This window comes from Streptomyces sp. LBL (genome assembly GCF_029893585.1).
Lineage (GTDB): Bacteria > Actinomycetota > Actinomycetes > Streptomycetales > Streptomycetaceae > Streptomyces.
This window is the reverse complement of sequence record NZ_JARXYX010000022.1, coordinates 114,893-165,585: the sequence shown is the minus strand read 5'-3', so window position 1 is coordinate 165,585 and position 50,693 is coordinate 114,893. Positions and strand designations below refer to the sequence as shown.

The 50,693-nt window shown below is 70.7% G+C and carries 44 protein-coding genes and 1 rRNA gene (1 of these 45 cut by a window edge); 36 read left to right on the top strand and 9 right to left on the bottom strand.

Features of this window, described 5'->3' with window-relative positions; translation table 11 throughout:
- The 3 genes from rrf to M2271_RS26080 all read left to right on the top strand — a co-directional run.
- Positions 1-91, top strand: a 5S ribosomal RNA gene (gene rrf, locus M2271_RS26090); the annotation flags it as partial.
- A 211-nt stretch (positions 92-302) separates the two neighbouring features.
- The gene (locus tag M2271_RS26085; RefSeq protein ID WP_280889771.1) at positions 303-1,523 is read left to right on the top strand and encodes a hypothetical protein; all 1,221 of its coding nucleotides are present in this window, start codon (positions 303-305) and stop codon (positions 1,521-1,523) included.
- A complete protein-coding gene (locus M2271_RS26080) occupies positions 1,415-2,251 on the top strand; it encodes a hypothetical protein (protein ID WP_280889770.1) in 837 nt (278 codons plus the stop codon). The genes M2271_RS26085 and M2271_RS26080 overlap by 109 nt, the downstream gene beginning before the upstream one ends.
- A 67-nt stretch (positions 2,252-2,318) precedes the next feature.
- On the opposite strand, the gene M2271_RS26075 is transcribed toward M2271_RS26080, so the two are convergent.
- The gene (locus M2271_RS26075) at positions 2,319-3,611 is read right to left on the bottom strand and encodes a DUF1015 domain-containing protein (protein ID WP_280889762.1); all 1,293 of its coding nucleotides are present in this window, start codon (positions 3,609-3,611) and stop codon (positions 2,319-2,321) included.
- 72 nt (positions 3,612-3,683) lie between these two features.
- Here M2271_RS26075 and M2271_RS26070 point away from each other — a divergent pair, with 72 nt between their 5' ends.
- The 4 genes from M2271_RS26070 to M2271_RS26055 all read left to right on the top strand — a co-directional run bounded on the left by M2271_RS26070 (position 3,684) and on the right by M2271_RS26055 (position 7,936).
- Complete coding sequence (locus M2271_RS26070) at positions 3,684-4,712, top strand: HAD hydrolase-like protein (RefSeq protein WP_280889761.1); 1,029 nt, start codon at positions 3,684-3,686, stop codon at positions 4,710-4,712.
- 277 nt (positions 4,713-4,989) lie between these two features.
- The gene (locus M2271_RS26065; RefSeq protein WP_280889760.1) at positions 4,990-6,033 is read left to right on the top strand and encodes an iron chelate uptake ABC transporter family permease subunit; all 1,044 of its coding nucleotides are present in this window, start codon (positions 4,990-4,992) and stop codon (positions 6,031-6,033) included.
- On the top strand, positions 6,030-7,067 hold the full coding sequence (locus M2271_RS26060; protein ID WP_280889759.1) for an iron chelate uptake ABC transporter family permease subunit: 1,038 nt from the start codon (positions 6,030-6,032) through the stop codon (positions 7,065-7,067). The genes M2271_RS26065 and M2271_RS26060 overlap by 4 nt, the downstream gene beginning before the upstream one ends.
- Positions 7,064-7,936, top strand: a complete 873-nt coding sequence (locus tag M2271_RS26055; protein ID WP_280889758.1) for an ABC transporter ATP-binding protein — start codon at positions 7,064-7,066, stop codon at positions 7,934-7,936. The genes M2271_RS26060 and M2271_RS26055 overlap by 4 nt, the downstream gene beginning before the upstream one ends.
- 87 nt (positions 7,937-8,023) lie before the next feature.
- Here M2271_RS26055 and M2271_RS26050 read toward each other — a convergent pair whose 3' ends face one another.
- Positions 8,024-8,371: a sterol-binding protein gene (locus tag M2271_RS26050; RefSeq protein ID WP_280889757.1), complete on the bottom strand. Its 348-nt coding sequence runs from the start codon at positions 8,369-8,371 to the stop codon at positions 8,024-8,026.
- A 356-nt stretch (positions 8,372-8,727) separates the two neighbouring features.
- Here M2271_RS26050 and M2271_RS26045 point away from each other — a divergent pair, with 356 nt between their 5' ends.
- From M2271_RS26045 to M2271_RS26025, 5 genes are all read left to right on the top strand, one after another.
- Positions 8,728-9,009, top strand: coding sequence for a hypothetical protein (locus M2271_RS26045; protein WP_280889756.1), 282 nt, complete (start codon positions 8,728-8,730; stop codon positions 9,007-9,009).
- Between the two features lie 7 nt (positions 9,010-9,016).
- Complete coding sequence (locus M2271_RS26040) at positions 9,017-9,832, top strand: TlyA family RNA methyltransferase (RefSeq protein WP_280889755.1); 816 nt, start codon at positions 9,017-9,019, stop codon at positions 9,830-9,832.
- Positions 9,829-10,734, top strand: coding sequence for an NAD kinase (locus tag M2271_RS26035; RefSeq protein ID WP_280889754.1), 906 nt, complete (start codon positions 9,829-9,831; stop codon positions 10,732-10,734). Before M2271_RS26040 ends, M2271_RS26035 begins: the two co-directional genes overlap by 4 nt.
- A 250-nt stretch (positions 10,735-10,984) precedes the next feature.
- A complete protein-coding gene (gene recN, locus M2271_RS26030) occupies positions 10,985-12,706 on the top strand; it encodes a DNA repair protein RecN (RefSeq protein ID WP_280889769.1) in 1,722 nt (573 codons plus the stop codon).
- 331 nt (positions 12,707-13,037) lie between these two features.
- Positions 13,038-14,174, top strand: coding sequence for a glycosyltransferase family 4 protein (locus tag M2271_RS26025; RefSeq protein ID WP_280889753.1), 1,137 nt, complete (start codon positions 13,038-13,040; stop codon positions 14,172-14,174).
- Between the two features lie 114 nt (positions 14,175-14,288).
- On the opposite strand, the gene M2271_RS26020 is transcribed toward M2271_RS26025, so the two are convergent.
- Positions 14,289-16,091: a glycoside hydrolase family 15 protein gene (locus tag M2271_RS26020; RefSeq protein ID WP_280889768.1), complete on the bottom strand. Its 1,803-nt coding sequence runs from the start codon at positions 16,089-16,091 to the stop codon at positions 14,289-14,291.
- Between the two features lie 532 nt (positions 16,092-16,623).
- Here M2271_RS26020 and M2271_RS26015 point away from each other — a divergent pair.
- The 15 genes from M2271_RS26015 to der all read left to right on the top strand — a co-directional run bounded on the left by M2271_RS26015 (position 16,624) and on the right by der (position 33,415).
- Entirely contained in the window at positions 16,624-18,291 is a 1,668-nt protein-coding gene (locus M2271_RS26015; protein WP_280889752.1) for a CTP synthase, read from the top strand.
- Positions 18,292-18,387: 96 nt separating this feature from the next.
- The gene (locus M2271_RS26010; RefSeq protein ID WP_280889751.1) at positions 18,388-19,014 is read left to right on the top strand and encodes an NUDIX hydrolase; all 627 of its coding nucleotides are present in this window, start codon (positions 18,388-18,390) and stop codon (positions 19,012-19,014) included.
- Positions 19,015-19,176: 162 nt separating this feature from the next.
- A complete protein-coding gene (locus tag M2271_RS26005) occupies positions 19,177-21,264 on the top strand; it encodes a tetratricopeptide repeat protein (RefSeq protein WP_280889750.1) in 2,088 nt (695 codons plus the stop codon).
- A 136-nt stretch (positions 21,265-21,400) separates the two neighbouring features.
- Positions 21,401-22,525 (top strand): alanine dehydrogenase, encoded by a 1,125-nt coding sequence (gene ald / locus M2271_RS26000; protein ID WP_280889749.1) that lies wholly within the window; start codon positions 21,401-21,403, stop codon positions 22,523-22,525.
- 401 nt (positions 22,526-22,926) lie between these two features.
- Positions 22,927-24,063, top strand: coding sequence for a ParA family protein (locus tag M2271_RS25995; protein ID WP_280889748.1), 1,137 nt, complete (start codon positions 22,927-22,929; stop codon positions 24,061-24,063).
- Positions 24,048-24,653 carry a hypothetical protein gene (locus M2271_RS25990; RefSeq protein ID WP_280889747.1) on the top strand — a complete coding sequence of 202 codons (606 nt, stop codon included), beginning with the start codon at positions 24,048-24,050 and terminating at the stop codon, positions 24,651-24,653. The genes M2271_RS25995 and M2271_RS25990 overlap by 16 nt, the downstream gene beginning before the upstream one ends.
- Positions 24,654-24,671: 18 nt before the next feature.
- Complete coding sequence (locus tag M2271_RS25985) at positions 24,672-25,748, top strand: segregation/condensation protein A (RefSeq protein ID WP_280889746.1); 1,077 nt, start codon at positions 24,672-24,674, stop codon at positions 25,746-25,748.
- Positions 25,745-26,419, top strand: a complete 675-nt coding sequence (gene scpB / locus M2271_RS25980; RefSeq protein WP_280889745.1) for an SMC-Scp complex subunit ScpB — start codon at positions 25,745-25,747, stop codon at positions 26,417-26,419. Before M2271_RS25985 ends, scpB begins: the two co-directional genes overlap by 4 nt.
- On the top strand, positions 26,419-27,576 hold the full coding sequence (locus M2271_RS25975; RefSeq protein WP_280889744.1) for a pseudouridine synthase: 1,158 nt from the start codon (positions 26,419-26,421) through the stop codon (positions 27,574-27,576). Before scpB ends, M2271_RS25975 begins: the two co-directional genes overlap by 1 nt.
- A gap of 146 nt (positions 27,577-27,722) precedes the next feature.
- The gene (locus M2271_RS25970; protein WP_280889743.1) at positions 27,723-28,742 is read left to right on the top strand and encodes an ADP-ribosylglycohydrolase family protein; all 1,020 of its coding nucleotides are present in this window, start codon (positions 27,723-27,725) and stop codon (positions 28,740-28,742) included.
- Between the two features lie 171 nt (positions 28,743-28,913).
- Positions 28,914-29,282 carry a chorismate mutase gene (gene aroH / locus M2271_RS25965; protein ID WP_280889742.1) on the top strand — a complete coding sequence of 123 codons (369 nt, stop codon included), beginning with the start codon at positions 28,914-28,916 and terminating at the stop codon, positions 29,280-29,282.
- The gene (locus tag M2271_RS25960; RefSeq protein WP_280889741.1) at positions 29,279-30,364 is read left to right on the top strand and encodes a prephenate dehydrogenase; all 1,086 of its coding nucleotides are present in this window, start codon (positions 29,279-29,281) and stop codon (positions 30,362-30,364) included. Before aroH ends, M2271_RS25960 begins: the two co-directional genes overlap by 4 nt.
- A gap of 87 nt (positions 30,365-30,451) precedes the next feature.
- Entirely contained in the window at positions 30,452-31,138 is a 687-nt protein-coding gene (gene cmk / locus M2271_RS25955; RefSeq protein WP_280889740.1) for a (d)CMP kinase, read from the top strand.
- Between the two features lie 62 nt (positions 31,139-31,200).
- Complete coding sequence (locus tag M2271_RS25950) at positions 31,201-31,836, top strand: lysophospholipid acyltransferase family protein (protein WP_280889767.1); 636 nt, start codon at positions 31,201-31,203, stop codon at positions 31,834-31,836.
- Positions 31,837-31,942: 106 nt separating this feature from the next.
- Positions 31,943-33,415, top strand: coding sequence for a ribosome biogenesis GTPase Der (gene der, locus M2271_RS25945; RefSeq protein ID WP_280889739.1), 1,473 nt, complete (start codon positions 31,943-31,945; stop codon positions 33,413-33,415).
- Positions 33,416-33,468: 53 nt separating this feature from the next.
- On the opposite strand, the gene M2271_RS25940 is transcribed toward der, so the two are convergent.
- A complete protein-coding gene (locus tag M2271_RS25940; RefSeq protein WP_280889738.1) occupies positions 33,469-33,846 on the bottom strand; it encodes a hypothetical protein in 378 nt (125 codons plus the stop codon).
- A gap of 217 nt (positions 33,847-34,063) precedes the next feature.
- Complete coding sequence (locus tag M2271_RS25935) at positions 34,064-34,846, bottom strand: hypothetical protein (protein WP_280889737.1); 783 nt, start codon at positions 34,844-34,846, stop codon at positions 34,064-34,066.
- A gap of 551 nt (positions 34,847-35,397) precedes the next feature.
- On the opposite strand from M2271_RS25935, the gene M2271_RS25930 reads away from it, so the two are divergent.
- Entirely contained in the window at positions 35,398-36,141 is a 744-nt protein-coding gene (locus M2271_RS25930; RefSeq protein ID WP_280889736.1) for a transglycosylase family protein, read from the top strand.
- A 577-nt stretch (positions 36,142-36,718) separates the two neighbouring features.
- Positions 36,719-36,934, top strand: a complete 216-nt coding sequence (locus tag M2271_RS25925) for an I78 family peptidase inhibitor (protein ID WP_280889735.1) — start codon at positions 36,719-36,721, stop codon at positions 36,932-36,934.
- Between the two features lie 125 nt (positions 36,935-37,059).
- Here the strand turns inward: M2271_RS25925 and M2271_RS25920 are convergent, their stop codons facing one another.
- Positions 37,060-38,061: a phosphatase PAP2 family protein gene (locus M2271_RS25920; RefSeq protein ID WP_280889734.1), complete on the bottom strand. Its 1,002-nt coding sequence runs from the start codon at positions 38,059-38,061 to the stop codon at positions 37,060-37,062.
- Between the two features lie 237 nt (positions 38,062-38,298).
- The gene (locus M2271_RS25915) at positions 38,299-39,573 is read right to left on the bottom strand and encodes a mannosyltransferase family protein (protein WP_280889733.1); all 1,275 of its coding nucleotides are present in this window, start codon (positions 39,571-39,573) and stop codon (positions 38,299-38,301) included.
- Between the two features lie 260 nt (positions 39,574-39,833).
- On the opposite strand from M2271_RS25915, the gene M2271_RS25910 reads away from it, so the two are divergent.
- Positions 39,834-41,435: an MFS transporter gene (locus M2271_RS25910; protein ID WP_280889732.1), complete on the top strand. Its 1,602-nt coding sequence runs from the start codon at positions 39,834-39,836 to the stop codon at positions 41,433-41,435.
- A 155-nt stretch (positions 41,436-41,590) separates the two neighbouring features.
- The gene (locus M2271_RS25905; protein WP_280889731.1) at positions 41,591-42,766 is read left to right on the top strand and encodes an acyl-CoA dehydrogenase family protein; all 1,176 of its coding nucleotides are present in this window, start codon (positions 41,591-41,593) and stop codon (positions 42,764-42,766) included.
- A 57-nt stretch (positions 42,767-42,823) separates the two neighbouring features.
- On the opposite strand, the gene M2271_RS25900 is transcribed toward M2271_RS25905, so the two are convergent.
- Positions 42,824-43,261 carry a cell division protein SepF gene (locus M2271_RS25900; protein ID WP_280889730.1) on the bottom strand — a complete coding sequence of 146 codons (438 nt, stop codon included), beginning with the start codon at positions 43,259-43,261 and terminating at the stop codon, positions 42,824-42,826.
- Positions 43,262-43,568: 307 nt separating this feature from the next.
- On the opposite strand from M2271_RS25900, the gene M2271_RS25895 reads away from it, so the two are divergent.
- Entirely contained in the window at positions 43,569-44,786 is a 1,218-nt protein-coding gene (locus M2271_RS25895; protein ID WP_280889729.1) for a DUF5685 family protein, read from the top strand.
- Between the two features lie 132 nt (positions 44,787-44,918).
- On the opposite strand, the gene M2271_RS25890 is transcribed toward M2271_RS25895, so the two are convergent.
- The gene (locus M2271_RS25890) at positions 44,919-45,863 is read right to left on the bottom strand and encodes an ABC transporter substrate-binding protein (RefSeq protein WP_280889728.1); all 945 of its coding nucleotides are present in this window, start codon (positions 45,861-45,863) and stop codon (positions 44,919-44,921) included.
- A 485-nt stretch (positions 45,864-46,348) separates the two neighbouring features.
- Here M2271_RS25890 and M2271_RS25885 point away from each other — a divergent pair, with 485 nt between their 5' ends.
- The 4 genes from M2271_RS25885 to M2271_RS25870 form a co-directional block, all read left to right on the top strand.
- Positions 46,349-47,206, top strand: a complete 858-nt coding sequence (locus M2271_RS25885; protein WP_280889727.1) for an amino acid ABC transporter permease — start codon at positions 46,349-46,351, stop codon at positions 47,204-47,206.
- Positions 47,203-48,969 (top strand): FAD/NAD(P)-binding protein, encoded by a 1,767-nt coding sequence (locus tag M2271_RS25880; RefSeq protein ID WP_280889726.1) that lies wholly within the window; start codon positions 47,203-47,205, stop codon positions 48,967-48,969. The genes M2271_RS25885 and M2271_RS25880 overlap by 4 nt, the downstream gene beginning before the upstream one ends.
- An 80-nt stretch (positions 48,970-49,049) precedes the next feature.
- Entirely contained in the window at positions 49,050-49,811 is a 762-nt protein-coding gene (locus tag M2271_RS25875) for an amino acid ABC transporter ATP-binding protein (RefSeq protein ID WP_280889725.1), read from the top strand.
- 32 nt (positions 49,812-49,843) lie between these two features.
- Positions 49,844-50,693, top strand: the 5' portion of a protein-coding gene (locus M2271_RS25870) for an LLM class flavin-dependent oxidoreductase (RefSeq protein ID WP_280889724.1). Its footprint extends 230 nt past the window's final position; 850 of the gene's 1,080 nt are visible here — the first part of the coding sequence; the start codon lies at positions 49,844-49,846; its stop codon lies beyond the right edge, outside the window.

The following is a 50,693-nucleotide window of genomic DNA, read 5'->3' as shown; positions in this document are numbered from 1 at the left end:
GCCCGGTTACATTTCGAACCCGGAAGCTAAGCCTTACAGCGCCGATGGTACTGCAGGGGGGACCCTGTGGGAGAGTAGGACGCCGCCGAACAATCTTTGGAAGGACCCCTGGTCACCAGCGTTCAGCTGGGACCAGGGGTCCTTTTTGTTTTTCCAGAGCGCGCCGGGTACCCGGCTGCGCGAGAATGACTTGCGGTACCGAAGACAGGAGCCACCCATGTCCACCAACTCTCCCGACGATCGACCGGAGCGCGACCAGCGGCGACGGGACAGTGGTGACCGCGGCGGCTACCGCGGTGACCGTGGTGGCAACGACCGTGCTGGCAACGACCGTCGAGGCGATGACCGTAGCGGTGATCGTGGTGGTGACCGTGGTGGGTTCCGCCGTGACGACAACCGGGGCGGGCCTGGCCGGCGGGACGACCGACGCGACGGCGATCGCGGTCCTCGCCCGGCGTTCGGACGTGATGACCGTTCCGGTGGGCCGCGTCGTGATGACCGTCCCAGCGGTCCCCGTCGTGATGACCGTTCCGGTGGTCCCCGTCGTGATGACCGTTCCGGTGGTCCCCGTCGTGATGACCGTCCCAGCGGTCCCCGTCGTGATGACCGTTCCAGCGGTCCCCGTCGTGATGACCGGGACCGTGGGTTCCGTGGCGGCGACGACCGCCCGAGTGGGCCGCGTCGTGATGACCGTTCCGGTGGGCCGCGTCGTGATGACCGCTCCAGCGGTCCCCGTCGTGATGACCGGGACCGTGGGTTCGGGCGTGACGATCGTGGTGGCGACCGCCCGCCCTTCCGCCGCGACGACCGTGGGGAGCGTCGCAGCGACGACCGCGGCGGCTTCCGCAGGGATGACAACCGTGGTGGAGTCGGGCGACCTGACGACCGTCGTGGGGACGATCGGGGCGGCGATCGCGGTGGTTTCCGCCGTGACGACCGGCGTGATGATCGCCGTCGTGATGACCGCCCGAGTGGGCCGCGTCGTGATGACCGGCCCAGCGGTCCCCGTCGTGATGACCGTCCGAGTGGGCCGCGTCGTGATGACCGCGACCGGGACCGTGGGCTCGGTGGCAGCGGCGACCGTGACCGTGGGTTCCGGCGTGACGATCGTGGTGGCGACCGTCCGCCCTTCCGCCGCGACGACCGGCGCGACGATCGGCGGAGTGACGACCGTGGGGACCGTGGCGGGTTCCGGCGGGACGACAGCCGCGACAACCGTGACAGCCGGAGCGGTGGGTTCCGTGGGCGGGACGACCGTGGTGCACAGGGGCCCCGTCGTGACGACCGCGGTGGGCGCCCCAGCGGCTTCCGCGGCCGGGACGACCAGGACCGTGGCTTCCGCGGTGGCGACGACCGGCGCGGCGGTGGGCGGTTCCGCGATGAGCGGGAGCGGGACCGGGAGCCGATCAAGCGGCTGCCGATCCCCGAGGACGTCACAGGCGACGAGATCGACAAGGACGTACGGCAGGAGCTGCAGAGTCTGCCGAAGACGCTCGCGGAGGATGTCGCCAAGAACCTGGTGATGGTGGCCAGGCTCATCGACGAGGACCCCGAGGGCGCCTACGGCTACTCCAAGGTGGCCCTGCGGCTCGCCTCGCGTGTGGCTGCCGTACGTGAGGCTGCCGGGTTCGCGGCGTACGCGAACCAGAAGTACGGTGAGGCGCTCGCCGAGTTCCGGGCCGCGAAGCGGATGACCGGCAATGTCGACCTGTGGCCCGTGATGGCCGACTGTGAACGTGGGCTGGGGCGGCCGGAGAAGGCGCTGGACATGGCCGGGGCCCCCGAGGTGCACAAGCTCGACAAGCCCGGGCAGGTGGAGATGCGGCTCGTCGCGGCCGGTGCCCGGCGGGACATGGAGCAGCTGGACGCGGCGATCGTGACGCTGCAGGGCCCCGAGCTGGCATCCAACTCCGTCCAGCCGTGGACTGCGCGGCTGCGGTACGCGTACGCCGACGCCCTGCTCGCAGCCGGTCGGGAGGGCGAGGCACGGGAGTGGTTCGCCAAGTCCGTGGAGGCCGACAAGGACGGCAGCACCGACGCCTCGGACCGGCTCGCCGAGCTGGACGGAGTCGAGTTCGTCGACGCCTTCGACGCGAACGAAGTCGAGGACGAGAGCGAGAGCAAGGACGAGAGCGGCGACGTACTGGAGAGCCTGGAGACGCCCGTCGAAGACGCGGGCGTGGAAGACCACGTGGAAGACGACGTGGAAGACCACGTGAAGGACGACGTGGAAGACGACGACAAGGACTGACGTCCGTGTATGAAGGGGGCGGGAACCCGAGGTTCGGGTTCCCGCCCCCTTCGTATGTCCGCGGCCGTTATTGGTCCAGCATGCGCAGTACCAGGCCCGACGCCGGCTTGGGGCCGAACGACGTGGACTTGCGGGGCATCGTGACACCTTGGCGGGCGAGGTCGCGGACGACCTCCTCGCGGACCGGGTGCATCAGGACGGCCGTACCACCGTCGCGTTCGGCCTTCTCGACCGTGGCCGCCGGGTCGTGGATGTAGGCGATCCGGGTCGGGTCGTCCTCGGGGATGTGCCATACCTCGGCGAGGAGGGTGGCGTGCAGGACCGTTGCGTCGAGGGTGCGCCAGGCGGCGGGTTGCTCGGCGGGAACCGTGCGGGACAGCAGTGCCGGGTCCGGGCGGTCCATCAGATGGAAGGCTCCGTCGCCGGCCAGCAGGAACGCGTTGCCCTCGCAGGCCGCGTCCGCCAGGGCCTTCAGGGCCTGCGGCAACGGGACGTCGAGACGGCGTACGCGGAACAGGCCCTCCACGGCGGCCACGGCGTCCGCGACGGGCAGGTCGTGCAGGAGGCGGTGGATGGCGCGGACGCGCAGGGGGTAGCGGACCGTGTCGACGAGGAGGACCAGGCCGAAGTCCCAGGGGCTGGGGGAGGGGTGCTCCGCGCGTAGACGCCGGTATGTGGCCCAGCGGTGGTGGCCGTCGGCGATCAGGGCCTGGTGCCGGGCCAGGTCGGACCGGATGTGGTCCAGGTCGGCGGGGTCGGTGATCGACCACAGGCGATGGCGGAAGCCGTCCTCCGTGGTCGTCGCGAGCAACGGGGAGTCTTCGGCGGTGCGCTCGACGACCTCGGCGGTGACGGACGCGGAGGCGGCACCACGATAGGTCAGGAGCAGGGGTTCCAGGTTCGCGCAGGTGGCGCGCATCAGGGCGGCTCGGTCGGCGACGACATGCGGCATGACGTCCTCGTGCGGCAGGACCACACCCTCCGAGGGTTCCGACAGACGCAGGGCGCCGATGATGCCGCGCTGGAGGAGGCCGTCGCCGTCGCGCTGCTCGTAGACGTACAGGCCCGGCTCCGGATCGGCGGTCAGGACTCCCTCGGAAAGCCAGCGGCGCAGGGTGCGGGCCGCCTGTGCGTTACGTTCGGCGGGGGTGGTCGCCTGGGGGAGGATCAACCGGACGATGTTGTGCGGGTCCGCGGACTGGAGATGGTGCACACCGTCGGGGCGTACGACCACGTCGTAGGGCGGAGAGGTCACGGCGGCCAGGGTGCTGACCCGGTCGGGGTGGTAACGCAGGCCTCGGAACGGGGTGAGTTCCAGGCCTCGGCGCGCCGTTGCTTCCGAGTGACCTGCAGAGTTCATCCCGGCATCGTACGTGTGTCAGTGGCATGCGGGATGATCGGAGGAAAGCCGACGAACGAGGAGCGATGCGGAATGAGCCAGCGTGTCAGGACGAGGCCCGAGGGCAGTGGGCGAGCCCTGAGCGAGGCGTACGACACGGCGCTGCTCGACCTCGACGGGGTGGTGTACGCGGGCGGGAACGCGATCGCGTACGCCGTCGAGTCGCTCGCCACCGCGCGCGGTGGCGGGATGCATCTCGCATACGTCACCAACAACGCGCTGCGGACGCCGGACGCCGTGGCCGAGCACCTCACCGAGCTCGGCATACCGACGGGGGCGTCGGACGTCATCACCTCGGCGCAGGCGGTCGCACGGCTGATCGCCGAGCAGGTGCCCGCCGGCGGGCGTGTGCTGGTGATCGGCGGCGAGGGGCTGCGGGTGGCGCTGCGTGAGCGCGGCCTCGAGCCCGTGGAGTCGGCGGACGACGATCCGGTGGCGGTCGTGCAGGGGTACGGCGGGCCCGATCTGAGGTGGAGTCGGTTCGCGGAGGCCGGCTACGCCATCGCGCGCGGGGTGCCCTGGTACGCGTCCAACACCGATCTGACGATTCCTGGCGCGCGCGGGATCGCGCCAGGGAACGGCGCGGCGGTGGAGGTCGTCCGGATCGCGACCGGTGCCGAGCCGCAGGTGGCCGGCAAACCGCTGCCGCCGATGCACCGGGAGACGATTCTGCGGACCGGCGCCGAGCGGCCGTTGGTGGTCGGAGACCGGCTGGACACGGACATCGAGGGGGCGTTCAACGGGGAGGTCGACTCGCTGCTCGTTCTGACCGGGGTGACGGACGGGCCGCAACTGCTGGCCGCGCCGCCGCAGCACCGGCCGACGTATGTCGACGCCGATCTGCGGGGGCTGCTCACCGGCCAGCCGGAGGTCATGGAGGCGGACGGCGGATTCCGCTGCGGCGGCTGGACGGCGAAGGCGGGGGCCGTGGGGCTGGAACTGGACGGCGAGGGCGAGGCCTTGGACGGGCTGCGGGCGCTGTGCGCGGCGGCCTGGACGGCGGCCGGTGACGGTGTGTGCGAGCTGGACGGAGGGAAGGCACTGGCACGGCTGGGTCTGTGAGGAGAAGGCATACGAACGGCAGTGAGCGGCAAGCGGCGCAAGCGGCAAGCGGCGCAAGCGGCAAGCGGCGCAAGCGGCAAGTGGCAAGTGACGCAAGTGGCAAGGCGTAACTGTGAGCCCGTGAGCGTGCGTTCCCCGGGATCGCGGGCACTCTCGGGATCGCGTGCGTTCCATAGGGATCGCGTGCACTCGCTTCCCGGGTTCGCGGGTTCGCGGGTTCGCGGACGTTCGCCCTCCAGGATCGCGGCTGCTTGCGAGGGTAGGCTAACCTAACTGCGTGTTGGTCGACAGTCCTCCCGAACAGCGCGCGGAGAACGCCCCCGCGCCCCCGAAGCGCCGGACGATACGAGTCGTCGGGTTGCTCCTCTCGGTCGTGCTCCTGGCCGTTGTCGCGATGGCGAGCATCGCGATCGGTGCCAAGGCACTCTCCGTGGGCGAGGTGTGGCACGGCCTGTTCGAGGATTCGGGGACGTACGCCGACGTCGTGGTCGCCGACCGGCTGTCACGGACCGTGCTGGGAGTGCTGGCCGGCGCCGCGCTCGGTCTGGCCGGGGCCGTGCTGCAGGCGCTCACCCGCAACCCGCTGGCCGATCCCGGACTGCTCGGCATCAACGCGGGCGCGTCCGCCGCGGTCGTCACCGCCGTCTCGTTCCTCGGCGTCACCTCACTGAGCGGCTATGTGTGGTTCGCGTTCCTCGGCGCGGCCGGGGTCGGGGCGATGGTCTGGTTCCTGGGCGGCAGCCGGGGGGCCACGCCGGTGCGGCTCGCGCTCGCGGGCACCGCGATCAGCGCCGCGCTCTACGGCTATCTCCAGGCCGTGATGATCCTGGATGACGCGGCGCTGAACAGGATGCGCTTCTGGACGGTCGGTTCGCTGTCGTCGGCGACCAACTCGATCATCGTGCAGGTGTTGCCGTTCCTGCTGGTCGGCTCAGTCCTCGCGCTCGTCCTGGCCAGGCCGCTCAACGCCGTGGCCATGGGCGACGACACCGCCAAGGCGCTCGGCGCCAACCTGAACCGCACCCGGGCACTGTCCATGCTGGCCGCGACCGTGCTGTGCGGGGCCGCGACCGCCGCGTGCGGGCCGATCGTGTTCGTCGGGCTCATGGTCCCGCACATCGTACGGTCCTTCACCGGTCCCGACCTGCGCTGGATCCTGCCGTACGCGGCCGTCCTGTCGCCGGTGCTGCTGCTGGGCGCCGACATCCTCGGCCGGATCGTCGCGCGGCCCGCTGAGCTGCAGGTCGGGATCGTCACCGCGCTCATCGGCGGTCCCGTGTTCATCTTTCTTGTACGTCGGCGGAGGCTGGCCCAGCTGTGAAGACCAACCGTGCCCTCAGGACCCCGGGCGGGCTCTCGTTGCGGGTGGACGTCCGTGCCGTCACCGTCGTCGTTCTGCTGCTGGTCGTGGCGCTCGCCGCGAGCGTCGTGCTGATCGGCACCGGCGACTTCCCGATCCCGCCCGCCGACGTGCTCCGGTCGCTGGTCGGCAACGGCAACGCCGGCCAGGAATTCATCATCAACGAGCTGCGGCTGCCGCGGGTCCTCGTGGGACTCCTGGTCGGCGCCTCGCTCGGGCTGGGGGGTGCGCTGTTCCAGGCCATCTCCCGCAATCCGCTGGGCAGTCCGGACGTGCTCGGGCTCGGCCAGGGTGCGGCGGTCGGTGCCCTGATCGTGATCGTGCTGATGTCCGGGAGCGCGGCTCAGGTCACCGTCGGCGCCCTGCTGGGCGGTCTCGCGACCGGAATCGCCATCTATCTGCTCGCCTGGAGGCGGGGTGTGCACGGCTATCGACTGGTGCTGGTCGGTATCGGTGTGTCCGCGATGCTCACCGCGCTCAACAACTATCTGCTCACGAGGTCCGACCTCACCGATGCGGCCCGTGCCGTCGTCTGGATCACCGGCTCGCTCGACGGCCGTGACTGGGACCAGGTGTGGCCGCTTCTCGGGCTGTGCGTCGTGCTCGTACCGCTCGTCCTCGCCCATGCGCGCAAGCTGCGGATCATGGAGATGGGCGACGACGTGTCGTACGCCCTCGGGGTGCGTGTCGAGCGGGTACGGATGGTGCTGTTGGTGGCCGCTGTCCTGCTCACCGCGACGGCGACCGCGGCCGCCGGGCCCATCAGCTTCGTGGCACTCACGGCGCCGCAGCTGGCCCGCCGCCTGACCCGCTCGCCCGGGCCGAACCTGCTGGCGTCCCTGTGCATGGGCGCCACCCTCCTGGTCACCGCCGACTGGATCTCGCAGCGGGCCTTCGGGGCCGACCAACTGCCCGTGGGTGTGGTCACCGGCGTCCTCGGCGGCGTCTACCTGCTGTGGCTGCTGGTCATCGAGCGCAAGGCGGGTCGGATATGAGCGTCGGCAGCAGCGCAGGCATCGGGCTGGACAACCAAAGGAGCACCGTGAACCGCCTTTCCGCCGAGAACGTGACCCTCGCCTACGACCAGCGGGTCATCACCGAGCAGCTGTCGGTGGAGATACCCGACAACTCCTTCACCGTGATCGTCGGCCCGAACGCCTGTGGCAAGTCCACGCTCCTGCGGGCGCTGTCCCGGATGCTCAAGCCGAACCGGGGACGGGTGCTGCTCGACGGGCAGGTCATCCAGTCGCTGCCGGCGAAGAAGGTCGCGCGTACCCTCGGCCTTTTGCCGCAGTCGTCGATCGCGCCCGACGGGATCACCGTCGCCGACCTGGTGGGCCGTGGCCGCTACCCGCACCAGGGCATCCTGCGGCAGTGGTCGACCGAGGACGAGCGGGTGGTGCAGGAGTCGATGGCGCAGACCGGTGTCGCCGAGCTCGCCGACCGCTATGTCGACGAGTTGTCCGGCGGCCAGCGCCAGCGGGTGTGGATCGCGATGGCGCTCGCCCAGCAGACCCCGTTGCTGCTGCTCGACGAGCCGACGACCTATCTCGACATCCAGCACCAGATCGACGTACTGGACCTGTGCGCGGAGCTGCACGAGGAGCAGGGGCGCACGCTGGTCGCCGTGCTGCACGACCTCAACCACGCCGCCCGGTACGCCACGCACCTGATCGCCCTGAAGAGCGGCCGGATCATCGCCGAGGGCGCGCCGAACGACATCGTCGACGCCGAGCTGGTCGAGGAGGTCTTCGGGCTGCGCTGCCAGGTCATCGACGACCCGGAGACGGGGACGCCGCTGGTGGTGCCGGCGGCACGCAAGGCGCGTACGGAGGCGAAGGTCGCGGCTGAAGTGCGTGGCTGAAGGGCGCGGACGAAGGGTGTAACCGAAAGGCGTGGCCGAAGGCCGTGGTCAAAGGCCGTGGTCAAACGCCGTGGTCAAAGGCCGTGGTCAAAGAAGCTTCCTGAGGCGGAGCAGGTCCCTGAGGCCGGCCTCCAGTCTCACTCGGCTCGAGCCCCAGGCCTTCGCGAAGTTCAGCTCGCCGTGCACCAGCGCCACCAGGTCGTCGCCCGCCATGGCGAGTCTGATCTCGGCTTTCTCCGGTGGCGGTCCCTGGACCGTGTCCGCCACCTCGATCCGCCCGCCGGTGAGCCGGCCGACGAAGGTGACGTCCAGGTCGGTGATGTGACAGCTCACCGAACGGTCCAGGGCCGCGGCCGTGTGGACGTCCCCTTCGGCGGAATGCATGCTGTCGGAAAGCTTCTCGAGTGCGGCGCGGCACTCCTCGATCGTGGCCATCGCGCTCGACGGTACCCCAGTCGACGCTTTAGCTCGATCGTGTGATCGTCGGGTTTTTGGCTTTTGGTGCCGCGTAAGAGCCGGGACAGCGTGATCCTGCGATCCGGGACGCCGGGTGTGGCGTCGGCGTGCGGGGCCCCTGCCGCACGAGCGATGGTTCTGGGTCTCCCCGTCGCCTCCGGCCGTGTCCACAGGCCAGATCGTGCGGGACTCTCCCGCCCGGCTCGGACCACGGACGCGATCTGTGTCGCCGCCCGGGATGCGAAAGCGGTGACCGGCGCGCCCAAAACCGTTCGGGGCGGACCGACGTGCAGGGCTCACTCCTGCTCACTGCCGAGGAACGGTAGCGTCTGGGCATGAGTGACTCTGTTTCGGAGACCGATTCTCCCCAGGACGTGGCGGTGGCGGAACCCGCACTCGGGCCGTTCACCGCTCCGCTGAACGTGCCCCGCACCCCGACCGGCAACGGCGGCGTCGACGCCCAGCTCGCGCGGCTCGGCGACGCGGACCACCTCGCCACGGACGGACACGTGGAGGTGTACGAGGATGTACACCGGGGGCTGCGCGACGCGCTCACCGCGCTCGACGCCCGCCCGGGACCTCCGGCGCCCCTATCGCCGTACGGGAACAGGAGCTGAACCGAACGTGGCAGGAGTCGCACGCCGTCGTCTCGACGCGGAGCTGGTCCGCCGGAAGCTCGCGCGTTCGCGTGAGCACGCCGGCCAGCTGATCGCCGCCGGGCGGGTCACCGTCGGCAAGACCGTCGCGACCAAGCCCGCCACACAGGTGGAGACCGCGGCGGCGATCGTGGTCTCCACCGACGACAGCGCCCCCGACTACGTCTCGCGGGGCGGCCACAAGCTCGCCGGCGCGCTGACGGTCTTCGTTCCGGAAGGGCTGATCGTCGAAGGGCGGCGGGCTCTGGACGCCGGAGCCTCCACCGGCGGTTTCACGGATGTGCTGTTGCGGGCGGGGGCCGCGCACGTCGTCGCCGTGGACGTCGGATACGGACAACTCGCCTGGTCTCTTCAGAGTGATGAACGCGTCACCGTCAAGGATCGTACGAACGTACGCGAGTTGACGCTCGAAGCGATTGATGGGGAGCCAGTGGATCTTGTCGTGGGGGATCTGTCCTTCATCCCGCTCGGTCTGGTACTGCCCGCCTTGGTGGGGTGTGTGAAGCCGGACGCCGACCTGGTGATGATGGTCAAGCCGCAGTTCGAGGTGGGGAAGGAGCGGCTGGGCAGTGGCGGAGTCGTACGGAGTCCGCAGCTGCGCGCCGAGGCCGTGCGCGCGGTGGCGGGGCGGGCCTGGGACCTGGGGCTGGGTGTGAAGGGTGTCACAGCCAGTCCGCTTCCCGGGCCGGCGGGGAATGTCGAGTACTTTCTGTGGCTGCGGTCGGGTGCGCCCGAACTGGACCCGGCCCATGTCGATCGTGCAGTTGCGGAGGGACCGCGTTGAGCCAGAACCGAGCTCGTACTGTTTTCCTGCTTGCCCACACCGGCAGGCCCGCGGCTATCCGCAGCGCCGAACTGGTGGTGAAGGGACTGCTGCGCGAGGGCATCGGCGTGCGCGTCCTGGAGGCGGAGGCGCGGGACCTGCCGCTGCCGGAGGAGGTGGAGCTGATCGAGGAGGCCGCCGCGCAGTGCCTCGACGGGTGCGAGTTGTTGATCGTGCTCGGGGGCGACGGAACGCTGCTGCGGGGCGCCGAGTTCGCCCGGGCGTCCGGGGTGCCGATGCTGGGTGTCAATCTGGGGCGCGTCGGGTTCCTCGCGGAGGCCGAGCGGGACGACCTCGACAAGGTCGTCGAGCGGGTGGCGACGAGGGCGTACGAGGTCGAGGAGCGGATGACGATCGATGTCGTCGTTCATCGCAACGGGGACGTCGTGCACACGGACTGGGCTCTGAACGAGGCCGCCGTGCAGAAGGTCTCCGCGGAGAAGTTGCTCGAGGTCGTGCTGGAGATCGACGGGCGGCCGGTGACCGGGTTCGGGTGTGACGGGATTGTGCTGTCCACGCCGACCGGGTCGACGGCGTACGCGTTCTCGGCGGGTGGGCCTGTGGTGTGGCCCGAGGTCGAGGCGTTGCTGATGGTGCCGATCAGTGCGCATGCGCTGTTCGCGAAGCCGTTGGTCACCTCGCCGGATTCGGTACTGGCGGTGGAGGTGCTGCCGCACATTCCGCCGGGGGTTCTGTGGTGTGACGGCCGGCGGACCGTGGAGTTGCCGCCGGGGGCGCGGGTCGAGGTGCGGCGAGGGGCTGTGCCGGTGCGGTTGGCTCGGCTGCATCATGCGTCCTTCACGGATCGGCTGGTGGCGAAGTTCGCGTTGCCGGTTTCCGGGTGGCGGGGGGCGCCGCACTAGCGGTAAGCGCGCTCGAAGAAGGCGCGCTCGAAGAAGGCGTTTTCCAAGGGGGCGCGAGGTGGTGTGCGCGGCTGCGGGTCCGTTTTGTGGCCCGGCGCGCAGTGCCCCGCGCCCCCTCAGGCCGGACCACACCGGTGGGTGACATCGTGCGGTCGGTCCCCATTCATCACCTGCACCTTCACATCCCAGGGGCAGGGGCCGTCACACTTCTCCTCCCGGACCTCGTAAGGTCGTGTCCGTGTTGGAGGAGATGCGGATACGGTCGCTCGGAGTCATCGACGACGCGGTCGTCGAGCTGTCGCCAGGCTTCACCGCCGTCACCGGTGAGACGGGCGCGGGCAAGACGATGGTGGTCACCAGCCTCGGCCTTCTGCTGGGCGGGCGGGCGGACGCGGCGCTCGTGCGGATCGGGGCCGAGAAGGCGGTCGTGGAGGGGCGGATCCGTCTGTCCGCCAGTGATTCGGCGGCCATCGTGCGGGCCGAGGACGCGGGAGCGGAGCTCGACGACGGAGCGCTGCTGATCAGTCGTACCGTCTCCGCCGAAGGGCGGTCCCGGGCGCACCTCGGTGGGCGCACCGTACCGGTGGGGTTGCTGGCCGAGCTGGCCGACGATCTGGTGGCCGTGCACGGGCAGACGGACCAGCAGGGGCTGCTGAAGCTGTCCCGGCAGCGGCAGGCGCTGGACCGGTACGCGGGGGACGCGGTGGCTGTGCCGCTGGCCAAGTACACGGGGGCCTACCGGCGGCTGCGGGCCGTGTCGGTCGAGCTGGAGGAGATCGTCACCCGTGCGCGTGAGCGGGCCCAGGAAGCCGACATGCTGCGCTACGGGCTCGACGAGATCGCCGGGGTGGAGCCGCGTGCCGGGGAGGACGTGGAACTGGCGGAGGAGGCGGAGCGGCTCGGGCACGCCGAGGCGCTGTCGTCCGCCGCGACGGTCGCCCACGCGGGGCTCGCCGGTAACCCGGAGGACCCCGAGGGCATCGACGCGGCGACCCTCGTCGCGGGCGCGCAGCGGGCCCTGGACGCCGTACGGTCGCACGACCCGGACCTGGCCACGCTCGCCGACCGGATCGGGGAGATCGGGATCCTGCTGGGCGATGTGGCGGGGGAGCTCGCCGGGTACGCCGACGATCTGGACGCCGATCCGCTGCGGCTGGCCGCGGTGGAGGAACGGCGGGCCGCGCTGACCGCTCTGACACGGAAGTACGGCGAGGACGTCACCTCGGTGCTGGAGTGGGCCGAACGCGGTGCCGCGCGGCTCACGGAGCTGGACGGCGACGACGGCCGGATCGGGGAGCTGACCGCCGAGCGGGACGCGCTGCGGTCTGAACTGGGCGGACTGGCCCAGGCGTTGACCGATGCTCGGACCGAGGCCGCCGAGCGGTTCGCGGCCGCCGTGACCGCCGAGCTGGCCTCGCTGGCCATGCCGCACGCGCGCGTGTCCTTCGACCTCCGGCAGACCGAGGATCCCGAGGGCGTCGAGGTCGGCGGGCGTCCGGTCGCTTACGGGCCCGCGGGTGTCGACGAGGTCGAGCTGCTGCTGGCCCCGCATCCGGGGGCACCGGCCCGGCCCATCGCCAAGGGCGCGTCCGGGGGTGAGCTGTCGCGCGTGATGCTCGCCGTCGAGGTGGTGTTCGCGGGAACGGATCCGGTACCGACGTATCTCTTCGACGAGGTAGACGCGGGAGTCGGCGGCAAGGCCGCGGTGGAGATCGGGCGGCGGCTGGCCCGGCTCGCGAAGACCGCGCAGGTCGTCGTCGTCACGCACCTGCCCCAGGTGGCCGCCTTCGCGGACCGGCAGTTGCTGGTCGAGAAGACCAACGACGGTTCCGTGACCCGGTCCGGTGTGAAGGCGCTGGAGGGCGAGGAGCGGATCCGGGAGCTGTCCCGGATGCTCGCCGGACAGGAGGACTCGGAGACGGCCCGGGCGCATGCGATGGAGCTGCTGGCCACGGCACGCGCCGACGGATAGCGGCCCTGCCGCGCGCTGCGCCGGGGGCGGTCGGCGGCCCGAGGGCGGTCCGTACGGTCTGTGCCTAAGGTCTGTACGGCCGACGAAATGTGAAGAGTGAGGGGTGCCGCGCGGATATTCGTACGGAACCCTGGTCTCCTCACTCGTGTGAGTGAACCTGCTCGCCGAACCGCCCGGCCGTCCGGCCTTCCGGGTTCCCGGAACACCCGTACGGCCTGGCATCCTTGGCGCAGAACGCGGTACGTGTAGGAAGCGCGCGGTACACCCCTCCGCTCGATACCTCTGTACGTTTCCTCGTGACCGCCCGACCCGAACCAGGAGCCCCGGCCACGTGACCCCCGTGAGCAGCCACTCACCGCACGGCCAGTCGCCGCTGCGCACCGTGCAGGTGCTCGGCGGAGGCAACGCAGGCAGCAGCGCGCATGTGCGCTCCCTGGCCTCGGGGCTGGTGGCGAGGGGCGTGCGGGTCACGGTATGCGCCCCCGTCGAGGCCGATCGCGCCCACGACTTCACCGGCGCCGGCGCCGAACACGTGCACGTACCGCGCAGCAGCGACCCGGCTTCCGTGGCCGCGCTGCGGCAGGCGTGCACCAACGCCGACCTGGTGCACGCGCACGGACTTCACGCCTCCTTCCGTGCCGTGCTCGCGCTCAGCGGGCGGCGCACCCCGCTGGTCGTCACCTGGCACGACCGGGCGCATGCCGAGGGCGCGCGTGCCCACTTCCTGCGCCTGCTGGAGCGGCGGGTGGTGAAGGCCGCCGCCGTGGTCCTCGGCACCACCTCCGCCCTCGTCGACCGGGCCCGCCGGACGGGCGCGCGGGACGCGCGGCTCGCCGCCGTGGTCCTGCCCGGCCCCCGCGAGGCCGTCGAGCCGGAGGATCCCGACCGGCTGCGGCCCAAGATCCGGGCCGGACTCGGCGCCACCGGGCGCCCGTTGCTGATGGCCGTCGGCTCCCTCGACCGCCACCGGGGCTACGACACGCTGCTGGACGCCACACACGCATGGCGGGACCTCGATCCCGTACCGCTGGTGGTGATCGCCGGAGAGGGGCCGTCGCGCGCCGAGCTGCAACGGCGGATCGAGGACGAGCAACTGCCGGTCCGGCTCATCGGACGACGGGACGACATCACGGAGTTGCTCGCCGCCGCCGACCTCGCCCTCCTGCCGAGCAGCGGGGAGTCGCGGTCCGTGCTCGCCCAGGAGGCCCTGTACGCGCGCGTGCCGCTCGTCGCCGGCGACGGCGGCGGCATCCCCGAACTCGTCGGCGACGCGGCCGAACTCGTCCCGGTCAGGGACGCGGAGGCCCTCGCCGACGCGGTCGTACGGCTGCTCGGTGATCCCGAGCGCCGGGAACTGCTCCGGGAGAAGGGCCTGCGGCAGGCGGCCACCTGGCCCACCGAGGACGAGACGGTCGCCCAAGTGCTGAGCGTCTACGACGAGTTGACCCAGCCCCGGCTCCTGATCTAGGACCAGGCTCCACGGAGCCTGATTTCCCTCCCCGTGTCCTTTTGGCCACGGGGAGGGAAACGCTGATGGAGGCTGATGGAATGTGGCCTCGCGTTGGGGTAACGCACGACCCGTTCAGCCGCCGTAGGCTCCGGACGCCGTCAGCCGCAGGGCCGTGTCGATCAGCGGGACGTGGCTGAAGGCCTGGGGGAAGTTGCCGACCTGGCGCTTCAGGCGCGGGTCCCACTCCTCGGCCAGCAGACCGAGGTCGTTGCGCAGCGAGAGCAGCTTCTCGAACAGTTGGCGTGCCTCGTCGACGCGGCCGATCATCGCGAGGTCGTCCGCCATCCAGAACGAGCAGGCGAGGAAGGCGCCCTCGTCGCCGGGCAGGCCGTCGACGCCCTCGCTGTCGCCCGAGGTGGGGTAGCGCAGGATGAAGCCGTCCGAGGTGGACAGCTCCCGCTGGATCGCCTCGATGGTGCCGATCACCCGCTTGTCGTCCGGCGGCAGGAAGCCCATCTGCGGGATCAGCAGCAGGGAGGCGTCCAACTCCTTCGAGCCGTACGACTGCGTGAAGGTGTTGCGCTCCTTGTCGTACCCCTTCTCGCACACGTCCCGGTGGATGTCGTCGCGCAGATCGCGCCACTTCTCCAGCGGGCCGTCCGCGTCCCCGGACTCGATCAGCTTGATCGTGCGGTCCACGGCCACCCAGGCCATCACCTTGGAGTGCACGAAGTGGCGGCGCGGGCCACGCACCTCCCAGATGCCCTCGTCCGGTTCGTCCCAGTGCTGCTCCAAGTAGCGGATGAGCTTGAGCTGGAGCAGCGAGGCGTAGTCGTTGCGGGCCAGGCCCGTCATGTGCGCCAGGTGCAGAGCCTCGGTGACCTCGCCGTACACGTCCAGTTGGAGCTGGTGCGCGGCGCCGTTGCCGACCCGGACCGGGGCGGAGCTCTCGTAGCCGGGCAGCCAGTCCAGCTCGGCCTCGCCCAGCTCGCGCTCGCCCGCGATGCCGTACATGATCTGCAGGTTCTCCGGGTCGCCGGCGACCGCCCTGAGCAGCCACTCGCGCCAGGCGCGGGCCTCCTCGCGGTAGCCGGTGCGCAACAGCGAGGACAGGGTGATCGCCGCGTCCCGCAGCCAGGTGTAGCGGTAGTCCCAGTTGCGGACGCCGCCGACCGCCTCCGGCAGGGACGTGGTGGGCGCGGCGACGATGCCGCCCGTCGGGCCGTATGTCAGCGCCTTCAGCGTGATCAGCGAGCGGATCACGGCCTCACGGTAGGGGCCGTGGTACGTACAGTGCTCGACCCAGTCGCGCCAGAAGTCCTCCGTCGCCTCCAGCGACTGCTCCGGCTCCGGCAGCGGCGGCGGCTGCTTGTGCGAGGGCTCCCAGGAGATGGTGAAGGCGATCCGGTCACCGGGGGCGACCGTGAAGTCCGCGTACGTCGTCAGCGACTTTCCGTACGTCTCGGCGTCTGTGTCGAACCACACGGAGTCCGGGCCGGCGACGGCCACCGTACGGCCCTCGTGCTTGTGCACCCACGGGACGACCCGACCGTAGGAGAAACGCATCCGGAGCGCCGAGCGCATCGGGACCCGGCCCGAGACGCCCTCCACGATCCTGACCAGCTGCGGAGCGCCGTCACGCGGAGGCATGAAGTCGATCACCCGGACCGTGCCGCGTGGGGTATCCCACTCGGATTCCAGGATCAGGGAGTCGCCGCGGTAGCTGCGCCGGACCGCGGTGGGCGGCGTGGCGTCGGCGGCGTGCGCCGGGCCGATCCGCCAGAAGCCGTGTTCCTCGGTGCCCAGCAGTCCGGCGAAGATGGCATGCGAGTCGAAGCGGGGCAGGCAGAGCCAGTCCACCGTGCCGTCCCGGCAGACCAGGGCAGCGGTCTGCATGTCTCCGATGAGTGCGTAGTCTTCGATGCGCCCGGCCACGTGCAACTCCAGTCGAACGGCCACGTCACCCCCTACGAGCAGGGGGCTGTCGCTAGTGCGGTCAAGGGGTATGTGTCATGCGTTATTGAGCGGTGAATCAAAACAGTCGTGTCGCTGTGAGGCAAAACGACGACCGTTGCTCAACGATCAGACGAGCTCTCGTTGTTCCGGTGGTTACGGGCGGGGGTGGTGCCGTGTTCCCGGCCGGGCTCGTCAGCGAGTGTCCGAGCAGGATACGACGCACGTAGATGATCTGCGTGCCGCTCCGGGTAACGCGGCTGAGCCGAACGGGTGAGCAACAGGTAGGAAATGGGTATGCCCGTGCGGGTCTGTACCGACCTGTGCACGGAGGGTGGTCGGAAGCCATCTCCCCCAGGCGCTGATACCCTGGTAGCCCGTGGACCGGTGGGCACAAAACCCCCGAACCGCAGCGACGGCACCCCCGGAAACCTCCGGCACGAACCCCTGGTGAAAGCCTCCGGGGAGCCGCACCGCACCTCCAGACCGCGACCACGGGAGCCCCCTCTTGGCCATGCCGCCCGCTGCTTTCCGAAACAGCACCGCCACGACGACCAAGCACATCTTCGTCACCGGGGGTGTCGCCTCCTCGCTCGGCAAGGGCCTGACGGCGTCCAGCCTCGGCATGCTGCTCAAGGCCCGGGGCCTGCGCGTCGTGATGCAGAAGCTCGACCCGTACCTGAACGTCGACCCGGGCACGATGAACCCCTTCCAGCACGGTGAGGTGTTCGTCACCAACGACGGCGCCGAGACGGATCTGGACATCGGCCACTACGAGCGTTTCCTCGACCGCGATCTGGACGGCTCCGCCAACGTCACCACCGGACAGGTCTACTCGACGGTGATCGCCAAGGAGCGCCGCGGCGAGTACCTGGGCGACACCGTCCAGGTCATCCCGCACATCACCAACGAGATCAAGCACCGCATCCGCCGCATGGCGACGGACGAGGTGGACGTCGTGATCACCGAGGTCGGCGGCACGGTCGGCGACATCGAGTCGCTGCCGTTCCTGGAGACCGTCCGCCAGGTCCGGCACGAGGTCGGCCGTGACAACGTCTTCGTCGTCCACATCTCGCTCCTGCCGTACATCGGTCCCTCGGGGGAGCTGAAGACGAAGCCGACCCAGCACTCGGTTGCGGCTCTGCGGAACATCGGTATTCAGCCAGACGCGATCGTGCTGCGCTCGGATCGCGAGGTGCCGGCCGCGATCAAGCGCAAGATCTCGCTGATGTGCGACGTCGACGAGGCCGCGGTGGTCGCCTGCCCCGACGCCCGCTCGATCTACGACATTCCGAAGACCGTGCACGGCGAGGGCTTGGACGCCTATGTCGTCCGCAAGCTGGACCTGGCCTTCCGCGACGTGGACTGGACCACCTGGGACGACCTGCTCGACCGCGTCCACAACCCCGACCACGAGATCACCCTCGCTCTGGTCGGCAAGTACATCGACCTGCCCGACGCCTATCTCTCGGTCATCGAGGCGCTGCGCGCCGGCGGCTTCGCCAACAAGGCCCGCGTGAAGATCAAGTGGGTCACCTCGGACGACTGCAAGACCCCGTCCGGCGCCGCCCAGCAGCTCGCCGACGTGGACGGCATCTGCATCCCGGGCGGCTTCGGCGACCGCGGTGTGCTCGGCAAGGTCGGCGCGATCCGCTACGCCCGCGAGAACAAGGTCCCGTTGCTCGGCCTCTGCCTGGGCCTGCAGTGCATCGTGATCGAGGCCGCGCGCAGCCTCGCCGACATCTCCGACGCCAACTCCACCGAGTTCGACCCGGCCACCGCCCACCCGGTCATCTCCACCATGGCCGAGCAGCTCGACATCGTCGCCGGCGAGGGCGACATGGGCGGCACCATGCGCCTGGGCATGTACCCGGCCAAGCTCGCCGAGGGCTCCATCGTGCGCGAGGTGTACGACGGCAAGGAGTACGTCGAGGAGCGCCACCGGCACCGCTACGAGGTGAACAACGCCTACCGGGCGGAGCTGGAGAAGACGGCGGGCATCCAGTTCTCCGGCACCTCGCCGGACGGCAAGCTCGTCGAGTACGTCGAGTACCCGCGCGAGGTCCACCCCTACCTGGTGGCCACGCAGGCGCACCCGGAGCTGCGCTCGCGTCCGACGCGTCCGCACCCGCTGTTCGCCGGCCTCGTGAAGGCCTCTGTCGAGCGGAAGAATTCCAAGTAACACACCAGTTGTACGGTGGCCGGGGTGCAAACCTTCAAAAGGTGGGCACCCCGGCTGCTTTCGCACGTGGCTTCCGTACGTCTGGAAGGACAGAGCATGACGATCAAGGACACTCCCGAGGAGTGGGAGATCCGGGCGACGGAGACCCCCTTCGTGGGCAACAAGACCTCCGTCCGTACGGACGAGGTGGTCATGCCCGACGGTTCGGTGGCGCGACGCGACTACCAGGTCCACCCCGGCTCGGTGGCCGTTCTCGCCCTCGACGACGAGGACCGCGTCCTGCTCATCAAGCAGTACCGCCATCCGGTGCGGCAGAAGCTGTGGGAGATCCCGGCCGGCCTGCTGGACGTGCCCGGCGAGAACCCGCTGCACGCCGCCCAGCGTGAGCTGTACGAGGAGGCGCACGTCAAGGCCGAGGACTGGCGGGTGCTGACCGACGTCTACACCACGCCCGGCGGCTGCGACGAGGCCGTACGGATCTTCCTCGCCCGCGGTCTGTCCGAGGCCGACGGGGAGCGCTTCGACGTGGAGAACGAGGAGGCCGACATGGAGCACGCGCGCGTGCCTGTCGACGAACTCGTCCGGGGTGTGTTCGGGGGCGAGGTGCACAACAACTGCCTCGTCGTGGGCGTGCTGTCGCTGGTCGCCGCGCGGGGTGGCGACGGGCTCGACGCGCTGCGACCGGCTCAGGCACCGTGGCCGGCGCGCCCGTTCGAGTCCTGAACGCCTCCACCGGGTCTGCGGTCTGACGATCAGCTGATCCGATCGGGGGATATGTCCGCCGCGCTCCGCCCGGAACGTAGCAGAGCGTGAACTAGGCTCTGGAAACGCCCGGACCGGAGTCCCGGCGGGCTTGCGCGTGCGGTGTGCGACGGGAGTGTGCCCGTGACGGATCAGGCGGTGGACGCAGACGGTGTACGGCTGTCGGCACCAACCCCGACGGAGAGCCAATTCCTCGGCCGCACACGGGAATTGAAGGAACTGCGCGCCGACATCGAACGCGCGGGACTGGATACGATCGCCGGCCGCAAGTCCCCCCGCGCGCGCGTGCTGCTCATCGCGGGCCGGCCCGGGTGGGGACGTACCGCCCTCGCCGAGGAACTCGTACGGCAGGTCGCCGACCGTTACCAGGACGGGGTGCTGCGGGCCCGGCTCGGCGAGCCCGACGGCACGCCCGTCCCCGTCGAGCACGCCGCCCGCGAACTCCTCACCGCCCTCGACATGCCGGCCCCCGCCGGAGCCGCCGAGGACGACCTCACGGCGGATCTCCGCGAGGCCCTCGCCGACCGCCGGACGCTGCTCCTGCTGGACGACGCGGTCACCGCCGACCAGGTCGACGCCCTGCTGCCGGACACCCCGGACTGCCTGGTCGTCGCCGTCGCCGGGGGCCCGCTGACCGGGATCGCGGACGTCCGCCCCTGCACCCTGGGCGGCCTCGACACCAAGTCGGCGGTGGAACTGCTGTCCCGACACACCGGGTCGGTCCGCATCACCGTCGATCCACGGGCCGCCGAGGGCCTGGCCGAGGAGTGCCAGGGCCAGCCCGCCGCGCTGATGCTGGCCGGTGGCTGGCTCGCCGCCCGCCCCACGGCGGCCGTCTCCGACCTCGCCAAGCAGCTGCGCGCGGAGGGCGACGAGGGCACTCCGCTCAGCCGGGTCTTCCGGCTCGCCTACAGCTCCCTGCCCGTCCCGGCCGCCCGGATACTGCGACTGCTCGCCCTCGCCCCGGCCGGCCTGGTCGACCCGCACACCGCGTCCGCGCTCGCGGGCTGCTCGGTGGACAGCGCCCGCACCACCCTGGACGACTTCGTCGCCCTCGGACTGCTGCACGCGGTGGACTCGCCGCTGCCGCAGTACGAGGTCCCCGGCTGCCTGCAGCCGCTGCTGACGGCCCTCACCGAGACCGAGGACCGCCCCGCCGAGCTCCAGTTGGCCCGCGCCCGGATGCTGGAGCGGACCGTGCGGCTGCTGCAGTCCTGCCGGGCGATCACCGAGACCGACAGCCCCGAGGCCCGCCAGAAGCTCCTGGACATGCCCCGCGCGCTGCGCTTCCCGAGCCCCCGGGCGGCCGCCGAGTGGCTGACCCTCCGCAAGCCCGCCCTGCTCGCCGCGGCCCGCAGCGCGGTCGCCGACGGGGGGCTGGACACCCTCGCCCGGCGCCTGATGTCCCAGCTCGTGCGGGCCATGGTCGCCCACTTCGGCACCCGGGCGGCCGCACCTGACCTGTACGACATCCACGGCCTGGTCCTCGACGTGGCCGAGCGGCGCACACTGCCCCGCGAGCGGGCCGCCGCCCTGCTGAACCTCGCGGACCTGGACGCCCGGACCGGCCGGACGACCGAGGCGCTGACGCGCTATCGGGCGGCGCTGGACGCCGGACGCGAGGCGAACGACCCGTACGCGACCGGTCGCGCGATGGAATCCGTAGGCGGAGCCCATCTGGAGCTCGCGGACTACGACCGGGCCGCCGACTGGTTCGGGCGCGCTCTCGCCCTGCGGCTGGCCCGGGACGAGCGCGCGGACGCCGCCCGGCTGTACGGCCGTATCGCCGCCGCGCACACCTTCGCGGGCCGTTACGGCGAGGCGCTGCGGAACTGGCGGGCCGCGGCGGCCGGACATCGCAAGCACGGCGATGTGGCCGCCCACGCGCGGGCCTTGAGCGAACTCGCACGCGTCCAGGAGTACGCCGGTCGCCCCGAGGAGTCGATGCGCACCTGCCACGAGGCGCTGGAGTGGGCGCGCAGCGCCGAGGACGTCCGCCTGCAGGCCGCGCTCCAGCTACGGCTCGCCGACACCCTGGAACGCCTCGGCGATCCGGCGGCGGCCTCGCTGCACCGGGGCACCGCCGAGCAACTGCTGGGCGAGGAGCTCCAGGCGCCCGAAACGCAGGCCGAGCCGGAGCCCGAACAGCCCGATCAACTGGAACACGACGCTAACGCCTGCGAAATCCGCAGTACATCCACTGAAGGTTGATGCAATGAAAGGCTAGACAGCGGGAACACCTTCATTAGACTGGCTCTGCCGCGCTTTCTCCTGCGGTGTCTCCTGGCGTGCTCCTGCATGCCCGGGTATGTGCTGTATTGCCCCCACGTTCACTGAGCCAAGGACCGTGATCGACGTGAAGGTCGGTATCCCCCGCGAGGTCAAGAACAACGAGTTCCGAGTGGCCATCACCCCTGCCGGTGTGCACGAGCTGGTGCGCCACGGCCACCAGGTCGTCGTCGAGCGGGGCGCCGGTGTCGGCTCCTCGATCACGGACGACGAATACCTCGGCGCCGGCGCGCAGATCCTGGGAACGGCCGACGAGGTGTGGGCCACCGCCGACCTGCTGCTCAAGGTCAAGGAGCCCATCGCCGAGGAGTACCACCGCCTCCGCAAGGACCAGACGCTCTTCACCTACCTGCACCTGGCCGCCTCCAAGGAGTGCACCGACGCCCTCGTCGAGTCCGGCACCACCGCGATCGCCTACGAGACGGTCGAGCTGCCCGGCCGGGTGCTCCCGCTGCTCGCCCCCATGTCCGAGGTCGCGGGCCGCCTCGCCCCCCAGGTCGGCGCCTACCACCTCATGGCCGCCAACGGAGGCCGCGGTGTGCTGCCCGGCGGTGTCCCGGGCGTGCTGGCCGCCAAGGCCGTCGTCGTCGGCGGTGGCGTCTCCGGCTGGAACGCCGCGCAGATCGCCATCGGCATGGGCTTCCACGTGACGCTGCTCGACAAGGACATCAACAAGCTCAAAGAAGCCGACAGGGTCTTCGGTACGAAGATCCAGACCGTCGTCTCCAACGCCTTCGAGCTGGAGAAGGCATGCCTTGAGGCGGACCTCGTGATCGGTGCCGTCCTCATCCCGGGCGCCAAGGCCCCCAAGCTGGTCACCAACGAGCTGGTGTCGCGCATGAAGCCGGGAAGTGTCCTTGTCGACATCGCGATCGACCAGGGCGGCTGCTTCGAGGACTCCCGCCCGACCACCCACGCCGAGCCGACCTTCCCGGTGCACGCATCGGTCTTCTACTGCGTCGCCAACATGCCCGGCGCGGTGCCCAACACCTCCACCTACGCGCTCACCAACGCGACGCTGCCCTACATCGTCGAACTCGCCGACCGCGGCTGGGTGGAGGCGCTGCGCCGCGACCCCGCGCTCGCCAAGGGCCTCAACACCCACGACGGCGCAGTCGTTCACCGTGAGGTCGCCCAGGCGCACGGTCTGGAGCATGTGGAGCTCGAGACGCTGCTCGGCTGACCGTCGACGTTAAGTCTCCTTTTGGTAAAGGTCGATACGTCAACACAGGTCGTCAACCCCGCGCACCCGGCCGGACCTTGCCCGAGAAGGTCCGGCCGAGTGTGTGTATGGTCACTTTGCGGCTCTAGGTCAACTCGCCTCGAACGTAACCCTTGAGCCGATTCGTACACCGGTGAAACCCACGGTGCGACGGCCGTACGCCCTTGACAGAGGGTTGTTTCATTGCCGACACATCCTGCCGGGTCCGGCGGATTGTGTTGCTGCGGACGCCCGACACGCCATAGAGTCGCCAACCGTCGGCATAGTGCCACGCTGACCTGTCTAGAAGTTTCCTGGTCACCAAGGAGGTAAGACGACTTGTGAATGAGTCGACATTTTCTCCCGGGGGTGGTCAACCAGGGATGCCTGCACGGGCCGAGGGCCCCGCGGGGTTCGAGGCTGTCGGCTCCGTCGCGGTGCGCACCTTCGCGGCGACCCGGAGTCACCGGATCCCAGGGGTGACTCAGCCAGCACACCAGAGCATGGATGGCCATCACGTGAACGCCCTGGCCGGCGACGGAAGTGGCGCGCCCCGCAACCACTTCGCCGACTACGACGAACTGCCCGACGGGCACTTCTACGACCCCGACGCCGAGTACGAACCCGACCCCGAGTACGCGGCCACGCTCGCGCCCGACGCTGCCCGCCAGCGCCGTGAGCGCGTCGGCCCGACCGGTCGCCCGCTGCCGTACTTCCCGATCCCGGGCCCGCTGACCGATCACGGACCCGCGAAGATCATCGCGATGTGCAACCAGAAGGGCGGCGTCGGCAAGACGACGTCGACCATCAACCTGGGTGCCGCTCTCGCGGAGTACGGCCGTCGTGTGCTGCTCGTGGACTTCGACCCGCAGGGCGCGCTGTCGGTCGGTCTCGGTGTCAACCCGATGGAGCTCGACCTCACCGTCTACAACCTGCTCATGGAGCGGGGCATGGCGGCCGACGAGGTGCTCCTGAAGACGGCGGTCCCCAACATGGACCTGCTGCCCAGCAACATCGACCTGTCCGCCGCCGAGGTGCAGCTGGTCTCCGAGGTCGCGCGCGAGTCGACGCTGCAACGCGCCCTCAAGCCGCTCATGGCCGACTACGACTACATCGTGATCGACTGTCAGCCCTCGCTCGGCCTGCTCACGGTGAACGCCCTGACGGCCGCGCACAAGGTGATCGTGCCCCTGGAGTGCGAGTTCTTCGCCCTCCGTGGTGTCGCGCTGCTGACGGAGACCATCGAGAAGGTCCAGGAGCGGCTCAACCCGGAGCTGGAACTCGACGGGATCCTCGCCACGATGTACGACTCGCGCACCGTGCACAGCCGTGAGGTGCTCGCGCGGGTCGTCGAGGCGTTCGACGACCACGTCTACCACACGGTCATCGGGCGCACGGTCCGCTTCCCGGAGACCACGGTTGCCGGCGAGCCGATCACCACGTACGCCTCCAACTCCGTCGGGGCCGCCGCCTATCGTCAGCTCGCCAGGGAGGTGCTCGCCCGGTGTCACGCCGAGTGAGTCTGCCGGGGGCCGACGAACTGTTCCGTACGACAGGGGGGACGGCGCTCCAGCCGTCCACTCCGCGGCGCCCGGTCAACGGCGAGGCCCGGGTGCCGGCTCCGGCGGGGGAGAGCGACCGGGCAGCGGCCGGGTCACCCTCGACCACCGCGCCGTCGTCCAAGGACGCGCCGCACGCGGTACCGGCCCAGGGCGGTGACGGCGACGGCGCGGAGCACGTGGCAGCCGAGCCGGGTGACTCCTCCACCGAGTCCCGTAGCCGCGGCGCGGATCGCTCCGGGCGGCGCCAGGGGCCGCAGGAAGGTGCTGCCGAGGGCGCGGGCGAACCAGCCGCCTCCGCGTCCCGCAAGCGCCAACGGGCGCCCTCACGGCGGCCCAGCGGGCGGGAACGGCACGACGAGAAGATCACGGTCTACGTGTCGGCCGAGGAGCTCATGGATCTGGAGCACGCGCGTCTGGTGCTCCGGGGCGAGCACGGGCTGGCGGTCGACCGTGGGCGGATCGTGCGGGAGGCCGTTGCCGTGGTGCTGGCCGATCTGGAGTCCCGTGGGGACGCGAGCATCCTCGTACGACGGCTGCGCGGGCGGTAGCGGTAGCCTGCGGGGGCCATGACCTCGAACGACGTTCCCTCCGGCGCCGGCGTCTCCGCCGGCCGTCGGCGTGCGTTGGGGAGGGGGCCGGGGGCGGAGCCGGTTCCGGTTGAGCGCCCGGCCGTTCCGGTTGAGCCTCCGGCCGTTCCGGTTGAGCCTCCGCCGGTTCCGGAACCTCCTGCTCCGGTGGCCTCGCCTCCGGTGGCCCCACCACCCGCGGGGGAGCCCACGGTCGCCGCGGAGGGTGAAGAACCCGCGGAAGGGGTCTTCACGGTCCGCCTGTCCAACTTCGAGGGTCCCTTCGACCTGCTCCTCCAACTGATCTCCAGGCACAAGCTGGACGTCACCGAGGTCGCGCTGTCGAAAGTCACCGACGAGTTCATGGCGCACATCCGGGCGATGGGCCCGGACTGGGACCTGGACCAGACGACGGAGTTCCTGGTCGTCGCCGCCACCCTGCTCGACCTGAAGGCGGCCCGGCTGCTGCCTGCCGCGGAGGTCGAGGACGAAGCCGACCTCGCGCTCCTCGAAGCCCGGGACCTGCTGTTCGCGCGGCTGCTCCAGTACCGCGCCTACAAGCAGATCGCCGACATCTTCAGCGGCCGGCTCGACGCGGAGGCCCGGCGCTGTCCCCGTACCGTGGGCCTGGAACCGCACCACGCCGAGCTGCTGCCCGAGGTGGTCATCAGCATCGGGGCGGAAGGGTTCGCGAAGCTCGCCGTGAAGGCGATGCAGCCCAAGCCCAGGCCGCAGGTGTACGTCGACCACATCCACGCGCCGCTGGTGAGCGTGCAGGAGCAGGCCCAGATCGTGGTAGCACGGCTCAGGGAGCTGGGGGAGATCGGCTTCCGGGCACTGATCGAGGACGCCGACGACACCCTGACCGTCGTGGCGCGGTTCCTGGCCCTGCTGGAGCTCTACCGGGAGAAGGCCGTGGCCCTCGACCAGGAGACCGCCCTCGGGGAACTGCTGGTGCGTTGGACCGGCGGGGACGGGGACGAGACGCCGACGGTCACGGACGAGTTCGACCGGCCGCCTGAGGTGGCCGAGGTGCCCGAGGTGCCCGAGGACGATGCCAAGGAGAAGAAGGCGTGAGTGAGGAGACGACCGATGTTCCGGCCGGGCCGCGTACCGTCGCCGATCTCGGCCTCAAGCCGGCCCTGGAGGCCGTCCTCATGGTCGTGGACGAGCCCGCGACCGAGGAGCACCTTTCGAAGATCCTCCAGCGGCCCAGGCGGCAAGTCGGGGACGCGCTGCGGGAGCTGGCCGACGAGTACGCCGTCCAGGGGCGCGGCTTCGAGTTGCGGCTGATCGCCGGCGGCTGGCGCTTCTACAGCCGCCCGGAGTACGCGGCGGCCGTCGAGGGCTTCGTCCTGGACGGCCAGCAGGCCCGCCTCACCCAGGCCGCGCTGGAGACGCTGGCGGTGGTCGCCTACCGCCAGCCGGTCAGCCGCAGCCGGGTCTCGGCCGTGCGCGGAGTCAACTGCGACGGGGTCATGCGCACCCTCCTCCAGCGGGGTCTGGTCGAGGAGGCGGGCACGGAACCCGAAACAGGTGCGATCCTGTACGTGACGACGAACTACTTCCTGGAGCGGATGGGCCTGCGCGGTCTGGACGAGCTCCCGGAGCTCGCGCCCTTCCTCCCGGAGGCGGAGGCGATCGAGGCCGAGACCCAGGAAGGCGTGCCGTCGTTCGATCCGGATGCACCGGACGCGGACGACGGGCTCATGACGGACATGCCTAACACGACGACGACGGAACTTTGATGCGAAGCAGTGGTAGCGGTAGCGGCAGCGGCAAGAGCGGCGGGCGCGGTAACCCCCGCGGGGCCGGCAACAACAGGGACCAGAAGCAGGGCCAGAGTCGGGGCCAGGGTCAGGGCCAGGCTCGGGGCCAGGCTCGCGGCCAGGGCCAGGCTCAGGGCCAGGGCCAGGGCCAGGCTCAGGGCCGTCCCAGCAAGCCCCGCCCCGAGGAGCGCCGCTACGACGTGGGCCCCGGCGCGTCCCATGAGGGCCCGAAGGCCGGGCGCGGCGGCGCGGCCCGCGGCGGCGCCAAGGGCGGTCCCAAGAAGCCCCAGCAGCGCGGACGGTCGGCTCCGGCGACCTCCCGTGAGTACGAGACGCGGGCCGAGGAGCGCAACCGGGAGCGGTACGCGGGCAAGAAGGACGTCAAGCTGCCCAAGACCTTCCCGGGCGCCGAGGAGGAGGGCGAGCGGCTGCAGAAGGTCCTCGCGCGCGCAGGCTACGGCTCCCGCCGGTCCTGCGAGGAGCTGATCGAGCAGGCGCGGGTCGAGGTCAACGGCGAGATCGTGCTGGAGCAGGGCAAGCGGGTCGACCCGGAGAAGGACGAGGTCAAGGTCGACGGCCTGACGGTGGCGACGCAGTCGTACCAGTTCTTCTCGCTGAACAAGCCCGCCGGTGTCGTCTCGACGATGGAGGACACCGAGGGCCGCCAGTGCCTCGGCGACTACGTCACCAACCGTGAGACCCGCCTCTTCCACGTCGGACGGCTCGACACCGAGACCGAGGGCGTCATCCTGCTCACCAACCACGGCGAGCTGGCGCACCGGCTGACCCACCCCAAGTACGGCGTGAAGAAGGTCTACCTCGCGCACATCGTGGGTCCGATCCCGCGCGACCTGGGCAAGCAGCTCAAGGACGGCATCCAGTTGGAGGACGGGTACGCGAAGGCGGACCACTTCCGGGTCGTCGAACAGACCGGCAAGAACTACCTGGTCGAGGTCACCCTCCACGAGGGCCGCAAGCACATCGTCCGACGCATGCTCGCCGAGGCGGGCTTCCCGGTCGACAAGCTGGTCCGGGTCTCCTTCGGCCCGATCACCCTGGGCGACCAGAAGTCGGGCTGGCTGCGTCGGCTGTCCAACACGGAGGTCGGGATGCTGATGAAGGAAGTGGACCTCTAGCCTTCGGCGCTGATGCGTTCCCGCTCTCTCGCCGGTCCGTCCGTGTGACCGGCGAGGGGAGCGGCCTTGTGGAGACGCTCCCGGGCGGGCACGGCCACCGCCCTGCAACCCCCTCTCCTCCGACCGTCCCGGAAAGGACGTCCCGCATGACCATGAACCCCACCAAGCGTGCCGCCACGGGGGCGCTCGTCGGGCTCGCCCTCGGAGACGCGCTCGGCTTTCCGACCGAGTTCAACGACGTGCGGTCGATCCTCGCCAAGTTCGGGCCCTGGCGGGAGATGGAGCTGCCGACGCCCGCGATCGTCACCGACGACACGCAGATGACGCTGGCGCTGGCCCGGGGGCTGCGGACGGCCATGGACCGGGGTGTCCTCGGACCCGAGGACATGGTCGAGCCCGTGCGGCGGGAGTTCATCGCCTGGAACCGCTCCCCGGAGAACAACCGGGCCCCGGGCAACACGTGTCTGAGGGCCTGCGCCCTGCTGGAACGTCCGGGCCTGCCCTGGCAGGACGCCAGCCAGATCGGCTCCAAGGGCTGCGGCGCCAACATGCGGGTCGCGCCCGTCGGGCTCGTCCCCGGGCTGAGCGATGAACAGCGCGCAGGCGCCGCCCAGTTGCAGTCCGCGCTCACCCATGGGCACCCGACGGCCCTCGCCGCGTCCGACCTCACCGCGCACGCCGTACGGCTGCTCGCGCAGGGGGCGGAGCCGACCGGGCTGGTCGGGCTGCTGCGGTCGTACGCCGTCGAGAACCGCAGCCACTACCACGAGCGCTGGCTGGGTGACCTGTGGACGCGGAGCCAGGACCCGACGCCCGAGCAGTTCATCGCGCGCGGCTGGGACGAGTGCCTGGAGATCCTGGACCGCCTTCAGGACGCCCTGCGCGCCCCCTCTCCCGAGACCGACCCGTGCCTGGCCACCGGTGCGGGCTGGATCGCCGAAGAGGCGCTGGCGACCGGACTGTTGAGCTTCCTGCTGTTCGTCGACGAGCCGGTGACGGCCCTGCGGCGGGCCGCCTGCACCTCCGGTGACTCGGACTCCATCGCCTGCCTGGCGGGAGCCTTCGCGGGCGCTCACCTGGGCGCCGAGGTGTGGCCGGGGGAGTGGGCGGACCGGATCGAGTACCAGAGCGAGCTGGCGACGCTGGGGGCGCTCTGGGACGCCTGACGCGGTGGTGGTCGGGCCGTCTTGACGCGGTGATCGTCAGGCCGGCGTGACGACGTGGTGGTCAGGTCGGCCTGACGGAGTCGCCCTGCACGACGGGCGCCGTTCACCGGCCCGAGGAGGGCTGACTAGGCTGGATACTCCAAGAGCCGTACATCAGTGAGGAGCATCGCCGTGGCGGTACGAGCGGTCCGGGGCGCCGTCCAACTCGACGAGGACGAGGCCGGCCACATGGACGAGCAGGTCGGAGCCCTGCTCACCGCCATCATGGAGCGGAACGACCTGAGCGCCGACGATCTGATCAGCGTCTGGTTCACGGCCACGCCCGACCTGCACAGCGACTTCCCGGCCGCCGCGGCCCGCAAGCTCGGCACCGGCTTCGCCGATGTCCCGCTGATCTGCGCCCAGGAACTCGACATCGAGGGCGCCATGCCCCGTGTCGTCCGCGTCCTCGCGCACATCGATTCCGACCGTCCCCGCGCCGACATCGCGCACGTCTACCTCGGCGCCGCGGCGGCCCTGCGCAAGGACATCGCCCAGTGAGAACCGCCCTTGTCATCGGTACCGGCCTCATCGGTACGTCCGCCGCGATCGCCCTGACCCAGCGCGGCGTCGTCGTCCACCTCGCCGACCACGACCCCGAGCAGGCCCGTACGGCGGCCGCGCTGGGCGCCGGCACCGACGAGGCGCCCGAAGGGCCCGTCGACCTCGCGATCGTCGCCGCCCCGCCCGCCCATGTGGCCGGAGTGCTCGCGGACACCATGCGGCGGGGTCTCGCCCGCGGCTACCTCGACGTGGCCAGCGTCAAGGGCGGCCCGCGCCGCGAGCTGGAGTCGCTGGGCCTGGACCTGTCGGCGTACATCGGCAGCCACCCCATGTCGGGCCGCGAGAAGTCCGGCCCGCTGGCGGCCACCGGCGACCTGTTCGAGGGCCGCCCCTGGGTGCTGACCCCGACCCGGGACACCGACACCGAGGTGCTGAACCTCGCCCTGGAGCTGGTCTCGCACTGCCGGGCCGTGCCGGTGGTGATGGACGCCGACGCCCACGACCGTGCCGTCGCGCTCGTCTCCCACATGCCCCACCTGGTCTCCAGCATGGTCGCCGCACGCCTGGAGAACGCCGAGGAGGCCGCCGTGCGGCTGTGCGGGCAGGGCATCCGGGACGTGACCCGGATCGCCGCCTCCGACCCCCGGATGTGGATCGACATCCTCTCCGCGAACCCGGGGCCGGTCGCCGACCTCCTCGCGGACGTCTCCGCCGACCTCGACGAGACGGTCCGGGCGCTGCGCGCGCTGCAGTCCTCCGACGAGGAAAAGCGCCTGGAGGGCACCGCCGGCGTCGAGGACGTGCTGCGCCGTGGCAACGCGGGCCAGGTCCGCGTCCCCGGCAAGCACGGGTCCGCCCCGCGGGTGTACGAGGTCGTGGCCGTCCTCATCGACGACCAGCCCGGTCAGCTGGCCCGGATCTTCGCGGACGCGGGGATGGCAGGGGTCAACATCGAGGACGTACGCATCGAGCACGCGACCGGGCAGCAGGCGGGACTGGTGCAGCTGACGGTGGAGCCGAAGGCGGCGCCCGTGCTGACGGCGGCGCTGAAGGATCGGGGCTGGGCCATCCGTCAGTAAGGAAGGCCTCCGGCGAGCCAGTAACCTTGTGCGGGGCGCTTTGGCGTCCCCGCACACTCCCACCGCGCACCAGGAAGGTGTCCCCCCGTGGAAAACGGCGCCGCCCAGCCCGTGATTGTCGCCATAGACGGTCCCTCCGGCACGGGTAAGTCGAGCACGTCCAAGGCCGTGGCCGCCCAGCTCGGCCTGAGCTACCTGGACACCGGCGCCCAGTACCGGGCGATCACCTGGTGGATGGTGACCAACGGGATCGACATCGACGACTCGTCGGCTGTCGCCGCGATGGCCGGCAAGCCCGACATCGTCTCCGGCACCGACCCGTCGAACCCGACGATCACGGTCGACGGCACCGACGTGGCCGCCCCGATCCGCACCCAGGAGGTCACCGCCAAGGTCAGCGCGGTCAGCGCGGTGCCCGAGGTACGGGCCCGGATCACCGAACTGCAGCGCTCCGTCGCGGCCGGCGCGGAGAAGGGGATCGTTGTCGAAGGGCGCGACATCGGGACGACCGTGCTGCCCGACGCCGACCTGAAGATCTTCCTGACCGCCTCCGCGGAGGCCCGCGCGGGCCGTCGCAGCGGTGAGCTGCAGGGCGCCGACGTCAACGCCACCCGCGAGGCCCTGATCAAGCGGGACGCGGCCGACTCCAGCCGCAAGACCTCGCCGCTGGCCAAGGCGGACGACGCGGTCGAGGTCGACACCACCGATCTCACTCTCGCGCAGGTCATCGAGTGCGTCGTCACACTCGTCGAGGAGAAGCGGGCCGCGAAGTGACTCCTGCGTCCGTGCCCTCGCAGAAGGGCGCCGAGGTCGGCCGGCGCATCGGCGTCGGCCTGATGTACGGGCTGTGGAAGCCGCGTGTGCTGGGTGCCTGGAAGGTCCCCGTCACCGGACCGGTGATCTTCGCCGTCAACCACTCCCACAACATCGACGGCCCGATGGTCATGGGCGTGGCGCCGCGGCCGACGCACTTCCTGATCAAGAAGGAGGCGTTCATCGGCCCCCTGGACCCCTTCCTGCTCGGCATCGGGCAGGTGAAGGTCGACCGTCACACCACCGACCGTACGGCGATCACTCAGGCGCTGGGCGTGCTGGACAACGGCGGCGCCCTCGGGATCTTCCCGGAGGGCACCCGGGGCGAGGGAGATTTCGCCGCGCTGCGCGCCGGGCTCGCGTACTTCGCCGTACGCGGCGGTGCCCCGATCGTCCCGGTCGCCGTGCTGGGAAGTTCCGACCGCCCCGGACGGTTGATAAAAGCGCTGCCTCCGCTGCGCAGCCGCGTGGACGTCGTCTTCGGCGACCCCTTCGAGGCATCAGAAGGTGCGCGAAGCTCCCATACGGGTGGTGGTGGGCGACGGGCGGGCGGCAGCGGACGACGTACGCGCAAGGCGCTCGACGAGGCGACCGAGCGCATCCAGAAGCAGCTCAGCGCACACCTTGAAACCGCCAGGCGCCTGACCGGGCGCCGGTAGAACGCCGGGCGTCCACATGGGCGCCGGGCGACACCGAGTAGTGGATCTGCCGGGAGAACCGGGGGTTCCACCGATCACCACGAATGAACGACGAGGTACGGACTTCATGAACGACCACATCCAGCCCGACGGGTCGGCCGAGCACGATCACGGGGCGCTCGGCGATGCCGAGTACGCGGAGTTCATGGAGCTCGCCGCGGACGAGGGCTTCGATCCCGAGGACGTCGAGGGGGCGATCGACGAGGCCGGTCACGGGCCACTGCCCGTGCTCGCCGTCGTCGGGCGTCCGAACGTCGGCAAGTCGACTCTGGTGAACCGGATCATCGGCCGCCGCGAGGCCGTCGTCGAGGACAAGCCGGGCGTCACCCGCGACCGTGTGACCTACGAGGCCGAGTGGGCGGGCCGTCGTTTCAAGGTCGTCGACACCGGCGGCTGGGAGCAGGACGTCCTCGGTATCGACGCCTCCGTGGCCGCGCAGGCCGAGTACGCGATCGAGGCCGCCGACGCGGTCGTGTTCGTCGTCGACTCCAAGGTCGGCGCCACCGACACCGACGAGGCGGTCGTACGCCTGCTGCGCAAGGCCGGCAAGCCCGTGGTCCTGGCCGCCAACAAGGTCGACGGTCTGAGCGGGGAGGCCGACGCGGCGTACCTGTGGTCGCTGGGCCTCGGCGAGCCGTACCCCGTCTCCGCGCTGCACGGCCGGGGCACCGGCGACATGCTGGACGCCGTCCTGGAGGCCCTGCCGGAGGCGCCCGAGCAGACCTTCGGCACCGCGGTCGGCGGCCCCCGCCGCATCGCCCTGATCGGCCGTCCGAACGTAGGCAAGTCCTCCCTCCTCAACAAGGTGGCGGGCGAGGAGCGCGTCGTCGTCAACGAGATCGCGGGCACCACCCGTGACCCGGTCGACGAGCTCATCGAACTGGGCGGTGTCACCTGGAAGTTCGTCGACACGGCGGGCATCCGCAAGCGCGTCCACCTCCAGCAGGGCGCCGACTACTACGCCTCGCTGCGCACCGCGGCCGCCGTCGAGAAGGCCGAGGTCGCGGTCATCCTGATCGACGCCTCCGAGAGCATCTCGATCCAGGACCAGCGCATCGTCACCATGGCCGTCGAGGCGGGCCGCGCGATCGTCCTCGCCTTCAACAAGTGGGACACCCTCGACGAGGAGCGGCGCTACTATCTGGAGCGCGAGATCGAGACCGAGCTCGGCCAGGTCGCGTGGGCGCCGCGGGTGAACGTCTCGGCGCGTACCGGGCGGCACATGGAGAAGCTGGTCCCGGGCATCGAGACCGCCCTCGCCGGCTGGGAGACCCGCGTTCCGACGGGCCGTCTGAACGCCTTCCTCGGTGAGCTGGTCGCCGCCCACCCGCACCCGATCCGGGGCGGCAAGCAGCCGCGCATCCTCTTCGGCACCCAGGCCGGCACCAAGCCCCCGCGGTTCGTGCTCTTCGCCTCCGGCTTCATCGAGGCGGGTTACCGGCGCTTCATCGAGCGCCGGCTGCGCGAGGAGTTCGCCTTCGAGGGAACGCCGATCCATATCTCGGTGCGGGTGCGCGAGAAGCGCGGCAGGAAGAAGTAGTCACGCACGCATGAGGAGGGCGGGCCCGGATCCGGGCCCGCCCTCCTCATGTCTCAGACCCCTCTGCGTGGACCGGGCGGCAGCGCCGCCGGCATGTGGCGCATCCCGGTCCTGTGGTGCTGCTGCCCGACCGGGCCGATCTGTCCCACCCGCTGCCACTGCGACTGCTGGCGCGCGGTGTACGCCCCCGCGCTGTAGGCGCTGTACGCGTTGCTGAACGAACCCGTACCGTGCGGGATGTTCCCGAAGGCGGTGAACCCCAGTTCGTCCTCGCCACTGCGGTCACCCGGCAACGAACGGAACGACTTGACGTACTCGGCGTAGAGCGCGTCGTAGATCGGTGTGGCCGAGGGGCCGCAGGGAGGGTCCTGAGCTGCTCGCGCGGACGGCAGCGGCTGGAACTGGCGGCGGGGAACGTCGTAGATGTGCACGTATGTCCAAACGAACCCGAGCTCCATGAGATGCGGTCGGGCGACGCCCCTTCACCGGCGCGGGGCTGTGCGGGGGCGCCCGGGGCTGCATCGATGGGCGGCCTCGCCGTGTGGGCGCGACCAGCCACGTCCGACCCGCGGCTGCCGCACAACTCACAGCTGCCGCACAACCCGCGGCTGTCGAACAACCCCCAGCCCCCTTTGTGCAGGTGCGCCCTCACGTCCCCGCAAGGGGCAGTGCCGACGCGACCAGCTTCCCGTTCGCCGCTGCCTTGTCCAGCGCGTCCCGCAGCAGGTCCTCCCGAGGCTGCCGCCCGATCGACCCCACCGGCGCCGCGAACATCAGCACCTGCTGGTGCTTGTTCGCCGCGGCCCGCCAGCTCTCCGTGACCTGCAACGGCTGATGCGCCTGCCACCAGGCGACCGGCTGTCCGCCGTTCGGTGAGGGCTGCAGCACCGCGTGCAGCTGGCCCACCGCCAACAGCACGGACCACCCGTGCAGAACGGAGGGCGCGCTCTCGATCGCCGTCATCGGCATGAATCCCTGCTCGATCAGCAGCGGCAGGAAGTCGTCGCCCGCCCCCGTCGCGCCCGGTCGCACGATCGGCGCGGTCGGCTCGACGACCAGCGCGGGATGCAACGCCCCGGCGATCAGCACGAGTCCGCTGGTCACTCCGAGGACGGCCTGCTCGGGTGCGGTCCTGGACGGCTCCAGGTCGACGGTGTCACCGGTGATGGACTTCACCGCTCCCTGGAGCTGTTCCTCGGTGACCTGGACCACCTGGGAGGGCAGGCAGGAGGAGTGGGCGAAGGCGAGGACGGCGGTCTCGTCGCCGATGAACAGGACGGTGCTGGTCCGCTCCTGTGCGGAGTCGCCCGCGGTGCGGCAGGAAGTGCAGTCGTAACTGCCGGGGGCGGTCTCTCCGGCGAGCAGCCGGTCGGCCTCTTCATCGCCGATCTCGGCGCGTACCTCGTCGCTGACGTCGAGCATGCGCGACACGGGTGGCTCCCTCCGATGTGGTGCGTGGCGGGACCGGGTGGCTCCCGGCCCGTGAACCGGGTGGGCCCCGGGCTCATGAAGAAGACAACGGGCGAGCTGTGGCGGGAGTCACGCCCCAAAAGCGAACGGGATCGAACCATCCGCCGTACAAGCTCACGTTCGGTGCGGAATTCGGCACTCAGCGTCAACTGCCGGGAATGGCAAGAGGGTTGGTGCGGTGAAGTGGGTCACAGAATCTCGCGTGATCTCGCATGAGGTGGTCGACAAATCAGGAAATCAGTGAATGAAGTGGGTTACCGAAATTCGCCGATACTCGCAGTAACGGCGAACTGGCCTGCGACGACAGGCAGTTGCTTGATCCCGGACGATCGCCCTCTTAGATTTCCGGCCGTGTGCATCGAGCACCGCTCGGGTACGTCCACCGGCCGCGCTTCCTGGTCTCTACCAGCAGCGCGATCCCCGGCGGACGGGGCTGAGCGCGACGACCGTGGTGGAACACGGGCCGTGGCGCCTCGCCTTGGGGGACCCCGAGTCCGTGGAGAGGGAACTACATGTTCGAATGTGCCGATACCACTCGCGACAACGTCCGTAAGGCGCAGAAGGCCCCCGGCAGGAACCAGGCCCGTACCACGGCCGTCCTCGCCGGAGCGGCACTGCTCGCCCCGCTGGGGGTGCTGGCCGCGACCGGCAACGCCGCGGCGGCGGACGGCGGGGTGTGGGACCGCATCGCCCAGTGCGAGAGCGGCGGCAACTGGAACATCAACACCGGCAACGGCTACTACGGAGGACTCCAGTTCTCCGCCTCCACCTGGCGGGCGTACGGCGGCGCGGCCTACGCGCCGACGGCCGACCGGGCGGGCAGGGACCAGCAGATCGCCGTCGCCACCAAGGTCCAGCGGGCCCAGGGATGGGGCGCCTGGCCCACCTGCTCGGCGCGGGCCGGAGCGTCCGGGAACGCGCCCGGGGCCTCCGCCTCCGGCACGGCGAACACGAACTCCGCCCCGTCGAAGTCCTACAAGGCCCCGTCGAAGTCCTACAACGCGCCATCGAAGTCCTACAAAGCACCGTCGAAGCGCTACCAGGCACCGGAGCGTTCGGCCAGCGCGCCCGAGCGGTCGACCCAGCACATCACCCGCGGTGCGTCCCGAGGCGACTACACCGTCCGCGCGGGCGACACGCTGAGCGGCATCGCAGCCCGGCACGGGACCACCTGGCAACGGCTCTACGCCGTCAACCAGGCCGCCATCGGTGGTGATCCCGACGTGATCGTGCCCGGGCAGCGTCTCGACATCTGAGGCCGCTCCCCCTCGTCCCGGGGACGGGGCCCCATCCGGTCGGCCTCGGCCGACCGGATGGGGCCCCAGGGCGTGCGGGGCCCGCCGGGACGGCCCCCGAGCGGTGCGCGCGCCGGTCCACGGGCGTCCCCATGACCGCGTACGCCTCGCACACGGTCGTCCCGGCAGCCGGTGCCCCTGGGGTGCGGCCCGGGCCCCGCGTACCTGCGAGCTCAGGCCATGATGGTGCGCCGACACGGGCTCCGAGGACAGAGGGTGTACGGGAGTTCGGTACTGCATTCGGGAATTTCTTCTGCGGTGTCAGTTCCCGCGGAGCCGTCCGGAATCGCCGACGGAAAGAGGGGTCGAGGAGATTCTCCCGGAACTTTCCGCCGGGCTTTTCCGTCGGCCGGCGCGGCACGCGGGGAATTACGATCGATTCCCCGCGGAAGGCGTTCGAAACCGTCCGTACGTGTGACGAAGTCGGACCGAAACGCGTGTCGTGATTCTGTGACAGAAGTGTGACCGGGGAGGGGCGTGCGACGTGCGGAACGAGCCTGGACTTCCCCGGTTGCCGGACAGCGCCTAGCGTGGCCGTATGGCACCCATTCCGACACCTTCCGCCGAACCTGACGACAGCCCGGACGCCTATGTCGGCCTCGACGCCGGCAGCGCGGAACGGCTCGCCCGCGAGCGGGGGTGGTCGACGGTCCGGTCGCTGCCGCCGGGGACCATCATCACGATGGAGTACCGCAGTGGTCGTCTGAACTTCGAGGTGAAGGACGGCCAGGTGACCCGGGCCTGGAAGGGCTGACCGGACGCTCACCGGACAACGAGAACGGCAACGACAACAGGTGACGGCCCCGGTTCCTCGACAGGAACCGGGGCCGTCACCCGTTGCGGGGGTGGGCTGTGCGTACCGGCCTCGTCGCCTGGTGGTCAGCCGCCCGTCAGGGGGCGGGCCGTCGAGTTCGTGCCCCGTACGACGCGGTCCGGGTGCGGTGGCCGGCGGCTGCCGACCGGGGTGACCGGCGTGCGCTCCGAGCGGGTCGTGTGCGGGCCCGGGGCCAGGTGGACGGGGGCCCGGGACGCGCGGGCGGCCGTCTCGTTCTGGGGAGCCGTCAGCGGTTTGAGGCGCACGGGAGCCTTGACGGGCGAGATCGGTGCCGGCGCCGGGGCGTCGTGCCGGGCACGCCAGCGGTCGCGCAGATCGAAGATCGCGTCCTCGGCGCGGGCGATCAGCGGCTCGCACCAGGGCAGTGCCAGGAGGACCAGCAGGCCCGCGGCCCAGCCGAGGAGCACATCGCTGAGCCAGTGCGTACCGAGGTAGACCGTGGCCATGCCGACGCCGAGCGAGACCACCGCGGACCCCGCGGACAGCCAGCGGCGGGCTCCCGGAGTGGAGGCCAGATACGCGAGGATTCCCCAGGTCACCACGGCGTTCGCGGTGTGGCCGCTGGGAAATATATCGCCGCCCAGGCCCATCTCGTTCGAGCCGATGGTGGTCGCGTAGTGCGGACCGAGTCTGCCCATGCCGAGCTTGGCGGCGCCGACCGTGATGTTCAGCAGCAGCAGCGAGGCGCCCAGGGTCAGCAGCGGGCGCAGCGTGTGCTGCCGCCAGGAGCGCCAGCCGAGCCACGCGGAGACCATCACCGCGGTCGGGCCGCGCTGGCCGAGCACCACGTAGTAGTCGACGAACCAGTGGATGCCCGCCCACTGCTGGTACGGGCGGAAGAACATGACCAGCCAGTCGAGACGGACCAGCCACGAGGTGATCACCACGAGCCACACCATCGCCAGATAGAACGCGAGAGTTCCGGCGAGCAGCGCGACCCTGTGCCGGCTCATCTTCGGCACATCAATGTGGGCCGGCCGTTCACGCTCACGGTCCAGCCTGGCGAACACCCGGTCCAGACGGGTGAGGTGTCGATCGGTACGCACCCAATCGACGTTACAGCGAGTGAGCTCAGTTCCCGGTCGAATCCACGGCTTTGTGATGACGATGTGATGTGGGATTCCTCTCAGGCGGAGGTTCAATTCCGAGGAATCCCCAATGCGGCCGGGCCGGCCCCTTCAATTCCTTTGATCGTTTCTGGTGACGGTTATATAGCGCTTATGAATTCGTTCACCGAATGATGGGGTGGAATTCTCCGGACGCTCACTGACGGTCGGTGTCGATCATGGCGGACCGGTGCCGTTCAGCCAGAACGCCCCGTACACCGCCGAGGCCACCGCGACCACGCCGAGCACCAGCGCCGACCTGCGCGTTGCCACCCGGGCCAGGGTCCCGGCGAGGGGCAGAAGGAGGGGGAACGCGGGCAGCAGCAGGCGCGGTTTCGAGCCGAAGTAGCTCGACGCGCACAGGGCGAGGGCGGTGACGACCCCCGCGTACACCAGGAGTGGCAGCGGCTGGCCCTGTCGTACGCAGACGACGTACAGCCAGACGATCAGCCCGACTCCGACGATCAGCCCCACGCCCGCCAGGGCCGACGGGAACGACGTGAACTTGTCGGCGACGAAGCGGGCGAAGGCGTAGCCGCCGTCGAAGCCGTTGCGCCAACCGGCCTGGACGTCGAGGTAGCCGAGTGGGCCCTTGCCGGTGCGGTGGCCGACCCACAGGACGTACGCGGCGGCGCCCAGGGGGGCCAGCAGCATGCCGAGGGCACGGCGCGCGTCGACGCCGGGGGCGCGTTCTCCAAGGGGGACGCCAAGGCGTTCCCCGAGTCGGGCGCGAAGGCGTTCCCCGAGTCGGGCGCCGCTCGCCAGGGTCGTGCCGCGGTCCCGCGCCGGCGCCGTGCCACCGGGCCCTCTCCGCTCCCCTGCGAACGAGGCGATCGCCGTCACCCACACGGCCGCGACCACCGCGAGCCCCACCGGCCGGGTCAGGCCCGCCAGCGAGGCCAGGGCGCCCGCCGTCATCCAGCGACCGGCCAGCACCGCGTACAGCGCCCAGGCGGCCAGGGCCGTGAACAGCGACTCGCTGTACGCCATCGACTGCACGATCCCGACCGGCAGCACGGCCCACAGCAAGGTCGCGCAGACGCCCGCCCGGGGGCCGTACACCTGGTCCGTGACGGCGAAGACACCCCAGGCCGCGGCGAACGAGGCGAGCAGGGCGACGACGAAGCCCGCGTCGGCGTACGACAGCCCGGTCGCCGCGGCCAGCAGCCGCTCCAGCCAGGGCAGGAGAGGGAAGAACGCGAGGTTGGAGTGCACGTCGCCGTTGGGCAGGCGCACTTCGTAGCCGTATCCCAGCTCGGCGACCCTGGTGTACCAGAGCGCGTCCCAGCGAGCGGTCAGCAAGGTGTACGCGCTCTTGTCGCGTGCGGCGCTCCACAGGGCCAGCGTCAGCAGGCCCAGGGCGCGTATCGCCGCGTACCCGAGGAGGGCGGGGGCCGCCCGGCGCAGGGTCGCGGCGCCGGGCGGGGCCCCACGCGTTCCAAGATCGGTCACGGGGCGATTATCGACCGCCCGCGGCGCCGGGCGGCCCGCGGGGGGCGTGCCTGGCAGGGAGCGGGAGTGGCGTACGCCACACCTGTTCCGTACGAGTGTGAGAGGTCCGCCACTCGGCACCCGAGCGGACTCGCGTACGCTGACGTGTCACTCGCCTTCGGTGCGCGGGCCGGAGACCACCGCTCCTCTCCGGCCGAGTCACGGGGAGCCCCCGCCCCGTGAGCCCCGCCGACCGCGAGGGAACATTGGGAGGTACGTACATGTCCGGGACGACCACGGCCGCCGCCGCGCTGCGCCGTCGGGCGGCCGGGGCCGGTGCCAACCGCTGGGTCGTTCTCGTCGTCCTCTGCGTCAGCCTGCTCCTGGTCGCCCTCGACGCGACCGTGCTGCACGTGGCGGTGCCCGCCGTCACCGAGGACCTCAAGCCCGGCGCGATAGAGCTGCTCTGGATCGTCGACGTCTATCCACTGGTCTGCGCCTCGCTGCTGATCCTCTTCGGCACGCTCGGCGACCGCGTCGGCCGCAGACGGATCCTGCTGTTCGGATACGGGCTGTTCGGCATCGCCTCCGCCCTGGCCGCCCTCGCCGACACCGCCCAGGTGCTGATCCTGGCCCGGGCGCTGCTCGGGGTCGGCGGCGCGATGATCATGCCCGCGACGCTGTCGATCCTGCGCCAGGTCTTTCCTGACCGGCGGGAGAGGGCGCTCGCGATCGGCATCTGGAGTGCGGTGGCGGCGGTCGGCGCGGCGATCGGCCCGCTGCTCGGCGGCTTTCTGCTCGAGCACTTCTGGTGGGGCTCGGTGTTCTTCGTCAACATTCCGTTGATGCTGGTCAGCCTGCCGATCGGACGGCTGCTGCTGCCGGAGTCGCGGGGTGAGGGCAAGGGGCCGTGGGACGTGGTCGGCGCGCTGATGGCGGCGGCCGGGCTGTTCTGTCTGGTGCTGGGCGTGAAGCGGCTCGGCGGCTTGGAGCTGGGGCCGTTCACCGTGGCGCCGCTGGTCGCGGGCGCGGCGCTGATCGTTCTCTTCGTACGGCGACAGCGACGGCTGGCGCATCCGCTGGTGGACCTGCGGATGTTCGCGCGGCCGGCGTTCAGTACGTCGGTCGGGTGCATCGTGCTGGCGATGCTCGCGCTGGTCGGGCTGGAGCTGATCGCGGCGCAGTACCTGCAACTGGTGCTCGGCCTGTCCCCGCTGCAGACCGGTCTACGGCTGCTGCCGCTGACGATCGCCGCGATGGCGGCGGGGCTGGCGGGGGCGCGGTTGCTCCGGCGGTTCGGGCCGCGACGCATGGTGAGCTGCGGTTTCCTTCTGACGGCGACGGCTGTCGTCCTGCTGACCGCGATGGGCGGCGAGGACAACCCGGGCCTGCTGCTGGTCGGGTTCGTGCTGCTGGGGTTCGGGCTGGAGACGACGCTCTTCGGGGCGTACGAGTCGATGCTGAGCGAGTCTCCGCCGGAGCAGGCGGGCGGGGCGGCGGCGATCGGCGAGACCTCGTACCAGCTGGGCGCGGGGATCGGGATCGCGCTGCTCGGCACGGTGATGAACGCGGCGTACGCGCCCGGGCTGGCGTCCGTGCCGGGAGTGCCGTCGTCGGCGTCGACGTCGGCGTCGCATTCGCTGGGCGAGGCGTACGAGGTGGCCGGGCGGCTGGGCGGGCCGGCCGGGGCGGCCCTGCGCCAGGCCGCCCGGGACTGTTTCGTGCACGGGCTGCATGTCACGTTGCTGGTCAGTGCGGGGTTGTTGCTGCTGGGGGCGGTGATGGCGTTGCGGCTGCCGCGGGTGATGCAGTGCGGGGAAGCCCCCGGCACCGTCGAGCTGCCCGCCCCTCGCGAAGTCACGGAGTCCCGCGTCTCCGCCTGACGCCACGTCCCCGCCTGACGCCGCGCCTCCACCTGGCGCCGCGCCTCCGGCAACCGGGTTGCCGGCCTGGACGTGCGGGACGCCGCGTCGTAACGTCGGTCCCGGCACCGTAACTAGCGGTGCTAGTTTCGAGCCGTCTGCCGGAGGTACCGCTCATGCCCCCGTTCGACCCCGCCGACCCCCTCGGTATCGACGAGCTGCTCGATCCGGAGGACCTGGCGATCAGGGCCACCGTGCGGGACTGGGCCGCGGACCGGGTGCTGCCGTACGTCGCCGAGTGGTACGAGAAGGGGGAGCTGCCCGGCATCAGGGAGCTCGCCCGTGAACTCGGCGGGCTCGGCGCGCTCGGGATGTCGCTCAGCGGGTACGGCTGCGCCGGCGCCGGCGCCGTGCAGTACGGGCTCGCCTGCCTGGAGCTGGAGGCCGCCGACTCCGGGATCCGGTCCCTCGTCTCCGTGCAGGGCTCCCTCGCCATGTACGCCATCCACCGGTTCGGCAGCGAGGAGCAGAAGCAGCGGTGGCTGCCCTCCATGGCCGCCGGTGACGTCATCGGCTGCTTCGGGCTCACCGAGCCCGACCACGGCTCCGACCCCGCCGGTATGCGGACGTACGCCAGACGCGACGCCGGGGGAGACTGGGTACTGCGCGGGCGCAAGATGTGGATCACCAACGGGTCCGTCGCCGGGGTCGCTGTCGTATGGGCGCAGACCGATGACGGGATCCGCGGGTTCGTCGTCCCGACCGACACCCCCGGTTTCTCCGCGCCGGAGATCAAGCACAAGTGGTCCCTGCGCGCCTCCGTCACCAGCGAGCTCGTACTCGACGACGTACGGCTGCCCGCCGATGCCGTGCTGCCGGAGGCAGCAGGGCTGGGGGGACCGCTCAGCTGTCTCTCCCATGCCCGCTACGGAATCATCTGGGGAGCCATGGGCGCGGCCCGCACCTGCTTCCAGGCCGCCGTCGACTACGCGAAGACGCGGGAGCAGTTCGGTCGGCCCATCGGGGGTTTCCAGCTCACCCAGGCCAAGCTCGCCGACATGGCGGTCGAACTGCACAAGGGGATTCTGCTCGCCCATCACCTGGGGCGGCGCATGGATGCCGGCCGCCTGCGTCCCGAGCAGGTCAGCTTCGGCAAGCTCAACAACGTACGGGAGGCGATCGAGATCTGCCGGACCGCCCGTACCATCCTCGGTGCCAACGGGATCTCGCTCGAATACCCCGTGATGCGGCACGCCACCAACCTCGAGTCGGTGCTCACCTACGAGGGCACCGTCGAGATGCACCAGCTCGTGCTGGGCAAGGCGCTCACCGGGCTCGATGCCTTCCGCTGACCGTGCCTGGGGACTGGTGACCCCCAGGAGCGGGCAGGGCCGGTGAGCGGCCCTGCCTCAGCTCTGGTTGAAGAAGCCGTCCGTCCGGTGCGCGGCCGACTCCCCGTTGATGATCTCCGTGTCGGCGGGGGTCAACAGGAACACCCGGCTGGACACCCGATCGATGGACCCCCGCAGGCCGAAGATCAGCCCCGCCGCGAAGTCGACGACCCGCTTGGCCTCGCCGGCCTCCATGGCCGTGAGGTTCATGATGACCGGGACACCCTCGCGGAACAGCTCGCCGATGGCGCGGGCATCCCGGAAACAGTCCGGGGTGACCGTGCCGATCCGGCGGCCCTTCTCCTCGGTGACGTCCGCGGCCACTCTGACCCGGGCGTCGGTGACCCAGGCCTCCCCGGGCTCGGTCCCTTCGGAGTAGTCGTCGTCGTAGTAACGCTCGTCTTCGTTGTCGTCGACGAGGCCAAGCCAGGCACTTGCCTTGCGTACCGATCCCATGGACGCCTCCTCTCACAGCGGTCTTTCGTGCTTCCGCATCCCTATGGTCATCCATGATGCGGACGGTGCGCCAAGTGGATAGACGCCGCGCGGGGGGTTTGTGACGGTACTGGTGCACAGCGAATCCGTCGAGAGTCCAGGTGTCCCAAGGGTCGTTTCGCAAACGGCTGCTGACTGTGAGTGAAATATGATTCTTCACGGCGTACGGGTGATGGCCGGGGCGTATGGGTGAACGGCGGTCGGTACGATGCCGCAGATCACCGCAGCTCACCGCAGTTCACCGCCACAGGAACCACGGGGGATCGTCGTGTTCGGAATCGTCAGGCCTTGCCGTCACCGGCTTGGAGAGAGCCTCAAAACCCAGTGGATGGCGCATTTGTGCGGGCTGTGTCTCGCGCTGCGCAAGGACCACGGACAGTTCGCGCGGGTGGTGACGAACTACGACGGGCTCCTGATATCGGTTTTGACGGAGGCTCAGGCCGTCGAAGAAAGCGGGCGACGGCGTACGGCGGGCCCCTGCCCGTTGCGCGGAATGCGGACCGCCTCGGTCGCACAGGGTGAGGGAGCACGGCTCGCGGCCGCCGTCTCGCTGGTGCTCGCGTCGGCCAAGGTGCGTGACCATGTCGCCGACGAGGACGGGCTGCTGGCCCGCCGGCCGGTGGCGCTCGCCGCCCGCCGCGTCGCCACGAACTGGAGCCGGGCCGGGGCGCGGACCGGCTCCGACATCGGGTTCGACACCGCCGTACTCGTCGACGCCGTGGACCGGCAGATCGGTGTCGAGGCGCTGGCGGGGCCGGGAACGCCGTTGCTGACGGTCACCGAACCCACCGAGACCGCGACCGCCGCCGCTTTCGCGCACACCGCGATCCTCGCCGGGCGCCCCGGAAACACCGCGCCACTCGCCGAGGCCGGGCGCCTCTTCGGCAGGCTCGCGCACCTGCTCGACGCTGTGGAGGACCGGGAGACCGACTCCGCTTCGGGCGCCTGGAACCCCCTCACCGCGACCGGGACCTCCCTCCCGGAGGCCCGGCGGCTCGCCGACGACGCCGTCCACGGGATACGGCTCGCACTGCGGGAGGCCGAGTTCACGGACAGCAAGCTCGCGCACCAGCTGCTCGTGCACGAACTGCGGCGCTCGGTGGACCGGGCGTTCGGGGCGCCGTCCTGCGGGCACACCTCCGAGGACGTCACGGCCGCTTTCGGCCCGCCGCAGCCCGGCGGGCCGTACACCCCGCAGGGGCCGCAGACGCCGCAGAACCCCCACGGCGGCAGTCCTTTCGGCGGCAGTCCTTTCGGTGGTGAGCCGCCCCGGCCCGGCAAGCGCGGGTTGTGGGCGGGGTGCGCCGTCGCGATCGGGCTGTGCTGCACCTGCAAGGTGTGCTGTGCCGACGAGTACGAGGGGCCGTGGTCGCGGCAGAAGCGGGAGGGGTGGTGCCGTGGCGGGGACTGTGACGGCGGCTGCTGTGAGGCGTGTTCCTGCTGCGAGTGCGGTGAATGCTGCTCGTGCTGCGACTGCGGGCTGTGACAGGGGGCCACAGGCGGGCGGCTACAGGGGGCTACAGACAGAGCTATAGGCGGGCGGCTGCAGGCGGGCGGCCACGTGGTGGTGGCCCACGCCCACGGGGCCGAGCCGCACATCGACACCGCCCGCGCGCCGCTAGGGGGTCCTCAATTCCGGAGGCGAGATCTCGGACTTGGTGATGGCCGAGCCCGTCGTCCCCCACTTCTTCAGGATCCTGGCGTAGGTGCCGTCGGCGATCAGCTTGTTCACCGCGGCCTGGAAGGCGGGGGTCAGCCGACTGCCCTTCTGGAAGGCGAAGCCGACGTCGAGGCGGTGGAACTCGTTGAGGAACGTGACGCCCTGCTGGTGGGCGACGGAGTAGCGCAGGCCGTTGATCGTGGACATCACGATGTCGCTCCGACCCTGCTGGAGCGAGGACCAGATCGCGCCCTGTTCGTTGTAGGTCTGCACCTTGTAGGCCTTCTTGCCCGCGTCGGTGCAGAGACGCTTGTTCTCCTCCAGTGTGGCCTCGAAGGTGGTGCCCGCGCCGGTGGCGACGTTCAGGCCGCACAACTGCTTCAGGTCGGTGACCTTGGTCAGCTTGCTGTCCTCGCGGGTGGCGAAGCCCTGGCCGTCGTTGATGTAGGTGACGAAGTCGATGGCCTTGCGGCGCTCGTCGGTCACGCCGAAGTTGCCGACGCCCAGGTCGTACTTGCCGCTGTCCAGGGCCGGCAGGATCGCCTCGAAGCTCGCCTGCTCGGTCCTCAGCGTGATGCCGAGGACCTTGGCGACCGCGTTCGCGAAGTCGACGTCCTGGCCGGCCAGGGTCTTTCCGTCGTCCAGGATCGAGGTGCCGGGCGGCTGGCCGGAGACGCTGACGGCGATCGTGAGGTCCGTGGTGCCGGAGGGCAGCAGCTTCGCGGCCGCCTCGTCCTTCTTGAGGGCGGACACGACGTCCGTGGTGGGGATCTTGTCGGCCTGCGCCGCGGCGCTGACGGTGTCGTCCGAGCCGGAGCCGCACGCGGTGAGGAGCAGAGCCGCCGTGGTGATGGGAACGAAGGGAGCAATAAGCTTATTTCGGGCGCGCGTAGGCGTACGCATCGTGTGCGGTCTCCTGAGAGCAAGAGGGAGGCAAGCGCAAGAGGGAGGCAAGCGCGAGGGGGAGGCAAGCGCGAGGGGGAAACGTGACGGGAGAACAGCGCGAGGGGAGAACAGCGCGAGGGGAGGTGTGCGCGTGTGAAGGCGAAGGGGGAGAACGCGAAAGGCGCCCTGAGAGATCAGGGCGCGCAGTGGGTCAGCTCAACAGGAAGAGGACCACACGCGACCGAAGTCGATGTGGGAGCGCTTGACCAGCCACTGCTGTGGATGCATGGGCCAAGTGGAACAGGCATTCGGTGGTGCGTCAACCGACTTGAGACGTACGGCTCACAGTGTGGACAGCCTTGACAGCGAGGGGAAACGCACCCGTACTCTCACAGGGCGGCCCTGCTGAGGGGCTCGGCCGCACCCGTGCCGCAGGTCTGTGGCGTGCACCCGTGTGAAGGCATCCATCCGAGTTCGACCAACTCGATGTCACGGAGCCTTCCATGTCCTCCGACACCCTCGCCAAAGCCCCCGCCGCCCCGGACATACCGGAAAACGCGGACTCTCTGAGGATCGTCCCGCAGCGCCGTCCCGGCCAGTGGACGGCCGCCGTCGTGGTGCTGGCACTGCTCGCCCTCGTCGTCAACTCGGTGCTGCGCAACAAGGCGTTCCAGTGGGGCGTGGTCGCCGACTACTTCACCTCGGACGCCGTACTGCGCGGTCTGTGGCTCACCCTCTGGCTGACCGCGGTCGTCATGGTGCTCGGCTTCGTGCTGGGCACTTTGCTCGCCGCGGCCCGGCTGTCCACCAACCCCGTGCTGAGAAGCATCAGTTGGGGATACGTCTGGCTGTTCCGGTCGATCCCGATCCTGGTGCAGCTGCTGCTGTGGTTCAACATCGGGGCGCTGTACCCGCAGATCCTCGGCGTGAAGACGGTCGACCTGCTCGGACCGGTCACCGTCGCGATCATCGGCCTGACCCTGCACGAGGCCGCGTACGCCGCGGAGGTGGTGCGCGGTGGCATCCTCTCCGTGGACCGCGGGCAGATCGAGGCCGCGCAGGCACTCGGGCTGAGCCGGTGGCGGCGCTGGCGGCGGATCGTGCTGCCGCAGGCGATGCGCTCGATCGTGCCGCCGGCCGGGAACATGCTGATCGGCACCCTCAAGGGCACCTCCATCGTCAGCGTCATCGCGGTCCAGGACCTGCTCTACTCGGTGCAGCTCGTGTACCACCGCACCTACCAGGTCATCCCGCTGCTGATGGTCGCGACCGTCTGGTACACCGTCGTCACCTCGGTGCTCAGCCTCGGCCAGTACTACGTCGAGAAGCACTACGCGCGCGGCTCGGAGCGTGCCCGATGAGTGCGCACAGGCCCTCTGTCGTGATCGTCGGTGCCGGGCCGCGGGGGATCGGTCTGATCGAGCGGATCGCCGCCAACGCCTCCGAGCTGTACGCCGGTTCGGGCCTCGACCTCCATCTCGTCGATCCGCATCCGCCGGGCGCCGGACGCATCTGGCGCGCGGCCCAGTCACCGCTGCTGTGGATGAACTCGCATGCCGAGGACGTCACCATGTTCACCGACGAGACGGTCGCCATGGCCGGTCCCGTCGCCGAGGGCCCCACGCTGCACGAGTGGGCCGGCATCGACGGCCGCACCTTCGCGGACCGGCAACTCCAGGGCACCTACCTGCGGTGGTTTTACGAGCGGGCCGTCGCCGCCCTGCCCCCGTCCGTCACGGTCCACCATCACCCGCGCCGCGCCCTGCGCGTGTCCGGCCCCCGCGAGGGCCGCCAGCAGGTGTGGCTGGAGGACCGGCCACGTCCGCTCCTGGCCGACCTCGTGGTGCTCGCCCTCGGCCACCTCGACGCCGAACTCGACCAGGAACAGGGGCAGTTGGCCGCGTACGCCGGCGAGCACGGGCTCGTCCACCTCCCGCCGGACTTCACCGCCGACAGTGACCTGTCCCCGCTCGCGCCCGGCGAACCCGTCCTCGTCCGCGGCTTCGGGCTGGCCTTCGTCGACCTGATGGTGCTGCTCACCGAGGGCCGGGGCGGACGCTACGACGGGGACACGTACGTGCCTTCGGGACGGGAGCCGGTGCTGTACGTCGGTTCGCGGCGCGGAGTGCCGTACCACGCGAAGATCGGCTACGACTGGACCGGTGAACGGCCGCCTCTGCCCCGGTTCTTCGGGCCCGCCGAGGTCGACGCGCTGCTCGCCCGGCCGGAGGGCTTCGACTTCCGGCGGGACGTGTGGCCGCTGGTGGAGAAGGAGCTGGGCTTCGCGCACTACCACCGGCTGTTCACGGTCCATCCCGAGCGGACGGCCGTCGACTGGAGCGTCTTCGAGGAGAAGTACGCGGCCGAGGGCGACCCGTCAGGGCGGGCGGACCTTGTCGCGTCCGCCGTGCCCGACCCCGCCGACCGGCTCGACCTCGCCGCGCTGGACCGCCCGTTGGAGGGGGTGCGGTACGGCTCCTTCGAGGAGTTCCAGGAGGGGCTGCGCGGCTATGTCGAGGGCGATCTCGGGCGCCGTCACGATCGCGCGTACAGCCCTGACCTGGCGGTCTTCCTCGGGCTGCTGTCCGTCTACGGGCAGCTGGTCAGGCTCGGGGACATCGGCCCCTGGTGGCACGGCTTCTTCAGCTGTCTGGCCTCCGGGCCGCCCGGACCCCGGCTGCGGCAGATGCTGGCCCTGTCCCGGGCGGGCGTCCTGAAGTTCCTCGGCGCCGGCCTGACCGTCGTCGCCGAGGACGGGGTGTTCCGGGCGTCGAGCGCCACCGTGCCGGGGTGCTCCGTCGAGGCCCGCGCGCTGGTCGAGGCACGGCTGCCCGAGCCGACGGTCGGACGGGCCCGCGATCCGCTGTTGCGCGAGTTGCACGCCGACGGGGCGGCCGAGACACCGGAGGGGCTGCTCCGGGTGGACCCCGCCGACGGGCGGGTCCTCGACCGGGCCGGACGGCCGCATCCCCGGCGCTTCGCGCTCGGTCCGTACACCGACAGCCGTACCCCCGGCGCGTTCACCCGGCCGCGCACCGGCGGGCCCGCGTTCCGGCAGAACGACGCGACCGCCCGGGCGGCACTGCTGTTCCTGCGCGAGCTCGCCGGTTGCGCGGCCGCCTGACCCCCTACGTCTCACGGAACTTCTCACAGCGCTTTGCACGACACGTCTCACGACACTTCTTACGACAGGGAATCTCCGCGATGAGCGTCATGGTCGACATCAGGTCCGTCCACAAGAGTTTCGGCTCGCTGGAAGTGCTCAAGGGCGTCGACCTCGCCGTGCGGGCCGGCGAGGTCACCGTGGTCCTGGGCCCGTCCGGGTCCGGCAAGTCCACGCTGCTGCGCACCATCAACCACCTGGAGAAGGTGGACCGGGGCGCGATCAGCGTCGACGGGGCACTGGTCGGCTACCGGCGCTCCGGCGACAAGCTGTACGAGCTGCCTGAGCGCGAGGTGCTGCGGCAGCGCACGCGCATCGGCTTCGTCTTCCAGAACTTCAACCTCTTCCCGCACCTGACCGTGCTGGACAACATCATCGAGGCGCCGGTGTCCGCGCGGAAGCGGCCCCGCAAGGAGGCCGTCGAGAGCGCCCGCCGGCTGCTCGACCGGGTCGGGCTCGCCGACAAGGCGGACACCTACCCGAGGCAGCTCTCCGGAGGCCAGCAACAGCGGGTGGCGATCGCCCGGGCGCTCGCGCTGGAGCCCCGGCTGCTGCTCTTCGACGAACCGACCTCCGCGCTCGACCCCGAGCTGGTCGGTGAAGTCCTCGACGTCATCAAGGACCTGGCCCACCAGGGCACCACGATGATCGTCGTCACCCATGAGATCGGCTTCGCCCGCGAGGTCGCCGACACGGTGGTGTTCATGGACGACGGACGGATCGTCGAGCAGGGCCCGCCCGCCGACGTCCTCGACGCCCCGCGCCACGAGCGCACCCGGGCCTTCCTCTCCAAGGTGCTGTGAGCCCCGCGGCTCACCGCAGAAAGGTTTCCCACATGACCGCATCGCACGGCCGGGGCATGCTGCACCTGGCCGCCGCCGTCGACCAGCAGGCGGTGTACGACGCCGACTCCTACGTCGCTCTGGCCCGGCTCGCCGAACGCGGCGGCCTCGACTTCGTGACCCTGGACGACACCTTCGCCCGCCCGGGCCCCGACGCGCTCGCCGTCCTGTCCCGGGTGGCGCCGGCCACCAGCAGGATCGGGCTGGTCCCCACCGTCACCACCACCCACACCGAGCCCTTCCACGTCCAGGCCGCCGTCGCCACGCTCGACTGGGTCAGCCGCGGCCGGGCCGGCTGGCGGATCGACGTGTCGACCAGCGAGGGCGAGGCCCGTCTCTTCGGCCGCCGGCCTGCCGCTCCCGCCGACGCGCTCTGGCAGGAGGCCGGTGAAGTCGCCGACGTGGCCTCGAAGTTGTGGGACAGCTGGGAGGACGACGCCGAGATACGGCACGAGGCGACCGGCCGTTTCATCGACCGCGACAAGCTGCACCACGTCGACTTCACCGGCTCCGCCTTCTCGGTCAAGGGACCGTCGATCGTGCCCCGCCCGCCCCAGGGCCACCCGGTCCGCGTGGTCGACGCCACCGAGGGACCCGCCCGGCGGACGGCCGCCGAGTACGCCGACGTGGTACTCGTACGGGCCGTGAGCGCCGTGCAGGCCGCCGCCGTACGGGATCAGGTACGGGAAGGTGCCCGGGAGTTCGGGCGCGACCCCGACGACCTGTGTGTCCTCGCGAGTCTCGTCGTCGACCTCGGGGACGGGGAGCGCGCGGCCGAACCGGGCCACGGCGGGGGCGGCCCCCGGCAGAGCGCGCAGGGCCCGCTGTACCGGGGCGGTCCTG

What these genes read in the sequence shown, in the direction of transcription:
- M2271_RS26050 (WP_280889757.1), bottom strand. Translation starts at nt 8,371, where the DNA reads ATGGCCACGATCGAGGAGTGCCGCGCCGCACTCGAGAAGCTTTCCGAC.
- M2271_RS25875 (WP_280889725.1), top strand. Translation starts at nt 49,050, where the DNA reads ATGAGCGTCATGGTCGACATCAGGTCCGTCCACAAGAGTTTCGGCTCG.
- M2271_RS25985 (WP_280889746.1), top strand. Translation starts at nt 24,672, where the DNA reads ATGACCTCGAACGACGTTCCCTCCGGCGCCGGCGTCTCCGCCGGCCGT.
- M2271_RS25950 (WP_280889767.1), top strand. Translation starts at nt 31,201, where the DNA reads ATGTACGGGCTGTGGAAGCCGCGTGTGCTGGGTGCCTGGAAGGTCCCC.
- M2271_RS26075 (WP_280889762.1), bottom strand. Translation starts at nt 3,611, where the DNA reads ATGAACTCTGCAGGTCACTCGGAAGCAACGGCGCGCCGAGGCCTGGAA.
- recN (WP_280889769.1), top strand. Translation starts at nt 10,985, where the DNA reads ATGCGGATACGGTCGCTCGGAGTCATCGACGACGCGGTCGTCGAGCTG.
- der (WP_280889739.1), top strand. Translation starts at nt 31,943, where the DNA reads ATGAACGACCACATCCAGCCCGACGGGTCGGCCGAGCACGATCACGGG.
- M2271_RS25880 (WP_280889726.1), top strand. Translation starts at nt 47,203, where the DNA reads ATGAGTGCGCACAGGCCCTCTGTCGTGATCGTCGGTGCCGGGCCGCGG.
- M2271_RS25925 (WP_280889735.1), top strand. Translation starts at nt 36,719, where the DNA reads ATGGCACCCATTCCGACACCTTCCGCCGAACCTGACGACAGCCCGGAC.
- M2271_RS25910 (WP_280889732.1), top strand. Translation starts at nt 39,834, where the DNA reads ATGTCCGGGACGACCACGGCCGCCGCCGCGCTGCGCCGTCGGGCGGCC.
- M2271_RS26045 (WP_280889756.1), top strand. Translation starts at nt 8,728, where the DNA reads ATGAGTGACTCTGTTTCGGAGACCGATTCTCCCCAGGACGTGGCGGTG.
- M2271_RS26015 (WP_280889752.1), top strand. Translation starts at nt 16,624, where the DNA reads ATGCCGCCCGCTGCTTTCCGAAACAGCACCGCCACGACGACCAAGCAC.
- M2271_RS26055 (WP_280889758.1), top strand. Translation starts at nt 7,064, where the DNA reads ATGAGCGTCGGCAGCAGCGCAGGCATCGGGCTGGACAACCAAAGGAGC.
- M2271_RS25975 (WP_280889744.1), top strand. Translation starts at nt 26,419, where the DNA reads ATGCGAAGCAGTGGTAGCGGTAGCGGCAGCGGCAAGAGCGGCGGGCGC.
- M2271_RS25930 (WP_280889736.1), top strand. Translation starts at nt 35,398, where the DNA reads ATGTTCGAATGTGCCGATACCACTCGCGACAACGTCCGTAAGGCGCAG.
- M2271_RS25995 (WP_280889748.1), top strand. Translation starts at nt 22,927, where the DNA reads ATGCCTGCACGGGCCGAGGGCCCCGCGGGGTTCGAGGCTGTCGGCTCC.
- M2271_RS25900 (WP_280889730.1), bottom strand. Translation starts at nt 43,261, where the DNA reads ATGGGATCGGTACGCAAGGCAAGTGCCTGGCTTGGCCTCGTCGACGAC.
- M2271_RS25885 (WP_280889727.1), top strand. Translation starts at nt 46,349, where the DNA reads ATGTCCTCCGACACCCTCGCCAAAGCCCCCGCCGCCCCGGACATACCG.
- M2271_RS25890 (WP_280889728.1), bottom strand. Translation starts at nt 45,863, where the DNA reads ATGCGTACGCCTACGCGCGCCCGAAATAAGCTTATTGCTCCCTTCGTT.
- M2271_RS26010 (WP_280889751.1), top strand. Translation starts at nt 18,388, where the DNA reads ATGACGATCAAGGACACTCCCGAGGAGTGGGAGATCCGGGCGACGGAG.
- M2271_RS25905 (WP_280889731.1), top strand. Translation starts at nt 41,591, where the DNA reads ATGCCCCCGTTCGACCCCGCCGACCCCCTCGGTATCGACGAGCTGCTC.
- M2271_RS25970 (WP_280889743.1), top strand. Translation starts at nt 27,723, where the DNA reads ATGACCATGAACCCCACCAAGCGTGCCGCCACGGGGGCGCTCGTCGGG.
- M2271_RS26070 (WP_280889761.1), top strand. Translation starts at nt 3,684, where the DNA reads ATGAGCCAGCGTGTCAGGACGAGGCCCGAGGGCAGTGGGCGAGCCCTG.